This window comes from Pigmentiphaga sp. NML030171, from assembly GCF_002188635.1.
In the GTDB taxonomy this organism is placed as follows: domain Bacteria; phylum Pseudomonadota; class Gammaproteobacteria; order Burkholderiales; family Burkholderiaceae_B; genus Pigmentiphaga; species Pigmentiphaga daeguensis.
In genome coordinates, this window is the sequence record NZ_NINX01000015.1 from 280,099 (window position 1) to 330,155 (window position 50,057).

Here is a 50,057-nt window from a genome sequence, read left to right on the forward strand (position 1 = left end):
GTGGGAATTGCCCTTGATACCCACCTTGGGCAGATCGACCTCGTCCACCTGGCCGCCGGCCTCCCTGACGGCCTGGGCGAAGCGCGCGCCCTTGGCGCGGATCGCCGGCCAGCGCGAGTCCTGTTCGATGTAGTCGCCGTACACCATCAGGGCGGGCACCGACTTCAACGCCGCGATCTTTTCCTTGTCCTCGTCGCCAACCTCGGCCGGCTCGACCGCCACCACGGCGCGGATCTTGTCCGGGCGTGCCTGCGCGGCCTGGAAACCGAACTTGCCGGCCTGGCTGTGCACCAGCAGCACGCACGGGCATACCTTGTCCACCAGTTGCAGATAGGCCTTCAGCGTGGGCTCGTCCGTGGTGATCCACCGGGGCACGAACTGCCGTGAAAACTGCCAGATCTGGTCGGCGGGAAACTGGTTCCCGGGCAGCAGCTTGCGCTTCGCCGGATCATCGCTCCACGACCCCGCCCCGCCGATGCGGAAGCGCTCGTAGGCATTGGCCGCGGTGACCAGCACCGGATCGCCCTGCCACACCGGCTTGGCCGTGGCCGGCCATCCCGAACGGCCACGCTCGACCGCGTCCGAGTTGTAGACCGCCCATCCCTTGCGCAGGAAATCGTTCAGCCACCCGGGCCGGCCATCGGGCGTCGTCTCGTACGTCACCCCCGTCAAACCGCCGCCATGCCACATCAAGAGCGGCACCGCGCCCTTGCGGGGCTCGGGGATGAAGTACTGCACGTACATCTGCCCGACCATGTAGGTGCCGTTGGGATCGATCTTCAGCGGCACGCCGTTGGCGGTGAACTTCACCTCCTTCACCGGCTCGCCCGACACCACGAAAGGCTCGCCGCCGATATGGAACGACCCCATGTCGCGCAACACGATAGGCTGCGCCACCGCCGCCACCGCCCAAGCCGCCGACAACACCGCCGCGGCTACTGCAACGCTTCTCTTCATATCTCCTCCTGATAAAGAAAAAGGCGGTGCAAGCACCGCCCTCCACGCCATTCCCGGATGCCCCGCAAGACACACCCAGGGCCAGCCACAATCTCATTCCCCAGGATGCGGTGGATCCGGCTCCGCCGGTCCACCCGCATCGCCCCCTGGGGGGCGCGCGTAAGCGCGTAGGGGGGGACCCTTACTCAGTCGTGATCTTCGCCGCTTCCACCACCTTCTTCCAGCGAGCCACTTCGGACTTCACGAATTCACCCAGCTCCTGCGGCGTGCTGCTCTTCGTGTCGGCGCCCTGCTCCTTGAACTTGGCGATGACTTCGGGGTCATGCAGCGCGGCGTTGAGCTCCTTGTTCAGGCGCTCGACGATGGCGTCGTCGGTGCCGGCCGGCGCGAACAGCGCATACCACTGGGGCACGCTGACGCCCTTGACGCCCAGCTCTTCCAGCGTCGGCACGTCCTTCAGGACATCGGAACGCTTGTCGCCGGCCAGGGCCAGGGCCTTGATCCGGCCCGAGGCCAGGTGAGGATAGGCGCTGAACAGGCTAGGGAACATGACCTGCGTCGTGCCGGCCAGCGTGTCGGTCATCGCCGGCGCCGAGCCCTTGTACGGCACGTGCAGCATGTTGGCGCCCGTCACCATCTTGAACAGCTCGGCCGTGACGTGCGGCGCGGTGCCGGCGCCCGCCGAGGCGTAGCTCAGGCCCTTGGGATCCTTCTTGGATTTCTCGATCAGGTCCTTGACCGAGGTGATGCCGGAGGACGAGGACACGACCAGCAGCGTGGGCGAGCTGGCCAGCAGGCCGATGGGCTTGAAGTCCTTGACCGGGTCGTAGCGCAGCTTCTGCAGCGCGGGGTTGATGCCGTGCGTGGCGATGTAGCCGAACAGGATGGTGTAGCCATCCGCCGGGGCGCGCGCCACGTACTCGCTGCCGATGGCGCCCTGCGCGCCGGCCTTGTTGACGACCACGACGCTTTGCTTGAGGCTGTCGCCCATCTTCTGGGCGATGACGCGCGCGAACGCGTCGTTGCCGCCGCCGGGAGCGGTGGGAACGACGATGGTGATCGGGCGCTCGGGCCAGGCGGCCTGGACGCTGGCGGCGCCCAGGGACAGGGTGAAGGCAGTGGCAAAGGCGGCGATCGCCGGCACTCGGAACGAGGCTTGCATGAATGAGTCTCCGTGTGATTCTTCGGAACTACCGAAGCGTAAGCGGCTTCCGCCAGGCGCTCGACGATGGCGCCCGGAGGCGGATGACGCGGTCCTAAAAAAAGCGTGCGGGAATGTAAAGCTGCCCTTCCATGATTTTCCGGGCGGTGCGAATCAGGCCTGCACCGCACACTTCGATCGAAGGCGCGGTGCCGCGCAATTCGACATCGACCTCGATGCGCCCCGAGGGGTGCGCCACGGCGATGCGATGCATGCCGGCCGCGCGCGGCGCGCCCAGCTCGAACGCCACCGTGCCCGGCGTCACGAAGGCGGTTGCCACACCGATGGCGCCGGTCACCGCATGCGAGCGGTGGCACTTGTGCGGCGTGAAATACCGCGACACCACCGTATCCGCATCCGCCGACGCGCTGACCAGTACGGGCTTGGGAATGACGCTGTCGGTGACGTCGCCCAGGCCCATGCGCCGGCCGGCCTCCAGGCGCAGGGACTCCAGCCGTGCCAGCATGGCCGTGTTGGCATCCAGCTCGGCCGCCGTCTCGTCGCCCTTCACGCCCAGTTGCGATGCGCGCACGATCATCAGCGGCATGGCCGCATCGATGCAGGTGACGGGCACGCCGTCGATGACGTCCTGGGTGTTGCCCGTGGGAAACACCTTGCCCGTGACCGAGCCCCAGGCATCGAGGAAGTTCAGCCGGATCGGCGCGCCGGTGCCCGGCACGCCGTCGATGCGGGCATCGCCCTCGTATTCGGTCTTGCCGCCCGGCGTCTGCACCACGGCATCGATGGTCGAATTCGTGTTGACATTGTAGATCCGCACGCGGGTCTCGCCGTCGCTGGCGGCGACCATGCCCTGGTCGATCGCGAAGGGCGCGACGCCGGACAGCATGTTGCCGCAGTTGGGGCGGGTGTCCACCAGGGCGCGGTCGACCGACACCTGGGCGAACAGGTAGTCGACGTCGCAACCGGGACGCGTCGAGGGCGAAACGATGGCGACCTTGCTGGTCAGCGTATTGGCCCCGCCCAGCCCGTCGACCTGCAGTTCGTGCGGCGAGCCCATGGCCGCCAGCAGCACCTGGTCGCGCTTGGCGACGTCCTGCGGCAGCCATTCGGCGCGAAAATAGGGACCGCGGGACGTACCGCCCCGCATCAGTACACAAGGTATGGCTTTTTGCATGACGAAATGATGCACCTGGCTTGTGCATTAGTAAATTGCATTTTTTATATAATTTGATGCATGGCACGCATTAGTTTCGACCTCCAGGAATTGCAGGCTTTCGTCGCGGTGGCTGAACGCTCCAGCTTTCGCGCGGCCGCAGACGACCTGCACCTTTCCCAGCCCGCGCTCAGCCGGCGCATCGAAAAGCTCGAGGCCATTCTTGGTGCGCGCCTGCTGGACCGCACCACCCGGCACGTTTCGCTCACCAATGTGGGGCGCGTGTTCCTCGAACGGTCGCGCGCCGCACTGGACGAGCTGGAAAGCGCCATGCTGGGCGTGAGCGACCTCGCGGCACAACTGAGCGGCCTCGTCACGGTGGCCTGCGTACCATCGGTGGCCTATTACTTCCTGCCCTCGGTGCTGCGCGACTTCACCGCCAAGCACCCGCGCATCCGGGTGCGCGTCATCGACGAAGGCGCCAACACCGTCCTGAACGCGGTCATCTCCGGCCGGGCCGATTTCGGCGTGAACTTCATCGGGACCCAGGAGGCCGAGGTCGATTTCAAGGCCATCTTCAAGGAAAACTTCGTGCTGGCCGCGCGCAAGGACCATCCCCTGGCCCGGCGCAAGTCGGTCACCTGGGAGGACCTGACGCGGGAACGCGTCATGACCGTCGACAAGGGCAGCGGCAACCGCCTGCTGATCGAGGCCGCGCTGGCCAAGAGCGGCAAGCGGTCGCAGACCGCCATCGAGGTCAGCCACATCCTGACCCTGCTGGGCATGGTGGAGGCCGGCCTGGGCGTGGCCGCCGTCCCGCAACTGGCCCTGCCGCTGACCACGCACGCGACCCTGGTCGGGATTCCGCTGTCGCAGCCGCGCGTCAGCCGCACCCTGGGCCTGATCTCCAAACATGGGCGGCCGCTTTCCCCGGCCGCCAACTTGCTCTACGACATGCTGCGCAACGCCGGCCGCGCGGCGCGCGCCTGACGGCGCCCGCCTTCAGGCCGGCGGATCGATCAGGGCCAGCGCCTCGCGTATCTGCCCCGCCTGGCCGGGGCGCACCAGGCGCGCCACTTCGCGTCCCCGGTCCAGGAACACGAGCGTGGGCCACAGCTTCACGCCGAACGAGCGCCCCAGCGGCCGGCCCTTGCCGTCCTCGATCTTGAGATGCCGGACCTTGGCATGCCCCTCGAAGGCGGCCTCGATCAGCGGCTGGGCCGCCAGGCAATGCCCGCACCAGGGCGCGCCGAACTCCAGCACCGTGGGCTCGCCCAGGGCGTCGATCTCGTCCCGGGCGGGTTCCCGGGTCGCGTAAACGGTGTTCATGGACATGGATACCTCCTTGCGCCCAGTATGGCAAAAACGGCGGCCCGGCGGCGCACGCAAGCGCCGTGCCCGGCCATCCGTCGTCCCAGCGGCTAAAATCCCCCATTCGATACTTTCATCGCCCCCTCTTTTCCCGCCCCATGTCGCGCACACTCTTCGTCACCACCGCCCTGCCCTACGCCAACGGATCCTTCCACATCGGCCACATCATGGAATACATCCAGGCCGACATCTGGGTCCGCAACATGCGCATGCAAGGCCATACGGTCCACTTCGTGTGCGCCGACGACGCCCATGGCGCGCCCATCATGCTGAAGGCGGAAAGCGAAGGCATCACGCCGCGCGAACTCGTCGCCCGCATCGCCGCCGAACGCCCCAGGTACCTCCAGGGCTTCCACATCGCATTCGACCACTGGCACTCCACCGACACCGACGAGAACACCGAGCTGTCGCGCCAGATCTATCTGAAACTGCGCGATGCCGGCCTGATCGAGACCCGCACCATCGAGCAGTTCTACGACCCCGTCAAGGGCATGTTCCTGGCCGACCGGTACATCAAGGGCGAATGCCCCAAGTGCGGCGCCAAGGACCAGTACGGCGATTCCTGCGAGGTCTGCGGGGCCGTCTACGCCCCCACCGACCTGCGCAATCCGTATTCCACCCTGACCGGCGCCACGCCCGTCCTCAAGACGTCGGACCACTTCTTCTTCAAGCTGTCCGACCCGCGCTGCTACGCCTTCCTGCAGGAATGGACCGGCAGCGTCAACGGCAACGGCACGCCGCGCCTGCAGCCCGAGGTCTACGCCAAGACCCGCGAATGGCTGGGCGAGGAAGGCAAGCTGGCGGACTGGGACATCTCGCGCGACGCGCCCTACTTCGGCATCGAGATCCCCGATGCGCCGGGCAAGTATTTCTATGTCTGGCTCGACGCGCCGGTGGGCTACCTGGCCTCGCTGAAAGCCTATTGCAAGAAGACCGGCCTGGACTTCGACGCCCTGCTCGATCCGCAGTCCGATACCGAGCAGTACCACTTCATCGGCAAGGACATCGTCTATTTCCACGCCCTGTTCTGGCCCGCGATGCTGCATTTCGCCCAGCGCAAGACGCCCGACGGCCTGCACGTCCACGGCTTCATCACCGTCAGCGGCGAGAAGATGTCCAAGAGCCGCGGCACCGGCATCTCGCCGCTGCGCTACCTCGACCTGGGCATGAACCCCGAGTGGCTGCGCTACTACATCGCCGCCAAGCTCAACGCCCACGTCGAGGACATGGACTTCAACCCCGAGGACTTCGTCGCGCGCGTCAACAGCGACCTGGTCGGCAAGTACGTCAACATCGCCAGCCGCGCCTCGAACTTCCTGATCAAGCATTTCGACGGCCAGCTCTGCTATGAAGGCGGGACGCCCATCGAACTCGAGAACGAGCTCAACGCCGCGGCGACGCTCGTGCGCAACGCATTCGAGGCGCGCGAGTTCGGCAAGGCCATCCGCGAGATCATGGCCACCGCCGACCGCATCAACCAGGCCTTCGACGCGGCCCAGCCCTGGGTGCTGGCCAAGCAGCTGGATGACGCGGACAGGAAGCGCGAACTGCACGAGATCTGCTCGCGCACCATGATCGGCTTCAAGGCGCTGTCGGTCATGCTGGCGCCGGTCCTGCCCGAGCTGACGCGGCGGGTGGCGCACGAGCTGTTCGGCCTGGGGCGCGATTTCGAATGGCGCGACGTGGTCGTGCCGCCGCAGCGCATCGCGCCCTACAAGCACCTTGCGCAGCGGGTCGACCCGAAGCTGCTCGACGCGCTGCTGGAAGCGCCCGCCGCGCCGGCGCCCGCGGCGCCCACGCCCGGCGGCGAAGAGATTGCGCCGGCCATCACCATCGACGACTTCGCCAAGATCGACCTGCGCATCGCCAGGATCGTCAATTGCGAATACGTGGAAGGCTCGGACAAGCTGCTGCGGCTGACGCTGGATGCCGGCGAAGGCCGCACCCGCAACGTATTCTCCGGCATCAAGTCGTCCTACAAGCCGGAAGACCTGGTCGGCAAGCTCACCGTGCTGGTGGCCAACCTCGCGCCGCGCAAGATGAAGTTCGGGGTATCCGAGGGCATGGTGCTGGCCGCGAGCCACGCCGATGAAAAGACGCAGCCCGGCATCTATGTGCTGGAGCCCGTGGCGGGCGCCCAGCCCGGCATGCGCGTACGGTAGGCGGCGCGGCGGGCCGTGCCTTCGCCCGGGGGGCGGCGCCCGCCGGGCCTAGCGCGCCCGGGCTTGCGGCGTCTGCCCGGCCGGCGCGTGGCCGGCCTTGACGCGATTCACCACCATCTTGTCGTTCAGGTTCTTGATGATGGACGAACCGGTGCGCACGCACAGGAACGGGAACAGGCCGTGGATCAGGGCCGCCAGGCCGCCCATCAACATGCGGAACGCGAACCCCCACGACGCGGCGAGATGTTCGAAGTACGTCTCACCCACGGAAGCGGGATGCGAAGTGAACGACCATTTGCTCATGGGAATGTCGGAAAGTAGGGAAACCGGGGAATACTTTATCAATTGAGCCCCGCAAAATTACTGCAAATTTACGTCCAAGCCAGGCCGGAAGATAAAAATCATTCCCCAAATCCGGGAAAATGAAGAAAAATCACCCCGCCACCCCGGACAAACCGCCCCGGACGCCCGCCGGCCGGCGCCACGGCCCGGCGTGCAGTAAACTCCCGGGTGCACAGCAGACGTCCCGACCGACGGTCCACGCGCCGGCGGCACGGCATGCCAGAACAAAGGTTAGTCATGGCCAAGAGTTACGAATCCGACATCACCCGATTCCTGCAGGACCTGAAGCAGCAGCGCCCCAACCTCGAAAGCGAGCAGAAGCAGGGCCGCGCCCGCCTGTGGGACAAGACCATCGATCCGGAACTCGTCGAAGGTTTCAAGGCCGGCACGGTGCCGCAGAAGCCCTATGTCTATCAGACTGAAGACTGATCACCTCCCGCATGGGCTCTTCCCCGCCCCCCAACGACGGGCTGGCAGCATTGGCTGAACCCGCGGTCGACAGCACGCCCGACGTCGTCGACGGCGTTGCCATCGCCCGGCTCTACGGCGAGCCGCTGTTCGCGCTGCCGCAAGACCTGTACATCCCTCCCGATGCGCTCGAGGTCTTCCTCGAGACCTTCGAGGGCCCCCTCGACCTGCTGCTCTACCTGATCCGCAAGCAGAACTTCAACGTACTGGACATTCCCATGGCGGAAGTCACGCGCCAGTACCTGTCGTACGTCGACCAGATCCGCAAGCACAACCTGGAACTGGCCGCCGAGTATCTGCTCATGGCGGCGCTGCTGATCGAGATCAAGTCGCGCATGCTGTTGCCCGTGCGCAAGGCCGACACCGACGAGGAAGTCGAGGATCCGCGCGCCGAACTCGTCCGGCGCCTGCTCGAGTACGAACAGATGAAGCTGGCCGCGCAGAAGCTGGACCAGTTGCCGCAGCTGGGACGCGACTTCGTGCGGGCCCAGGTGCTGCTGGAACAGACCACCGTGCGCCGCCTGCCCGACGTCAACGTCGAGGAACTGCGCGACGCGTGGGCCGACATCGTCAAGCGCGCCAAGCTCAATGCGCACCACCACATCTCGCGCGAGGAACTGTCCGTGCGCGATCACATGAGCCAGATCCTGCGCAGATTGCAGAACGTGCGCTACATGGAGTTCACCGAACTCTTCATGGAACGCGTGCAGGACGGCGCCGGCGTGCCGGTGATCGTCGTGCACTTCATCGCCATGCTGGAACTGGCACGCGAGTCGCTGCTCGAGATCACCCAGGCCGAGCCGTACGCGCCGATCTACGTGCGCCTCGCCTTCACTTCCGTCCATACCCACTGAGGCCCCGGCGCGCGGCCCGGCCGCCCGCCTCCCCGGCCTCCAAGCCCACCTTACCGAATCCAACGCCATGAAGGTCGTCCACACCATCGAAGAATTGCGCGATCAACTGCGCGGCCAGCTCCGGGTCTCGTTCGTTCCCACGATGGGCAACCTGCACGAGGGCCATCTGGCCTTGATGAAGACGGCCCGCCAGCATGGCGACCCGGTCGTCGCCAGCATCTTCGTCAATCGCCTGCAATTCGGGCCCAACGAGGACTTCGACCGCTATCCGCGCACGCTGCCCGCCGACATCGAGAAGCTCGAGCGCGACCGCAACGTCTACGTGCTGTTCGCGCCCGACGAGCGCGAGATGTACCCCGAGCCGCAGAACTTCCGCGTCCAGCCGCCCGACGACCTGGGCGGCATCCTGGAAGGCGAGTTCCGCCCCGGCTTCTTCGCCGGCGTATCCACCGTCGTGCTCAAGCTGCTGTCCTGTGTGCAGCCGCGCGTGGCCGTGTTCGGCAAGAAGGACTACCAGCAGCTGATGGTGGTGCGGGCCATGTGCCGGCAGTTCCAGTTGCCGATCGAGATCGTGCCGCAGGAAACGATACGCGCGGACGACGGCCTGGCCCTGTCCTCGCGCAACGGCTACCTGAGCGCGGACCAGCGCGCCGAGGCGCCGCAGCTGTACGCGACGCTGCGCCGCGTGCAGGCCGACCTGCGCAGCGGCAACCACGACGTCGCCGCGCTCGAGCGCGGGGCGGTCGCCACGCTGGACGGACGGGGCTGGAAGGTGGACTACATTTCGGTGCGGCGCCAGCGCGACCTGCTGCCGCCCAGCCGCGAAGAGGTCGAAGGGGGCGAGCCGCTGGTGGCGCTGGCCGCGGCCAAGCTCGGCACGACCCGGCTGATCGACAACCTGGAGCTGTAGGCGGACGCGCCATCCGGCCTCGGTTGCGAGGCTTGCAAGCAATTGATACAGCGCTGCGCGGCCGGGTCCCCGGCTGCGCGCCGTTCGCTACAATTCCCGGCACTGGATGGTTTACGATACGCCCATGATCGAAGATCTCGACCTTCTCGCCAGCCGCATACGCCAGCTCACCGAGCTGACGCAAAGCCTGCGCGACGAAAACGCGGCGCTGGGCAAGAGCCTCGCCCAGCGCGATTCGCACATCCGCGTGCTGCGCGATACGCTGGCCGCCGCGCAGTCGCGGGTCGAGGGCGTATTGGCGCGCCTGCCCGGCGGCGAGGAACCCGCCGAGGAAGTCGAGGGCGAGGCCGATGCGCCGGACAACGCTTCCTCTCCTGGATCAGAAAGCGCCGACCCGGGCGCTCGGAGTCTATATGGAACGTCTTGACGTCACCATCCTCGGCAAGGACTACCCGCTGGCTTGCGAACCTTCCGAAAAGGAAGCGCTGCTGACCGCGGCCACCATGGTCGATCGCGCCATGCAGCGCATCAAGGCCGGAGGCAAGGTCGCGGGTACCGAGCGCATCGCGGTGATGGCGGCACTGCAACTGGCCGCCGAGCTGATGAATGCGAATTCTCCCGACTCACGACTTGCAGTCGGCGACTACAAGCGTAAAATTGAAGACATGCATCGCATGGTCGATGCAGCCCTGGGGGCCCAAGAGAAGTTGTTTTAAGTTTTGATGTTTGTGCGGTACTTTTCTGTGCGGCACAAACGCGTATGATCAGTCTTCCCTGCCGTGCTCGTGTTTGGCCTTATATTTCTTGGACCCATGCTTATGGCATGAGGTTGTGGAAATTGCCCGCGGGCGTGATCGTCTCTCCGTCAGACGAACCCGAAGCGCGGCTGACCGCGACCACCTTGAACCCCGGTTCAAGATGCCGGCCTAGCGACACAGGCGGGGATCCTATCCGACCCGGAGCATATACGTTATGCTCCGGGTTCTTTTTTGCCCCCCCTACGCGCTTGCGCGCGCCCCCCAGGGGGCGATGCGGGTGGACCGGCGGAGCCGGATCCACCGCATCCTGGGGTACCAACAGGCTGGCGGGGGGCGGCGTTCGTCAATGCCGACTTGATTGGTTTCGACCAAGCATTGCCGAGGTAGTTTTTTTCGGTGCTAGAACTAGAACGAAGGGTGCGTCTTGGGGAGAAGAGACGCGTCCACCGATTTACCAACTATCGTCAAGACTTCAACATGGATCCATTGTTTATCGTTGCCTTGCTCGTACTCGGGGCCTGCACCGGCTTTGCCGCGGGGCTGCTCGGCATAGGCGGGGGCATGATCATGGTGCCTTTCCTGACCATGCTGTTCACCTGGCAGCGCCTGCCGCCCGAACTGGTGGTGCATGCGGCGATCGCGACGTCGATGGCGTCCATCCTGTTCACGTCGGTTTCCAGCGTGCGCGCGCACCACAAGCGGGGCGCGGTGCGGTGGGACATCGTGGCGCGGTTCGCGCCTGGGCTGGTGATCGGCGGGCTGCTCGCGGGCGGGGCGGTGTTCTCGGCGCTCAAGACCGGATGGCTGGCGCTGGTGTTCGCGCTGTTCGTCGGATATTCGGCCATCCAGATGCTGCTGGACAAGAAGCCCAAGCCGACCCGCCAGATGCCGGGCACGCTGGGCACGTCCGCCGCGGGAACCGGCATCGGTTTCCTGTCCGGACTGGTCGGCGCCGGCGGCGGCTTTGTGTCCGTCCCTTTCATGACCTGGTGCAACGTCCCGTTGCACAACGCCGTCGCCACCTCGGCGGCGCTGGGTTTTCCCATCGCGCTGGCCAATACCGCGGGTTACATCTGGTCAGGCATGCAGCATCCCAGCGGGCAACCCGGCATGCTCGGGTATGTCTATTGGCCGGGGCTGATCGTGTTGATCGTTTCGAGCGTGCTGCTGGCACCGGTGGGTGCCCATACCGCGCACAAGCTGCCGGTGCGTTCGCTCAAGCGCATCTTCGCCTACCTCCTGATGCTGCTGGCGGCCTATATGCTATACAAGGCTGTCACCGCGCTGACGGGGGCCTGACAGGCGCCGCGGTCCGGGTCGCGGTGCGCGTGGTCAGCCCTTCCATCAATCAGAACAAGGACTCACACCATGGCTTACCGCCCCACCCTCGCTCCCACCATGCGCCGCGCCCTGTGCGGCGCGGCACTGGCCGCCTCGGCCGCGATGTCGTCCATCGCCGTCGCCCAGGCCGCGCCGGACACCGCCAAGCCCGATCGGCCGACGCTGTCGCTGTCGGCCGCCGCCACCTCGGAAGTGGCGCAGGACAAGGTGACCATCACGCTCGCCAACGAGATCGAGGGCAACGACCAGGCCAAGCTGTCGCAGCAACTCAACCAGTTGCTCGAGACCACGCTGGCCGAAGCCAAGCGCAACACCGCGGTCACCGCGCGCAGCGGCAACTACAACGTCTGGGCCAACACCGATCGCAACGGGCGCATCACCACCTGGCGCGGACGCGCGGAACTGATCCTGGAATCCAAGGACTTCGGCGCCGCCTCCAAGCTGGCCGGTGAACTGAGCCGCCAGATGGCGGTGTCGAACGTGTCGTTCTCGCTGTCGCGCGAGGCGCGCGAGGCCGAAGAGCAGCGCCTGCTGGCCGAAGCGGCCAAGGCCTTCACCACGCGAGCAACCCAGGCCGCCAAGGCATTCGGCTTCTCCGGCTATGCGGTCAAGCAACTCGACCTGAGCGGCAGCGGCACGGTCACGCCCATGCCGCGCGCCTATGCGATGGCGGCTCCCGCCATGGAAGCCAAGGCGGCCGACCTGCCCCTGGAAGGCGGCAAGTCGTCGGTGTCGGTCTCGGTGCGGGGCACGGTCTACCTGCAATAGGCCGTGCCTGCCGGCCGGCGGCTCAGGCCGTCGCCGGCCGGCGCGCCCAGACGAACAGGGCCAGTCCCACCAGCACCATGGGCAGCGACAGCCACTGCCCCATGCTCAACCCCCCCGCCAGGATGCCCAGGAAGCTGTCCGGCTCCCGGGTGTACTCCACCATGAAGCGGAAGAACCCGTAGCCCATCAGGAACACGCCGCTGACCTGGCCCACCGGCCGGGGCTTGCTGGCGAACAGCCAGACCAGCGCGAACAGGGCCAGGCCTTCCAGGCCGACCTCATACAGTTGCGAAGGATGGCGGGCCACGCCGTCGCCGGCCTGCGGAAACACCATGCCCCAGGGCACCGTCGTGGGCCGGCCCCACAACTCGCCGTTGATGAAATTGCCCAGGCGCCCGGCCGCCAGCCCCAGCGGCACCAGCGTCGCGACGAAATCGCCTACCTGCAGGAAACGGAAACCGCGCCGGCGCGCGAACAGCGCCATGACCAGCAGCACGCCCAGCAAGCCGCCGTGGAATGACATGCCGCCATGCCAGACCGCGAGAATCTCCAGCGGATGCGCCAGGTAGTAGCCCGGCTTGTAGAACAGGACATAGCCCAGGCGCCCGCCCAGCACGACACCCAGCACGCTGTAGAACAGGAGATCGTCCAGATCGCGCGTCGTAAGCGCCGTCTTGCCGTGGCGGATGCGCCAGCGGCCCAGCGTCCAGGCCAGGAGGAACGCGACCAGGTACATGAGGCCATACCAACGCACCGCCAGGGGTCCGATCTCGAACGCGATGGGAGAAAACTGCGGGTGAACCAACATGTTTGCGCGCGCCTTTCAAGGAAAGGCCGGACGTCTGCCCGGCCACGATGTCTGTCGAACAGTGGCGATCATAACGCCCCTTGTCCCGAGGCCCTGTGACAGATCGACGCAGGCGGCGTCCGAGCCGGTGTACACCCGCTTCGCTTGTATATACTCTGCCCCGTCGAGAAATACGCGCATCGCGCAGCATCCAACGGAGAATCTTCATGTCCATTCGTTCCCTCAGCCTGGGCGCACTGGTGGCCTTGGCCGCCCTGCACACGACCGCCGGAGCGCAGACCACCGGACTCGATCTCGCCAAGGCCAAGAACTGCATGGCCTGTCACAGCGTCGACGCCAAGCTCGTCGGCCCCTCCTATCAAAGCGTGGCGCAACGCTATGCCACGGACTCCGAAGCGGCCGACAAGCTGGTCGCCTCCATCCGCAAGGGCAGCTTCCGCAAGTGGGGCGCCATTCCCATGCCCGCGCAGAACGCCGTCAATGACGACGAGGCGCGCAAGCTGGCTCAGTGGATCCTGACGCTGAAGAACTGACGCCCCCCCGGACTGGCGCGCGTCAGTCCAGCTTCAATCCCAACTCGCGCACCAGCCCGGCATAGCGCCGTGTGTCCGAGGCCGAGACCGCGGTCATGGCCTCGAGCCCCTGGGTCCTGGCCGCCAGGCCGATGGCGGCCAGCTTGTCGTGCACCGTGTTCGCCGAGCTGTTCCGGCGACCCCGCGCCGCGTCCTGAACGCCGGGACCGGCATCCATGGCGCCCGGTCGGCCCGCCGGGAACGCATACACTATCGTCATGGGCGCCCCTGGCGCCGGCTCTCTCGAAGAGGACGATCATGCCCGCACAAGTCGACAAAGCCGTGTTCGGCGGTGGCTGCTTCTGGTGTATCGAAGCGGTGTTCCAGCAGATCGAGGGCGTGCTGCGCGCCGATTCCGGCTATGCCGGGGGGCACGTGGACAACCCCACGTACGAGCAGGTCTGCGACGGCGATACCGGCCACATCGAGGTGGTCACCGTCACCTACGATCCGGCTGCCATCACCTATCACGAACTGCTGGAAATCTTCTTCGCCTCGCACGACCCGACCACCGTGGACCGCCAGGGCAACGACGTCGGACCGCAGTATCGCTCGGCCATCTTCTGGCAGACCCCGGCGCAGGAAGCGGCGGCGCGCGAGGTGATCGCCGACCTCGAGGCGCGGCAGGTATTCGGCTCGCCCATCGTGACCCGGCTGCTGCCCCCGGCCACGGTCTGGCCGGCGGAGGACTATCACCGCGACTACTTCCTGCGCAATCCCGGCCAGGGCTATTGCGCCTTCGTGGTGGCGCCCAAGGTGGCCAAGATGCGCAAGAATTTCGCCCACAAGCTCAAGCAATCCTGAAGGAACCCCTCATGAACCGACGCCGGGCCTTGCTCGCCGGCGGCGCCATGGTCGCGGCGGCCTGCCTGTCCGCGCCGGCCGCCGCGCAGGACGCCGCCTATCCCACGCGCCCCATCCGCTTCGTGGTCCCGTATCCGCCCGGCGGCCCGCTGGACATCATGGCGCGCGCGCTGGCGGAAAAGATCCGCCCCACGCTGGGACAGCCCGTGGTCGTCGAGAACAGGCCGGGCGCCGGCGGCAACATCGGCGCCGATCTCGTCGCCAAGTCGGCGCCCGACGGCTACACGCTGGTGATGGGGGCGGTCGCCACGCATGCGATCAACCCGGCGCTCTTCCCCTCGATTCCCTACGATCCGGTCAAGGACTTCGCCCCCATCGTGCTCGTGGCCTCGGTGCCCAACGTGCTGGTGATGAACCCCGCCACGGCCGCCAGGCTGGGCATCCAGACCGTGCAGGACCTGATCGGCTACGCCCGGCGCAACCCGGGCAGGCTCAACATGGGCTCGGGCGGCAACGGCAGCGCGGGGCACCTGGCGGGGGAATTGCTGAAGACCCGTGCCGGCGTATTCGCCGCGCACATCCCCTATGCCGGCGCCACGCCGGCGCAGGTGGCGCTGATGAGCGGACAGACGGACTTCATGTTCGACAATCTCGCGGCCGCCTCGCCGCTCATCGCCGCCGGCAAGCTCAAGGCCCTGGCGGTCACCACGGCGGCCCGGTCGCGCCTGCTGCCCGAGGTGCCGACCATGATGCAGGCCGGCGTGCCGGACTTCGACCTGGGAACGTGGTTCGGGATCTTCGCGCCGGCGCACACGCCGGAGGCCGTGGTGCAAAAACTCCATAATGAATACGCGCGGGCGCTCGGCGGCGCCGACATGCGCCGGCGCCTGGCCGACATGGGCTCGGACGCCGAACCCGGCACGCCGGCGTCGCTGGCCGCGCTGGTGCAGTCCGACCTGCGCAAGTACGCCGAGATCGTCAGGATCTCGGGCGCCAAGCTGAACTGAGCAGGGGGCCGGATGCAGGTCCGGCCCCTCTGCTCAATCAGCGCGGTGGTCCCAGCGGTCGGTTCCGCCCTCGGCCACCCGCAGTCCCTGCATCTCGGCCACCACGGCCATCCTGTCCGTGTGCATGCGCCAGACCAGCTCGACGGCGTTGCGCACGCCCAGCTTGGCCAGCACCCGCGCGCGGTGGACCTCGACCGTCCGGATGGATATGCCCAGCCGGTCGGCGATCACCTTGTTGGCACGTCCCTCGACCAGCAGGTCCATGACTTCGCGTTCCCGCGGCGTCAGAGACTTGCCGCGTTCCTGGCCATCGTCCCACCCGTGCATCGCCTTCATCGTGCTTCCCCTTCATTGGATAACCTTGCCGTGGGAAGGGCTTCGCGCCCCCCAGGGGAAGTCTGCACGACACGTCGGATGCGAAAAAGCTGTCAAGGCTGACAGGAGTCTGAACATCCTATGGATCAATTTGGCACAAAGTTGTGCCGATCCATCATTTTTCGGGAAAACCCCGACTCATTGCGAGCAATTTCGTTATTCACGCCAGCTTCGCGTGAGCTAACATGCCGGCCTTGCAAGTGAAGTCAGATAGGAGCCCACTTCCAATGCGCATTCAGTCAAAACAAAATTTCTGGTCCGGGGTGATGTTCGTCTTCCTCGGGCTATTTTTTGCCGGGTTCGCCGTTGATTACCAGATGGGCACGGCAGCCAAGATGGGGCCGGGCTACTTCCCGTTCTGGCTGGGCGTGATCCTGGCGATCCTCGGTGCGATCATCGGCATCTCCGGCCTGTCGCCCAAGGCCGAGCCCACGGAAATCCCGAAACTCAATCTCAAGACCACGGGCATCATCCTGGGCAACGTGGTCCTGTTCGGCATCCTGCTCCGTCCGCTGGGCGTGTACGTGTCGGCGTTCCTGCTCGTGCTGCTGTCCAGCATGGCCAGCCACGAATTCAAGTGGAAGGTCGCGATCATCAACGGCATCGGCCTGGTGGTCGCCGTCCACCTCATCTTCATTGTGGGCCTGGGTCTGATCTTCCCGCTGTGGCCTTCGTTTCTCGGTTTGAACTAAGGAAAGCCATCCATGGAAGTGTTAGAGCACTTGGCCCTAGGTTTTGAAACGGCGCTCTCGTTTCAGAACATCATCTACGCATTTCTCGGTTGCCTGATCGGCACCTTGGTGGGCGTGCTGCCCGGCTTGGGTCCCGTTCCGACCATCGCGATGCTGCTGCCCATCACCTACGCGCTGCCCCCGGTGGCCGGCCTGATCATGCTGGCCGGCATCTACTACGGCGCCCAGTACGGCGGTTCGACCACCGCCATCCTGGTGAACCTGCCGGGTGAAACCTCCGCGGTGGTGACCTGCCTGGATGGCTACCAGATGGCGCGGAACGGCCGCGCCGGACAGGCGCTGGCCATTGCGGCCATCGGGTCGTTCTTCGCCGGCTGCGTGGGTACGCTGCTGATCGCCGCCTTCGCGCCCCCGCTGGCCGAAGTGGCCTTCCAGTTCGGTCCCGCGGAATACTTCTCGCTGATGTGCCTGGGCCTGGTCGGTGCGGTCGTGCTGGCGTCGGGTTCGCTGATCAAGGCCATCTGCATGATCTTGCTGGGCCTGCTGATCGGCATGGTCGGCACGGACGTGAACTCGGGCGTGGCCCGCTTCTCGTTCGGCATCCCGGAACTGACCGACGGCATCGACTTCGCCGCGGTCGCCATGGGTGTGTTCGGCTTCTCGGAAATCATCAACAACGTCGAGCAGAAGGAAGAGCGCGAAGTCTTCCTGGACAAGATCGGCCACCTGTACCCCACCTGGCCCGACCTCAAGGAAGCCGCGCCCGCCATCATCCGCGGCACGGCCATCGGCTCGGCCCTGGGCATCCTGCCCGGCGGCGGCGCGGTGATGTCCTCGTTCGCCTCGTACACGGTGGAAAAGAAGCTCGCCAAGGATCCCTCCAGCTTCGGCAAGGGCAACATCCGCGGCGTGGCGGGTCCGGAATCGGCCAACAACGCCGGCTCGCAGACCTCCTTCATCCCGCTGCTGACGCTGGGTATCCCGGGTAACGCGATCATGGCCCTGATGGTCGGCGCCATGACCATCCACAACATCCAGCCTGGTCCCCAGGTCATGACCAGCAACCCGGACCTGTTCTGGGGCCTGATCGTGTCGATGTGGATCGGCAACCTGATGCTGGTGATCCTGAACCTGCCGCTGATCGGTATCTGGGTCAAGCTGCTGAAGGTGCCCTATCCCATCCTGTTCCCGGCCATCCTGCTGATCTGCTCGATCGGTGTCTACACGCTGAACTACAACGTGTTCGACATCTGGATGACGGCAGCCTTCGGCCTGATCGGCTACATCTGGTCCAAGCTGAAGTGCGAAGGCGCCCCCCTGCTGCTGGGCCTGGTGCTGGGTCCCATGATGGAAGAGAACTTCCGCCGCGCCCTGCTCCTGTCGCGTGGTGACTTCACGACCTTCGTGACCCGCCCGCTGTCGGCGACCCTGCTGGTCATCGCCGTCATCCTGGTGCTGATCGTGGCCTCGCCCACGATCCGCAAGAAGCGCGAAGAAACCTTCGTCGAAGACTGACGACACACCAGCCGCTCCGGCGGCTGCAAGAAAAAAGGCGCCTCCGGGCGCCTTTTTTCATTGCCGGGCCGCCCCAAGATGAAAAACGCCCCCTTGGGGGGCAGCGCCGCCGCGAAGCGGCAAGCGTGGGGGCCATTTTTCATTGCCGGGCCGCCCCAAGATGAAAAACGCCCCCTTGGGGGGCAGCGCCGCCGCGAAGCGGCAAGCGTGGGGGCCATTTTTCATTGCCGGGCCGCCCCAGGATGAAAAAGCGCCCCCCTGGAGGGCAGCACCGCCCACCTTCGCCATCCGGCGGAAACAGGCACCCCGGACGCTATACACTTGCCTCTGGCAATGGAGAATCAGCATGGCATCGATTGGCACCAAGACCTACGACAGCACCTCCCCGCTCAACGTCAGCTTCATCGGCCTGGGCGTCATGGGCTTTCCCATGGCCGGCCACCTGGCCCAGGCCGGGCATGCGGTCCGGGTCTACAACCGCACCCCGTCCAAGGCCCGCGACTGGGTACAGGAGTTCGGCGGCAGCCACGCGCCGACGCCGCGCGAGGCCGCCCAGGACGCGGACATGGTCTTCCTGTGCGTCGGCAACGACGACGACCTGCGCAGCGTCGTGCTGGGCGCCGATGGCGCCCTGGCGGGCATGAAGCCCGGCTCGCTGCTGGTGGACCACACCACGGCCTCGGCCAAGGTCGCGCGCGAACTGTACGCCACGGCCCAGGACCAGGAAGTCGCTTTCATCGACGCTCCCGTCTCGGGCGGCCAGGCCGGCGCGGTCAACGGCGTGCTCACGGTGATGTGCGGCGGCGATGCCGACGCGTTCGAGCGCATGAAGCCCGTGGCGCAGGCCTACTCGCGGGCCGTCACGCTGGTCGGCGAGCCCGGTGCCGGCCAGCTGGCCAAGATGGTCAACCAGATCTGCATCGCCGGATTGGTGCAGGGCCTGTCCGAGGGCATTGCATTCGGACAGAAGGCCGGCCTGGACATGAAACTCGTGCTGGACGTCATATCCAAGGGGGCGGCGCAAAGCTGGCAGATGGAAAACCGCGGCGCGACCATGGTGGACGGCCAGTTCGACTTCGGCTTCGCGGTGGACTGGATGCGCAAGGATCTGGGCCTGGTGCTGGACGAGAGCCGCAGCAATGGCGCACGGCTGCCCGTGACGGCCCTGGTCGACCAGTTCTATGCCGACGTGCAGCAGATGGGCGGCAGCCGCTGGGACACGTCATCCCTGATTAAACGGCTGGGGTAGCCCCCCCTACGCGCTCACGCGCGCCGGCATGGTGAACGGTCGTCTGTTTACGCGCGCAGAGCGGCCAAGGTTCGTTCCATGGGCCAGGCCAGGTCCACGACCAGGTTGGCGATGCCGGGCAGGTCGTCCAGGTCGACGAAGGGCAGCGATGCCTGGCCCGCGGGAGGCACGTCGCTGACGACGGCGCCTATGCTGGCGTCGTCGGGATACAGCCACGGCTTGCCGTTGGCGGCGCGGTGGATCTCGATCTTGACGTGCGGATCGCGCTTGAAGCCCTCGACCAGGATGAAATCGACGGGCGAAAACTTGTTCAGCAGCTCGCCCAGGCGGGGCTCGGCCTGGCCGCGCAGTTCGTGCATCAGCGCCCAGCGGCTGCCCGATGCGACCAGCACTTCCCCGGCACCGGCCTCGCGGTGCCGATGGGAGTCCTTGCCCGGCTTGTCGATGTCGAACGAATGGTGCGCGTGCTTGAGCGTCGACACGCTGTAGCCCTTCTCCCGCAGCGCGGGAATCAGCCTCGTCAGCAATGTGGTTTTGCCGGCTCCGCTCCACCCGGCCAGTCCCAGGACGCGCGTCATCAGATCAGTCCGTCGAAAGGCAGGACGTCGACCAGCTCGCCGGCCGCCACGTTGCCTTGCTCGTGCCCCAGCACGACCAGGCCGTTGGCCTGGCTCATGCTGCGCAGGATGCCCGACCCCTGCGAACCGGTGATGCGCACTTCCCAGCCGCCGTTCGCGGCGGGCGTGACGATGCCTCGCTGGTATTCGGTACGCCCCGGCTTCTTGCGGATAGCCCCCGCGCTGGCCGCGCGCAGCATGGGCAGCGGCTGGGCCGGCGCGCCTGCCATGGCCAGGAGGGCATCGCGCACCAGCGCGTAGAAAGTCACCATCACCGCCACGGGGTTGCCCGGCAGGCCGAACAGGATGGCGCTACGCCCGCCGGTGTCGATGCGGCCGATGGCCATGGGGCGCCCCGGCCGCATGGCGATGCGCCAGAACAGCACGTCGCCCAGCCTGGCCATGATGGCCTTGGTGTAGTCGGCCTCGCCCACGCTCACGCCGCCCGACGTGATGACCACGTCGGCCTGCGCGGCCGCGTCGCGGAACGCGGACTCGAGCGCCTGCGGATCGTCGCGCACCACGCCCATGTCGAGCACGTCGACGCCCAGCCGCTGGAGCATGCCCCACAGCGTGTAGCGATTGCTGTCGTACACGCAGCCCGGATCGAGCGGCTCGCCGATCGAGCGCAGTTCGTTGCCGGTGGAGAAGAACGCCACGCGCAGGCGGCGCCAGACCGGCACCTCGGCCCGGCCGAGCGAGGCCAGCATGCCGAGGTCCGCCGGACGCAGCACGCGGCCGGCGGACAGGGCCACGTCGCCGCGGGCCAGGTCCTCTCCCGCCAGCCGGCGGTTCTCGCCGGCCTTGACCGCGCCCGCGGGCACGACGATACGGTCGCCATCCTGGCGGACGAATTCCTGCGGGATCACGGTATCGAGCCCGTCGGGCATGGTGGCGCCGGTCATGATCCGCACGCACTGCCCGGACGCCACGCTGCCCGTGTAGGCATTGCCGGCCAGGCCGCTGCCCACGACCTGCAAGGCCGTATCGCCGCCGGCGGCCAGGTCGGAACCGTAGAACGCGTAGCCATCCATGGCCGAGTTGTCGTGGGCCGGCACGTCGATGTCGGACACGATGTCGCGCGCCAGCACGCGCCCCATCGCCGAGCGCAACGCCAGCATCTCCACGCCCTCCACGCGCGGCACCAGCCGGGCGATGAATTCGCGGGCCTGCTCGACCGGCAGCGCATTCGGGTCGTAGCCGCTGACACAGGACGAGATTTCTTCTAGCGAGGGGGCGGGCTTGTCGTTCATGGCATCAGAGCTGCTGCAATTCGGCGACCGTGTTGGCGCCCGCGAAAGCCGCGGGGTCGTCGAAGAGGACCTCGACACAGCGATGGGTGGCGGTCCACTTGTCGATCTTGCGTCCCCCCGCGGCGGTGAAGGCCACGAGACTGTCCAGCAGCTCCGCCCGCAGCAGGCAGAACACCGGCTGGGTCCGCACGGCGCCGTCCTGGCGGGTGGCCACCATGGCGATCTCGGCGCCGGCCGCCTCCAGTTCGCCGGCCAGGCGGGCGACGAGATCCTCGGGAAACTTCGGCGTATCGCAAGGCACCGTGACCAGGTAGGCGGTCTCGCAGTGCTCGAGCCCGGTCAGGAATCCGGCCAGCGGCCCCGCGTAGTCGGGCAGCGCGTCGGGCCACACCGGCACGCCCATGGATTCGTAGGCAGCCAGGTTGCGATTGGCGTTGACCAGGACCTGCCCCACCTGGGGCCCCAGCCTGAGCAGCGCATGCATGGCCATCGGAATGCCCTGGTAGTTCTGCAGGCCCTTGTCGACACCGCCCATGCGGCTGCCGCGCCCGCCCGCCAGGATCAGGCCGGTAATGGAGTCCTTGTCGATCATGCGGCTGAGTATAGACGAGGCGCCCGCGGATTTCGCCGTCCGCGGGCTGGTGGTCTAATATCCCTCATCGGCCTGCGATACGCAGCCTCCCACTCACGAGTCCGCCCCCTTCCCATGGCCACATCCGATTCCCTGCTCCAGGCCCTGCAAACCGTCGTCGATCCCAATACCGGCAAGGATTTCGTCTCGACGCGAGCCATCAAGAACATCGAGATCAACGGCGGCGACGTCTCCTTCGACGTCCTGCTCGGCTATCCCGCCAAGAGCCAGATCCCCGCCCTGCGCAGCGCGCTGATCGCGGCGGCCCGCACCGTGCCCGGCATCTCCAACGTCAGCGCCAACGTGCGCAGCGAGATCATCGCCCACGCGGTCCAGCGCGGCGTGCCGCTGCTGCAGGGCGTCAAGAACATCGTCGCCGTCGCCTCGGGCAAGGGCGGCGTGGGCAAGAGCACCACGGCCGTCAACCTGGCCCTGGCCCTGGCGGCCGAAGGCGCGCGCGTCGGCCTGCTCGACGCCGACATCTACGGCCCCAGCCAGCCGCTCATGATGGGCATCGACGCACGCCCCGTCAGCGACGACGGCAAGACCATGGAGCCGCTCGAGAATTATGGCGTGCAGGTCATGTCCATCGGCTTCCTCGTCGCCCACGACGAAGCCATGATCTGGCGCGGCCCCATGGCGGTGCAGGCGCTCGAGCAACTGCTGCGGCAAACCAACTGGAAAGACCTCGACTACCTGATCGTCGACATGCCTCCCGGCACCGGCGACATCCAGCTCACGCTCAGCCAGCGCGTGCCCATGACCGGCGCCGTCATCGTCACCACGCCGCAGGACATCGCCCTGCTGGACGCGCGCAAGGGCATCAAGATGTTCGAGAAAGTGGGCGTGCCCATCCTGGGCGTGGTCGAGAACATGGCCGTGCACGTGTGCAGCCAGTGCGGACACGTCGAACACATCTTCGGCGCCGAGGGCGGCAAGAAGATGGCGGCCGAATACGACACGCCCTACCTGGGCGCGCTGCCGCTGGACATCAACATCCGGCTGCAGGCCGACAGCGGCAGGCCCTCGGTGGTGGCCGACCCCGATGGCGAGATCGCCGGCCTGTACAAGACCGTCGCGCGCCAGGTGGCCGTGGCCATCGCCGCCCGGAACAAGGACTTCTCGTCCAAGTTCCCCACCATCTCCATCAGCGCCGATTCCTGACCCGAGGCCGCCATGACCAGCCAGGCTCCCCGCATCGACGTCGCCGTGATCATGCGCAAGGAGCGCGTCCACGGCCCGATGAGCCGGTGGCAGTCCTGGCGGTGGACCCTGGCGGACGTGGTGGCCGACGAGCCGGCGTTCGGCGGCGCGCCCCACCGGCTGCGCCAGGACGCGCACGGCGAACTGTGGCTGCATCCCGGCTTCGCGGTCGAGCTGTTCAAGGACGACGCCGAGGGCTACTACCTGAACGCCACGACCGAGGCGCCCTGCTGGTTCGTGATGTGGCGCATGCAGGAAGCGGCGGGCCCGGACGATGAACCGCTGGCGCGGCCGGAGCTGGTCACGCTCAGCTACTACCACGCCGGCCGGCTGCTGGACGCCCAGGAAACGGTCGAACAGGTGCCCGCCCCCGCCGACGTCGTGGGCTGGCTGCGGGCCTTCGTGGCGGAACACTACGTGGCCGAGCCCAAGCGCAAGCGGCGCCCGGTCAGCTTCGTGCCGTTGCAGGACCGCTTCGGCAACCCGGCGTCGGTCAGCACCGGCCGGCGCAAGCACGGCGAAGAACCATGAGCGGCGACGGCGAAGGCTTCCTCGGCCGCTGGTCGCGGCGCAAGGCCCGGTCGCGGGCAGGCGTGGGGGACGAACGGCCGGTCGACGCCGCTTCCGTTCCCGAGGCCGAGCCGGGGCCGCTCGAGGCCTCGCCGGGCGTCCCCGCCGCGCCGTCCACGCATCCGCAGGACCACCCCCAGGGCGAGGCCCACGACGCCGGCGCGGCGCAGGCGCCGGACACCGCCGCCAAGGCAGCGCCCGCCCCGACGCGGGAAGACCTGGCCGCGCTGACGCATGACTCCGATTTCTCGCCCTTCATGCGGCCGGCGGTCGAGCCCGACGTCAAGCTGGCCGCGCTCAAGAAACTTTTCTCCGACCCGCACTACAACGTCATGGACGGGCTGGACGTCTACATCGACGACTATTCCTCGCCCGAGAAGCTGCCCGCATCCACGCTCAGGCAGATGGTGAGCGCGCGCGTGCTGGCCCTGGTCCAGGACGATCCCGCCCCGCCTGCGGGCGATGCGGCGCCCGGCCACGCCCCCGCAAGCAAGGAGCCGGCCGATGATGGCGCGCGGGGTTCCGTGCTAGAGTCTGGCGCATCCACAGGCCAAGCGCCCAGCGACGGCCAGACGCATTTCGACTTTCCCGAGCCCGATCCTCCCAGGTAGCCGGGCTCCCTCGAGCGCCCATGCCCACACTGATCTGCGACTGCAACAACACCATGCCCCTGGACGCCGATGCACTCGGCGCGGCATTGGACGAAAAGCTGGTTCTGCACTCCACGCTCTGCCGCCACGAGGCCGGCGCGTTCCAGCAGGCCGTCACGGGCACCGCTTCCGTCATCGTCGCCTGTACGCAGGAGAAGCGCCTGTTCGCGCAGATAGGCGAGCACACCGAGGCCGCCGTCGCCCCCGTGCGCTTCGTCAACATCCGCGAGACCGGAGGCTGGAGCCGCGAGGCCCCGAAAGCCACGCCCAAGCTGGCGGCGCTGCTGGCGGCCGCCCGGCTGCCGGACCCCGAACCGGTCCCCACCGTCAGCTATCGCAGCGCGGGGCGCCTGCTCATCGTCGGCCCGCTGGACGAGGCCGAACGCGCCGCGGCGATGCTGGCGGACACGCTTGACGTCACCATCTTCGCGCGCGGCCCGGGCACGGCGGACGCGAGCCAGGAACGGCGCCATCCCGTGCTGGCGGGCCGCCTGGAATCGCTGCAAGGCTGGCTGGGCGCGTTCGACCTGGCATGGGTGCAGGACAACCCCATCGATCTCGACCTGTGCACGCGCTGCAATGCCTGCCTTGCCGCGTGTCCCGAAGGCGCCATAGGGCTCGACTACCAGATCGACCGCGCCCGGTGCCGCGACCATCGCGCCTGCGTGGCGGCCTGTACGACCGCGGGCGCCATCGACTTCGCCCGCGCCCCCGAACGGCAGGAAGCGCGCTTCGACCTGGTCCTGGAGCTGGGTGGCGGCACGCTGTTCGCGCAGCATGCGCCGCCGCAGGGCTACTTCGCCTGGAACGGCGCGGACCCGGCCCCGCTCCTGCGCCTGCGCGAGCTCGTGGGCGAATTCGAGAAGCCCAAGTTCTTCGACTACAAGCAATCGCTGTGCGCGCACAGCCGCAACGACACGATAGGCTGCCGCGCCTGCGTCGACATCTGCTCGGCCCTCGCCATCGAAAGCGACAGGGCGCGCCAGCAGATCAAGGTCAATCCCAACCTGTGCGTGGGATGCGGCGCCTGTACCACCGCCTGCCCGACCGGCGCGATCACCTACGCCTATCCGCGCATGACGGACCAGGGCGCGGTGCTGCGCACGCTGCTGTCCACCTATGCGCGGGCCGGCGGCCAGGCCCCGGTCCTGCTGGTGCACAGCCAGGAGGCCGGCCGCGCGATGGTCGAACGCCTGGGCCGCGACGCCAGCCTGGGCAGGCTCCACGGCCTGCCCGCCAACGTCATCCCGCTGGGAGTCTGGCACACCGCCAGCCTCGGCCTGGAAGCGTGGCTGGGCGCCGTCGCGCTGGGCGCCTCGCAGGTCGCCATCCTGGCCACGGCCGAGGAAGCGCCGCAGTACCTGGACAACCTGGCCGCGCAGCTCGCGGTGGGCCAGGCCATCCTCGACGGCATGGGCTATGCGGGACCGCACCTGCACCTGCTGCGCCCCGATACGCCGCAGGCGCTGGACGCGGCGCTGCGGGAGCTGGCGGCGCGGCGTCCCGGGGTGCCGGCCGCGCCGGCGCGCTTCGCCATGGTGCGCGAGAAACGCAGCACGCTGGACCTCGCGCTGGACCACCTGATCGCCCACGCCCCGGCCGCACGCGACGAGATTGCCCTGCCCGGCGGCCCGCCGGGCACCGGCTCGCCCCTCGGCGGCCTGGCCATCGACAAGGACGCCTGTACGCTGTGCATGAGCTGCGTGGGCGCGTGTCCGTCCAGCGCCCTGCTCGACAACCCGGACGCGCCCCAGCTGCGTTTCCTGGAAAAGAATTGCGTGCAGTGCGGACTGTGCGTCGAGACCTGTCCCGAGGACGCGCTCGCCCTCGTGCCGCGCCTGCTTTCCACGCCCGAACGCACCCGGCCGCGCGTGCTGAACGAGACGGCCCCCTACCACTGCGTGCGTTGCAGCAAGCCCTTCGGCACGCAAAAGGCGATCGAAGCCATGCTGGCCCGGCTGAGCGGCCACCCGATGTTCCAGGGCGCCGGCCTGGAACGGCTGAAGATGTGCGGCGATTGCCGCGTGATCGACCTGTATTCCGGCGCCAACGAAACGCGCATCACCGATCTATGAACGCTTCCATTTCCCCCGCCGACATCGGCTCGGCCTCGCTCGACGAGGAAATCGCCCGCGCCGAGCTGTACGGCGTGCTGGCGCGCCTGTTCTACGCCCCGCCCGATCCGGACTTCGCGGCCGGCCTGCGCGCGGCGGCCACCGAGGCGCCGATGGCGGGCGCCTTCCTGGAAGCTCCGTGGCGCGACCTCGTGGCCGCGGCCCGGGCCGCCGACGATCCGTCGCTGCGCGACGAGTACGAAACGCTGTTCGGCGGCCTGGGCAAGCCCGAGGTCTACCTGTACGGGTCGCACTACCTGAACGGCTTCCTGAACGAAAAATCGCTGATCGCGCTGAGGAACGACCTGGCCACCCTGGGCCTGGCCCGGGATCCGGCCATGCCCGAGACCGAGGATCACATCGCCTACCTGTGCGAGGTCATGCGCTACCTGATCGCCGGAGACGACGCCGGACAGTGCCATCTCGCCAATCAGCGGAAATTCTTCGGCGACCACCTGCTGCCGTGGGTGCCCGCCATGTGCGACGCCCTGTCGGCCCACCCGCGCGCCCGCTTCTACGCGGCGCTGGGCGAATTCACGCGGGCCTTCGCCAGCGTGGAGGCGCAGGGCTTCGACATGCTGCCCTGACCGGGCTACGGTCGAGGGTATACCCGAGGCGTGGCGCGGCTGGCGGCATTGCCTGTAACTGGTTACCGGGGGTACAGTATGCACAGCACTTCATATCTGCCAGCTCCAACGGAGACAGAGATGCCCAAGACCGCCGCCAACCTATCCCGCCGGGGTTTCTTCGTGGGTGCCGCCACCGCCGGCGCCGCCGCCGTCGGGGCGGCCGTCGCGCCCTCGCTGCGCCCCGATCCGGCCCCGCAGGCAGACGCCAAGCCCGCCCCCGAACGAGGCGGCGGCTACAGCGTGACCGACCACGTCAAGCGCTACTACAAGTCCACGCTGGTCTAACCACCGGAGCACGGCATGTTGCTGACCAAGAAAACGGGCGCCGGCGACTCCGGCGCATCCTCTTCCTCGTTCGTCCACAGCCTGCGCCGCGGCATGGCCCACGCGCTGCCCACCATGGACCGCCGCACCTTCCTGCGCCGCTCGGGCCTGGGCGTGGGCGCGGGGCTCGCGGCCACGCAGCTCGGCCTGGTCAGGAAGGCCGGCGCCGCCGACGGCGACCAGAAGGCCGGCACCGGCAAGGGCAAGGTCGAGGTCCGGCGCACCGTCTGTACCCACTGTTCGGTGGGCTGCGCGATCGACGCCGTGGTCGAGAACGGCGTCTGGGTCCGCCAGGAACCCGTGTTCGATTCGCCCATCAACCTGGGCGCGCATTGCGCCAAGGGCGCCTCGGTGCGCGAGCACGGGCACGGCGAGCACCGCCTGCGCTATCCGATGAAGCTGGTCGACGGCAAGTACCAGCGCATCAGCTGGGACACCGCGCTCGAGGAAATCTCGGCCCGCATGCTGCAGCTGCGCAAGGAAAGCGGCCCGGATTCGGTCTACGTCATCGGCTCGTCCAAGCACAACAACGAGCAGTCCTACCTGCTGCGCAAGTTCATGAGCTTCTGGGGCAGCAACAACTGCGACCACCAGGCTCGGATCTGCCACTCGACCACGGTCGCCGGCGTCGCCAACACCTGGGGCTACGGCGCGATGACCAACTCGTACAACGACATGCAGAACGCCAAGGCGGCGCTCTACATCGGCTCGAACGCCGCCGAGGCCCATCCGGTGTCCATGCTGCACCTGCTGCACGCCAAGGAAACCGGCTGCAAGGTCATGGTGGTCGATCCACGCTTCACCCGCACCGCCGCCAAGGCCGACAAGTACATCCGCATCCGTTCGGGCACCGACGTCGCCTTCCTGTTCGGCGTGCTCTATCACATCTTCAAGAACGGCTGGGAAGACAAGAAGTACATCGACGCCCGCGTCTACGGCATGGACCAGGTCAAGGCCGACGTCATGGCCAAGTGGACGCCGGACAAGGTGCAGGACGTCTGCGGCGTGGACGAGGCCACGGTGTACGAAGTGGCCAGGACCATGGCCGAGAACCGTCCCAGCACGCTGGTGTGGTGCATGGGCCAGACCCAGCACTCCATCGGCAACGCCATGGTGCGCGCCTCGTGCATCGTGCAACTGGCGCTGGGCAACATCGGCGTCTCCGGCGGCGGCGCCAACATCTTCCGCGGCCATGACAACGTGCAGGGCGCCACCGACGTCGGCCCCAACCCCGATTCGCTGCCGGGCTACTACGGCCTGGCCGAGGGCTCGTGGCGCCACTACGCCAAGGTCTGGGACGTCGACTACGACTGGATCAAGAGCCGCTACGCCTCGCCGGCGATGATGACCAAGTCGGGCATCACCGTCTCGCGCTGGATAGACGGCGTGCTGGAAAAGAACGACGTCATCGACCAGGACTCCAACCTGCGGGCCGTCTTCTACTGGGGCCACGCGCCCAACTCGCAGACGCGCGGCCTGGAAATGAAGCGGGCCATGGACAAGCTCGACCTGCTGGTCGTGATCGATCCCTACCCTTCGGCCACCGCCGCCATGGCGGCCATGCCCGGCAAGAGCGAGGACCTGAACCCCAACCGCGCCGTCTACCTGCTGCCCGCGGCCACACAGTTCGAGACCAGCGGCTCCTGTACCGCCTCGAACCGCTCGCTGCAATGGCGCGAGAAGGTCATCGAGCCGCTGTGGGAGAGCCGCACCGACCACATGATCATGTACCAGCTTGCGCAGAAACTCGGCTTCGGCGCCGAGCTGTGCAAGAACTACAAGATGCAGAAGGTCAAGGGCATGGACGAGCCCGTGATCGAGGACATCCTGCGCGAGATCAACCGCAGCAACTGGACCATCGGCTACACCGGCCAGAGCCCGGAACGGCTCAAGGCCCACATGCGGCTGATGCACGCCTTCGACGTCAAGACCCTGCGCGCCAAGGGCAGCGTGGTCGACAAGGAAACCGGCTACGACATCCAGGGCGACTACTTCGGCCTGCCCTGGCCCTGCTTCGGCACGCCCGAGCTCAAGCACCCCGGCTCGCCCAACCTGTACGACACCTCCCGCCACGTCATGGACGGCGGCGGCAACTTCCGCGCCAACTTCGGCGTGGAACGCAACGGCGTCAACCTGCTGGCCGAGGACGGCTCTCATTCCAAGGGTGCCGACATCCCCACCGGCTATCCGGAATTCGACCACGTGCTGATGAAGAAGCTCGGCTGGTGGGACGAACTGACCGACGCCGAGAAGGCGGCGGCCGAAGGCAAGAACTGGAAGACCGACCTGTCGGGCGGCATCATCCGCGTGGTGATGAAGATCCACGGCTGCCACCCCTTCGGCAACGCCAAGGCACGCGCGGTGGTATGGAACTTCCCCGACCCCATCCCGCAGCATCGCGAGCCCATCTACGGCACGCGTCCGGACCTCGTCGCCAAGTACCCCACCCACGACGACATGAAGACCTTCTGGCGCCTGCCGACGCTGTACAAATCGCTGCAGCAGAAGAACGTGGACGACAAGCTGTACGAGAAATTCCCCATCATCCTCACGTCCGGCCGCCTGACCGAATACGAGGGCGGCGGCGACGAAACCCGGTCCAACCCCTGGCTGGCCGAGCTGCAACAAGAAAGCTTCGTCGAGATCAACCCCAAGGCGGCCGCCGAGCGCGGCATCACCAACGGCTCGCGCTGCTGGGTGGTCACGCCCACCGGCGCACGGCTCAACGTGCAGGCCCTGGTCACCGAACGGGTCGGACCGGACACCGCGTTCATGCCCTTCCACTTCGCCGGCCGCTGGCAGGGCAAGGACCTCCTGGCCTACTACCCCGAGGGCGCGGCCCCCATCGTGCGCGGCGAGGCGGTCAACACCGCAACCACCTATGGCTACGACAGCGTCACCATGATGCAGGAAACCAAGACCACCATCTGCAACATCGAGAAGGCATAAGGAGCGCGCCATGGCCAGAATGAAGTTCATCTGCGATGCGGAGCGCTGCATCGAATGCAACGCCTGCGTCACCGCGTGCAAGAACGAGCACGAGGTGCCGTGGGGCGTGAACCGCCGCCGCGTGGTCACGCTGAACGACGGCGTGCCGGGCGAGAAATCCATTTCGGTGGCGTGCATGCACTGCAGCGACGCGCCCTGCATGGCGGTCTGCCCCGTCAACTGCTTCTATCACACCGACGAAGGCGTGGTGCTGCACAACAAGGACACCTGCATAGGCTGCGGCTACTGCTCGTACGCCTGTCCGTTCGGTGCCCCGCAATTTCCCTCGCAGGGCACCTTCGGCGTGCGCGGCAAGATGGACAAATGCACGTTCTGCGCCGGCGGCCCCGAGGCCCACGGCAGCGAGGAAGAATTCAAGAAATACGGCCGCAACCGGCTGGCCGAGGGCAAGCTGCCCGCCTGCGCCGAGATGTGCTCGACCAAGGCGCTGCTGGGCGGCGACGGCGACGTGATCGCCGACATCTTCCGCACCCGCGTGGTCACGCGCGGCAAGGGCGCCGAAGTCTGGGGCTGGGGCACCGCCTACGGCTCCAAGCAGGCCGGCCAGCCGCCGCAGAACCCGCAGCCGGGCGGCACGAACACCGGAGGCAAGTGATGAAAGCCAGCATCTTTCTCGCCGTCCTGCTCGTTTTCGGCACGGCCGCCTGTACCGAACGTGACCAATCGCTCTACCAGGGCAAGGTCCAGAACGGCGAGCCCGCGTACAAGGGCACGGGCGTCTCGGCCTTCACCGCGCCGGGCTGGACGCCGGGCGACCGGAACAGCTGGGAGCAGGAACTCAAGACCCGGGCCCAGCGAGGCCAGAACGAATACACCCGGGTGAACTGACCGGAGGTCGCCATGTTACGGTCGCTACTTGCCGCGCTGGCGCTGTTCGGCGCCATGCTGGGATCCCCCGCCGCCCAGGCGGCGGATGCCGCGCAGCCCCCCGCCGGCACCTCGATGGGTGCCATCCAGAGCGCCAACATCTTCGAGGTCAAGCCCGACGCCAGCCAGGACCCGGGCTATGCCGACCAGACCAACGCCGAACGCGCCAAGGTCCAGCCGGGCAACAACGCGCCGAACTGGCGCCTGGTCAACTCCGGGCAGCCCGGCTATAGCAGCCTGCCGCGCAGCGAAGCTCCGGAGGCCGGCGTGCTGATCCAGCGTTTCGTGCAGTACCCGGGCTCGAAATACACCTCGGCCGGCGAAGCCTGGCGCCAGGTGCGCAACAACTGGCTGATCCCCTACGGCGGCTCGCTGCTGTTGATCGTGCTGGTGGCCATCGCGCTGTTCTATTTCACCAAGGGCCCGCTTACCGTCCACGGCGCCGAGACCGGCCGCAAGATCGAGCGCTTCACGTACTTCGAGCGGGCGGCCCACTGGGTCAACGCCATCGCCTTCGTGATCCTGGCGATCTCGGGCCTGATCATGGCCTTCGGCAAGTTCTTCCTGCTGCCCATCATGGGCAGTGCCCTGTTCGGCTGGATGACCTGGCTGCTCAAGACCGCCCACAACTTCGTGGGCCCGCTGTTCGCGGTCTCGCTGGTGGTGGTCTTCCTCACCTTCATCCGCGACAACCTGCCCACGCGCGACGACATGGTCTGGCTGCGCAAGGGCGGCGGACTGTTCAACGGCCAGCACATCCCCACCGGCCGCTTCAACGCCGGGGAAAAGCTCGTGTTCTGGGGCGGCGTGCTGTTCCTGGGCTTCATCGTCATCGGATCCGGGCTGGTGCTGGACCGGGTCATCCCCGGCCTGGTCTACACCCGCGGCACCATGCAGGTCGCGCACATGGTCCACGCCGTGGCGACCATCCTGATGATGTGCATGTTCATGGGCCACATCTACCTGGGCACCATAGGCATGAAGGGCGCCTACAAGGCCATGAAGACCGGCTACGTGGACGAGGCCTGGGCCCGCGAGCACCACGAACTCTGGTACAACGACATCCAGGCGGGCAAGATCCCCGCCCAGCGCACCCAGCCCGCCCAGAAGAAGCCGGACACCCGGCCGGCGAACGCCTGAACCGCCGGCCCCGACCAGGAGATCCTGCATGAAAACCGCCCTCGCGCTGCTGCTGGCCGTCTTCTCCACCGCCTCCCTGGCCAAGCTGCCCCCACCCAGCCCCGAGGCCCAGGCCAAGGCGGCCGAGGCGGCCGCCCGCACGGCCTGGGCCGCCAAGGTCGACGGCTACAAGCTCTGCCAGGCGCAGGACAAGGCCGCGGCCGCCTATTTCGCCAGCGCGCGCGCCGCCGGCAAGCCCGTCCACGCATCCGCGTCCACGCCGCCCTGCGCCGATCCGGGCCCGTTCGTCTACACGCCGCCCGAGGCCAAGCCGCTGGAAGCCGCGGGCGCGCACTCGCCGTCGGAAACGGCCAAGGCGCCGCACAATTCCGCGGCGCCCGACGCCGCCACGCCCAAACAGTGACCGCATCGCCCCGCCACCGTCCTTTCCTGACCGATGCCCGTGCCCCGCTGACGCGCGAGATCGCCGTCGTCAACGAACACGGCATACGCGATACGGTTTCCATCCCGGCCGAGCGCTCGCTGACCGTCTACGTCGACAAGCGTGAACTGGTCACGCTGATGACCCTGGGCGCCATGCCCGAACTGCTGGTGCTGGGCTATCTGCGCAACCAGCGCCTGGTGCGTTCGATAGACGAGGTCGAGGCGGTCACGGTCGATTGGGAAGTCCAGGCGGCGGCCGTGCAGACACGCGACGGCATCCAGGACCTGGAAGCCCGCACCTCCCAGCGCGTGGTCACCACCGGCTGCGGCCAGGGCAGCGTCTTCGGCGGGCTGATGGACGAGATCGACGACATCCGCCTGCCCGGCGACGCGCGTCTCACCCAGGGCCAGCTCTACGGCCTGCTGGATGCCATAAGGCTGCAGGAAACCACCTACAAGTCCGCCGGCTCCGTGCACGGGTGCGCGTTGTTCCAGGGCGAGCGCATGCTGATGTTCGTCGAGGACGTGGGGCGCCACAACGCCATCGACACCATCGCCGGATGGATGTGGCTGCAGGACCCGGCCCGGATGGCGGGCGACGACAAGGTGTTCTACACCACGGGGCGGCTCACCAGCGAAATGATCATCAAGGCGGCGCAGATGGGCATCCCCATCGTCGTCTCGCGCAGCGGCATCACGCAGATGGGTTTCGAACTGGCCGAGCGGCTGGGCCTGTGCGCGATCGGCCGCGCCACCAACAAGCATTTCCTCTGCTATACGGCGCCCTGGCGGCTGGTCCTGCAGCCGGAACTGGCCACCGCGCCCCGCCCGGTTCGAGCCGCGCCGCAGGACGCCTGACCGGACCGCCTCAGCCGCGCTTGCCGGCCTTGGGCGTGCGGAAATTCCACCAGGGCAGCACGCGCCGCATCGACAGCACCTCGCCGCTTTGCTGCGGCCGGTACCCCGGCATGGCCGCCAGCCTGCGCTGCCAGGCCTCGCTGCGCAGGATGCCCAGCAAGGCTTGCGTGGACGGCAGTTCCAGCGTGGACTTCAGGCACACCAGGAAATAGTTTTCGGACACCAGCGGAATGAAATCCAGCCGGCTGGCCCGGGCGGCGACCTCGATGCCCAGGCCCGCGTCCGCGGCGCCCGAGGCGACCGCGTGCGCCACCGCCGTGTGCGACGGCTCGGTATGGGCGTAGCCCTGGATGGCCGACGGCGGCAAGGCCTGCCTGGCCAGCAGTTCATCCAGCAGCACGCGCGTGCCCGTGCCCAGCGGGCGATTCACGAAACGCACGTCGGGCCGCGCGAGATCGGCCAGCGAGGCGATGCCCAGCGGGTTGCCCCGCGCCACCATCAGCCCCTGGCTGCGTCGCGCGAAGCCGATGATCTTGTGCTGGCCGGGTTCGAGCAGCGGCTTGTAGGTGCGCTCGGCCAGCGAGCCCGGCGGAGAATCGGCGGGGGCATGAAAGCCCGCCATCACGCACCGGCCTTCGTTCAAGGCCTTGATCGCGTCGACGCTGCCGGTGAAGCGTATGTCCAGGTGCAGCTTGTCGCTGGCCACGGCGTGCTCGCGCAGCGACGCCAGCGCGTCGTCGTGGCTGGCATGCAGGGCGACCACGTGGGCCGCGTCGTCGAAAGCGACCGCGAAGGCCCGCTCCAGGTCGGCATACAGGGCGCCGATCTGCGGCGCCAGCCGCGCCTGCGCCTGCCGCTCGGCCCACAGCAGCTTGTTGCCGAATTCGGTCAGCCGCGCGGGCTGGCCCTTGTCCCAGACCACCAGCGCGTGTCCGAGCTGTTTCTCCCAGCGTTTGAGTTCGCCCCATACGTGGCGATAGGACAGGTCCAGGGCCTTGGCGGCGGCCGAGATCGAGCCCTGTTCGCGGATGGCATGCAGCAGGTCCATCAGCGGATTGCGGATGGAGGCGGCATGGGCGCGCGGTACGCCAAAGGTATAGGAAAGCTCGATCTGATGCACTGCTGGAGTATAGCCCCCCCCTTACGCGCTTCGCGCGTAAGGGAAGCCCACCCCCTACCCGCTTGCGCGGGCCCCCTCAAGGGGGCGAAACCGGCGGACTGGCAAAGCCAGATCCGCGGTTTCCTTGGTGTGTCCGGCGCCTATGCAAACTACTTCATATCGCTTCGTCTGTTCCACTCCGTTACGCTGGGGCGGCACATTTGAAGACGGCATGAACACTCTTGCGGAAAGCGCGGTCACAGCGCTGCGCCTCATCACCTCTCTCGATCCCGTCCTGCTCGACATCGTCAGGTTGTCGCTGGCGGTCAGTGCCTGTGCCTGTCTGCTGGCCTGTGCCGCCGGGCTGCTGCTGGGGGCATGGCTGGGGGTGGCGCGATTCCCGGGACGGGGGGCCGTGCTGACGCTGCTCAACACCATGCTCGCCTTGCCCTCCGTCGTGGTGGGGCTGCTGGTCTACCTGCTGCTGTCGCGGTCGGGGCCGCTGGGCTTTCTGGGCTGGATGTTCTCGTTCCAGGCCATGGTGGTGGCGCAGTCCATCCTGGTGCTGCCGGTGGTCATGGCGTTGACGCGGCAGGTGGTCGAGGATGCCGACCGCAGCCATGGCGAGCAGTTGCGTTCGCTGGGCGCGGGCACCTTCATGCGCGGGCTGCTGCTGACCTGGGACGAGCGTTTCGCGCTGCTGACCATCCTCATCGCGGCATTCGGCCGGGCGGTCTCGGAAGTGGGCGCCGTGATGGTCGTCGGCGGCAACATCGAGGGCTACACGCGGGTCATGACGACGGCCATCGCGCTCGAGACCAGCAAGGGCGACCTGCCCCTGGCCGTGGCGCTGGGCATGGTGCTGCTGGCCGTGGTGCTGCTGCTGAACACGCTGATCTCGCTGGTGCGCCGCTGGCGCGAACGGCGCGACGCGGGCCTGTCCGCGTGGCTGCGCATGCCGGGTCCGGCCGCATGAAACGCGTGGCCTCGATCATGCCCCTGGACGCCGACCCGGCCCTCGCGATTCCGGCCGCGGCGGACGTGCGGGAGCCAGCCCCTGCGCCGGCCCTGTTCTCGCTGCGCGACGTCGATCTGCACTACGGGCGGGTGCGCGCGCTGCACGGGGTCGACCTGTCCATCCACGCGGGCGAGCGCGTCGCCCTGGTCGGTACGAACGGCAGCGGCAAGAGCACGCTGCTGCGCGTGCTGCACGGCCTGCTCGCCCCCACTTCGGGCACCGTCTCCTGCCTGCCGCGCAACCGGCAGGCCCTGGTGTTCCAGCGGCCGCACATGCTGCGCACCTCGGTACGGAACAACGTCGCGCTGGGACTGTGGCTGCGAGGCATGGGATGGCGCCAGGCGCGGCAGTCCGCGGTGGACGCGCTGGCGCGCGTCGACATGGCCGAACTGGCCGGCCGCAACGCCAAGGCGCTGTCCGGCGGGCAGCAGCAGCGCGTGGCGCTGGCCCAGGCCTGGGCCATGGATGCGGACGCTCTCCTGCTGGACGAACCCACCGCCAATCTCGATCCGCACGCCAAGCGCGAGGTGGAAGCCTTGATGCAGGAATTCGCGCAGCCGCGCTCGGGACGCACCATGACCATGGTGTTCAGCAGCCACAACCTGGGCCAGGTCAAGCGCCTGGCCAGCCGCGTGGTCTATCTGGAACGGGGCCGCGTGCTGGCGGACCTTCCCGTCCACGCCTTCTTCAACGGGCCGCTGCCCGAGGAAGCCGGTCTTTTCGTCAAAGGAGAAAAAATATGAAGCTCTTCCATCGCCTGCGTCCGCTGGTCCTGGGCTGCCTGCTGCCCGCGGCCGCCGCCCTGGCCAGCCTGCCCGCGGCCGCCGACACCATCGTCATGGCCTCGACCACGTCCACCGAGCAGTCCGGCCTGTTCGCCCACCTGCTGCCGGCCTTCAAGAAGGCCAGCGGCATCGACATCAAGGTGGTCGCGCAGGGTACGGGCCAGGCGCTGGACACCGGCCGGCGCGGGGACGCCGACGTGCTGTTCGTGCACGACCAGGCCGCCGAGGAGAAATTCATCGCCGAGGGCTACGGCGTCAAGCGCTACCCGGTCATGTACAACGACTTCGTGCTGATCGGCCCCGCCGCCGATCCCGCCGGCGTCAAGGGCAAGGACATCGTCCAGGCGCTGAAGAAGCTGTCGGCGGCAAACGCCGAGTTCATCTCCCGCGGCGACAAGAGCGGCACGCACTCGGCCGAGCTGCGCTACTGGAAGGAAGCCGGCCTGGACGACAAGAAAGGCAGCGGCTACAAGGCCTGCGGCTGCGGCATGGGACCCGCGCTGAACATGGCGTCCTCCACCGGCGCCTACGTGCTGTCGGACCGAGGCACCTGGCTCAGCTTCAAGAACCGGGGCAAGCTGACCGTGCTCGTGGAAGGGGACGAACGCCTGTTCAACCAATATGGCGTGATGGTGGTCAATCCGGCCAAGCATCCGCACGTCAAGGCCGCGGCCGCCCAGAAGTTCGTCGACTGGGTCATTTCCCCCGCCGGCCAGCAGACCATCGCCAGCTACAAGATCGACGGCCAGCAGTTGTTCTTCCCCAACGCCAAGCCATGACGGCCGGCCCGGCCCAGCCGCCGGGCCTTGCCACGCCCTCCTGCGGAGCGGCCTTTCCAGGCCGCTTTTTTTGTCCTTCGCAAGCTGTCCCGAACGATCCGACTCTTACAACTTCCCCATTGAAATAGAATTGATAATAATTATCATTAAAAGATTTATTTCCACCCACGTCGGACGTCGTTCCCATGCCATCCTTCTCCACCCCACTGCGCCGCGCGGGCCTGGCCGCCGCGCTGGGCGCGCTTCCCGCCGCCCTGCTCGCGCAGACCACCGAACCGGCCACCTTGCAGGAAATCCGCGTCGAAGCCACCCCCGAGCGCGAGACCGCCACCGGCCCCGTCTACGGCTACGCCGCCAGGCGCTCGGCCACGGCCACCAAGACGGACACGCCATTGCACGAGACGCCGCAGTCGGTCACCGTGGTCACGCGCGACCAGTTGACGGACCAGGGTACCACCAATCTGCAGGACGCGCTGGGCTACGCGGCCGGCGTGCGGTCCGACGCCTATGGCATCGACTCGCGCGCCGATTCGGTCCGCATACGCGGCACCGAGCCCACCCTGTACCTGGACGGCCTGCGCCAGCACTACGACTACTACACCAGCACCACCCGTATCGAACCCTACACGCTGGAGCGCCTGGAAGTGCTGCGCGGGCCGGCCGCCATGCTGTACGGCCAGGGCAGCACCGGCGGCATCATCAACATGGTCAGCAAGCGCCCGCAGGCCGAATTCCAGGGCGAAGCGGGCATACAACTGGGCAACCGCGGCCGCAAGCAGGCGCAGGTGGACCTGACCGGGCCGCTGACGGCCGACGGACAGTGGCTGTACCGGCTCGTCGCGCTCAAGCGCGATGCCGACACCCAGGTCGATCATGTGAAGGACAACCGCAGCCTGGTCATGCCCTCGCTGACGTGGCGTCCCAGCGCATCGACCTCGCTCACGCTGCAAGGCCTGTGGCAGAAGGATGAAAGCGGCTCGACCGCGCAGTTCATGCCGTGGTCGGGCATGCGCACCGACAACCCCAACGGCAGGATTCCCACCAGCCGCTTCATCGGCGAACCCGGCCACGACCGCTACGATTCGCGCCGCACCTCGTTCGGCTGGCTGTTCGAGCACCGCTTCAACGACCAGTGGTCCTTCAGCCAGGGCTTTCGCCATGCCAACAACAAGGTGGATTACCTGACGCATTATGCGGACTCGTTCACCGATCCGGGCGGCTGGGCCGCCGACCCGATCAACCAGCGCCGCATCGCCCGCTATGCGGACGACGCCATCACCAAGGTACGCATCGACACGCTGGACCAGCACCTGACCGGCAAGCTGCAGACCGGCATCGTGCAGCACCAGGTACTGCTGGGCTTCGACTGGACCCGCTACCGCCGCGATCGCCGCAGCGGCGCCGCAGACGGCGGCACCATCGACGCCTACGATCCGGTCTACGGCAACTACACGCCGCCCGTGCTGACCGACGAGCCGCGCTATACGCTGCGCCAGGCGGGCCTGTACCTGCAGGACCAGATGAAGATAGGCAAGCACTGGATCGTCGCCGCGGGCGTGCGCCACGATCGAACAACCGCCGGACTGGCGGGCAGCGCCGACGAAAAAGACAACGCCACGACCAAGCGCCTGGGGGTGATGTACGTGGCCGACAACGGCCTGGCGCCCTACATCAACTACAGCGAATCCTTCACGCCCGTGCCGGGCACCGACAAGGACGGCGCGCGCTTCAAGCCCCTGCGCGGCGAACAGTGGGAGCTGGGCGTCAAGCATCAGTCGGCCGACGGCCGGCGGATGGCCACCGCCTCGGTCTACCAGCTCAAGGAAAAGAACCAGTTGGCGGGCGATCCGGCCAATCCGCTCTATTCCATCCAGGTGGGCGCGACCAAGACCAAAGGCCTGGAGCTCGAGTATCGCGGCGCGATCACCCGCGGCTTCGATCTGATCGCACACTACAACTACATCGACCTGGACAAGTCGCTCGAAGGCATGCCGCGCCACCAGGCCGCGGCCTGGGGCAAGTGGCGCTTCGCGCTGGGTGGCGTCAACGGCTTCGCGCTGGGAGCCGGAGTGCGCTGGATGAGCTCGTTCCGCGATGGCGTGGCCCCCACCACGCCATTGGTCACGCTGTTCGACGCCATGGTCTCGTACGAGACCGACCACTGGCGCTACGCGCTCAACCTGAACAACCTGACCGACAAGACCTACGTGGCGACGTGCCTGTCGCGCGGGGATTGCTGGTACGGCGCGCGCCGCAGCATCATCGCCAGCGCGACCTACAAGTTCTAGCCGCCGGCGCCAGCCATACCCCGCACGTATGGCTTCCAGCCGAAACCCGTCTTGGACAGGGCCGCCTCCCGCGCGGTCCAATTCTCCTCCAGAGCCACCGAGTGGCCGTTCACATTCCATGGAGGAGAAATGGACCAGGACTTGCAGATCGACGACCCCTTGTTCAAGGAAAAGGGCTTCGGGCGCCGCATCGGTTTCGGGCGCCACTGCGCGCTGATCGTCGTCGACATGATCCGCGGCTTCACGGACCCGGCGCAGCCCCTGGGCGCCGACCTGAAGCAGGCGGTGCTCGCCACCAACCGCCTCGTCGCCGCATGCCGCCGGATCGGCGCGCCCATTCATTTCTTCACGGTGGGCTACCGGGCCGACCTGTCCGACGCCGGCGTCTGGCAGCGCAAGATGGGCGGCATGGCCAGCCTGCTGGAAGGCAGCGACAACGTCCGACTCGATCCGCGCCTGGACACGGTGGATGGCGACTCCATCATGTCCAAGAAATACGCGAGCTGCTTCGCCGGCACGGACCTGGCCGCGCGCCTGGTCTCGCAAGGCGTGGATACCGTCATCGTGACGGGCTGCACCACCAGCGGCTGCGTGCGGGCGACGGTGGTGGACGCGGTGCAGAGCGGCTTCCGCCCCATCGTCGCGCCCGAAGCCGTGGGCGACCGCTCCGGCGCGGCCCATCGCCAGAGTCTGCTCGACATGGATGCGAAGTACGGCGACGTCGTCCCGCTAGACGAGGTCATCGCCCATCTTTCCCGCATCGCGCAACCGGTGGAGGCCTGACATGAAAAAGCCAGCTCTATTCGCCGCCCTGCTGCTGGCGATGGCTCCCGCCGCTGGCCATGCCGACGCCGGGTTTCCCAGCCGTCCGATCAAGATGGTGGTGGCCGCGCCCACCGGCGGCGTGCCCGACGTCATCGCGCGCCTGGTGGGCCAGCACATGTCCGCCTCGCTGGGGCAGCCCATCGCCGTCGAGAACAAGACCGGCGCGGGCAGCATCATCGCCCTGGAATCGGTGGCCAAGGCCAATCCCGATGGCTACACCCTGCTGGTGGCCGACTCCAGCCCGCTTACCATCAACCCCACGCTGTACAAGAAGCTGCCCTACCAGGGCATGGACAGTTTCGAGCCCATCGCCTTCCTGGGCGCCGCCCAGCTGTTCCTGACGGCCGGCCCCTCGCTGAAGGCCAACTCGTTCCGGGAGATGGTGGCACAGGCCAAGGCCGCTCCGGGCAAGCTCACCTACGGCACCATAGGCATCGGTTCGCTGCACCACGTCATGTTCGAGGAGATCCGCCGCTCGGCCGGCATCGACATCATGCATGTCCCGTTCCGCGAACAGCCTTCCGCCCCCGTCGCGGCGGGGACGGCCGACATGCTGCTGGCCGGCCTGCCCTCGATAGAAGGGCTGGTGCGGGCGGGCCGCCTGCGGCTGCTGGGCGTGACCAGCAAGGCGCGCGTCGCGCAGTTGCCCGACGTGCCGACGCTGGAGGAAAGCGGCCTGCCCGGCTACGTATTCACCGCCGACATCGGCCTGCTGGCACCGCGCGGGACGCCGCCCGAACACCTGCGCAAACTGGCCGAAGCCGCCCGCCACGCCGTGGCCCAGCCCGACGTGCGGCGCAAACTGGCCGACCTGGGCATCGTCCCCGACGGCCGCGTCCTGGCCGAGTACGGGGACTACATGCGGCGAGAGATCGACCGGTTCGGCGGCATGGTCCAGCGGGCGGGGCTGGCCGGCACCCAATAGCTCGCCACCTTCCGCCGCGGTGCCGGCCGCGGCGGAATCGGCCTACTATAGGGCGGAATCCCCCATGCCTGCCGCCTATGATCACGCTGAAGCGACTCGAATACTTCGCCAAGGTCGTGGAGACGAGAAACATCACCCGCGCCGCGGAACAGCTGCACATCGCCCAGCCGGCCCTGGGCACCCATATGCGCGAGCTCGAGGCGGCCCTGGGCGTTCCGCTGTTGTCGCGGCATTCGCGCGGCGTGGATCCGACGCCGGCCGGCAGCCTGCTGCTGGAACGGTCGCGCCAGATCTTCGAGCTGGTCGCACGGACTCAGGATGACGTACGGCGCGCCGACCAGGCCGCGCCGGTCCGCTTCAACCTGGGGCTGACCTCCAGCACCATGCTGCTGATCGGCTCGGACCTGCTGCTGACCCTGAAGCGCCGGTACCCCCACATCGACCTGCAGCTGTACGAGAACCCGAGCTTCCTGCTGGTGGACGCGCTCGAGCGCAAGGACATCGATGCCGCGCTGGCCTATTCCGTATCGCCCCACCCCGGCTTGTCCACGACCCCGGTGCTGAAGGAACGGCTGCTGCTGACGGTCCGGGCCGACCTGGCGCCTTCCTGCGGCCCCGTCACCATGGACGAAGTATTGGCGCACGAGCTGGTGCTGGGCAACGAACGCGACGTCGCGCGCCGGCTGGTCGAAGCCAGCGCCTTCGAGAAAGGCACGCAGCCCCGCATCCAGTGCGAGACGCACTCCATCACCAGCCAGCGCGACCTGGTGCTGCGCGGCGCGGCGGCGGCCGTCATGCCCCTGGGCGCCATCGTCCGCGAGTTGGAGCGGGGCGAGGTCGTCGCGCGCCCCATCACCGACCCGGGCATGCACATCACGCTGTTCATCGTTCGCCGGCAGGCGCCGGACGAGGCCAGCCTCCAATATGTCGACCAGACCGATCCCATCGTCCGGGCCTGCGTGGACATGATCGCGGGGCGGCTGGGGGAACTGGGCAGCCCGGTGTAGAACCGCACGAGTTGCGCATGCCTCTCGTTTGCGGCTATGGTGACCGTTACCCTTCGACACATCCCGGGAATTCCGCCAGGCATCTGCGGCCGCGGCGGTCCGCCCCGGACACAGAATAGATATACCGATGGATACGAAAGGGACTGCACTCCACTTGCTGGAGCGGCTCTATGACGGCGTCCTTTCGGAGGACCAATGGCGGCAGTCGCTGCGTGACATCAGCCTGTCGCTCGGCGCGGCCAGCGCCGGTCAGGTGGCCCTGCACGTGCCGACGGACTCGCTGGAACTGGACGAGCTCATCGGCCTGCCGCCCAAGGTCATCGCGCATTTCAACGAAATGCAGGACCTGGACCCTGGCCGCGCGGCATCGTCGCTGCTCGCATCGGGCCGCATCTACCTGGACTACGAATTCCATGGCCAGGCGCGCCTGCAGCGCGAACCCTTCTACCAGGAGTTCCTGAAGCCGAACGGCCTGGGCACCTATGCCCTGCTCCCGCTGGGACAGGACGAAGAGCGCATGTACACCTTTTCCGTGCAAAGGGAAAACGGCCGTCCGCCGCTGGACGACGATGAGACCCGGCTGATGCATGCCGTGTTGCCCCATCTGCGCACCGCCTTGCACCTGCAACTTCGATTCCGCCAGCAACAAGCCGAATCGCTGCTTCTGCGGCACATGCTGGACCGGCTCGGCTTCCCGCTGCTGGTCTGTTCCGCGCGCGGCCGCATCGTGCAGTCCAACCACCTGGGCGACATCTGGCGGCAACAGCCCGACTGCCCCCTGGGCGCCCGCGCCTCCAGCCTGCCCCAGCCCATCCGCCGGCTGCTGGACAGGGCCTGCGGCCACGGCGCCGAGGCCCCCTCGGCCGGCTCGCTCGCGCTACCAGACGGCGGCCGGCTCATCGTCCTGCCATGTCCGCTCACCCAAGACCTGCGCGGCGGCGACGCCCTGGCGCTGCTTGCCGCGCAGGGGCCGCAATGGCGTCCCACCCCGAGGGGCACGCTGCTGCGTACCCTGTTCCGGCTGACGCCGGCGGAAATCCGCCTGGCCCACCACCTGGCCCGGCACGACGATCCGCTGCCCACCGTTGCCGAAACCCTGGGCGTTTCGCTCAACACACTGCGTACGCAGCTGCGATCGATCTTCGACAAGACCCAGACCCGGCGGCAGGCAGACCTGGTGCGGCTGATGGGACACCTGGGCCTGCTGACGCCGGGGGACTGATCGTGATTACAGGTCGTCGAATTCCCCGTAGGTCATCGTCTTGCTGCCGCCCAGGCTGGACGAGAAGGTGACGGTGCCCGGCGCGTTGCCATTCGCCTGGAAGCGGGTGGTGATCGTTTCGGCCGCGGTCTTCGTGGCGAACGCACCCGCCAGGAAACCGCCCGCCTCATGCGAAAAGCGGACCGTCTCGGTCATGCTGGCGTCGTAGGCGTAGTCGGGGCCGAGCACCGGATCCGAGCCGCTGACCGAGAACGAAATGCGCGAATAGGTATCGGCATCCGTCGTGGGATCGTAGGCCACGGCCACGGCGTAGTCCTTGAACTTCATCGTCACGGCACCGCCATCCTCGGTCAGGACGATCGCGGGAATATCGAACTCGGCGCGCTGCCCCTTGGGTTCGGCCGAACTCACGTCGTTGGACGCCTTCACCGATGCCGTTCCCGACGCGGACGTCCCGTCGAAGGACGCGCCCTCGCCCAGCGTGACCCTGGCGGCCAATGTCCAGTCCGACTCCTCTTCCAGCAGGTCGCCCTCCACCTCGTCGAAATCGACCGTCGCCTTGCCCGTGAACGGAATGCCGTTGTCGGACACGCGACAGTCGTTCATGGTCAATGCCACCGAGTCCCCGGCCGACAGGGTGCCGCTGTCATCCGCATCGGTCCAGACGCCCGAGACCGTCCCGCCGTCCAGGCACTCGGGCGTGCCGTCCCGGCCAATGACGATTCCGTTCTCGAGCATGGGTTCGAACGCCTGGTGCAGGGACACGGCCGAGAACGCCGTCTCGTGGCCGTACCAGATCTGTTTCTCGCTGAGCGTCTTGCCGTCGCCGCCGCCCCCACCGCCGCCTCCGCCACCGCCCGAATCATCACCGCCGCCGCCCCCGCAGGCGGCCAGCGATGCCGCCATCAAGGCGGCGCAAAGTGCGGTCAACGATTTCGACATGCTCGACTCCTTACTGAATGAATAGGCAATGTCGGCATTCTCGAAAATCGCGCCGCCCGGCGCATCACAGGATCCAGTGAAGAAAACCGGGCTCCCCTTGCAGACGGGGCCGTTCAGAACACCCCGCGATACGATCCTCCGTCCAATTGCAGGTTCTGCCCCGACAGATACCCGGCCTGCGCGCTGCACAGGAAGGCGCAGGCATCGCCGAACTCCCGCGGCTGCCCCAGCCTGCCGGCCGCGATGGTGTCGACGATGCGCTGCCGCGCTTCCTCATAGCCCAGGCCCTGCTCGCGCACCATGCGCTCGGCCATGAAGCGCTGGCGGTCGGTGTCGAAACGCTCGGGCAGCAGGTTGTTGATGGTGACGTTGTCGGCCACCACCTCGCGCGAGATGGCCTTGCACAACGCCGTCAGGCCGGTGCGCGCGGACGTCGACAAACCCATGGCCGGGCTGGGCGATTTCACCATGGCCGACGTGATGTTGACGATGCGGCCGAATCTCCGGGCTCGCATGCCGGGCAACAGCGCGCGGATCAGCAGGGCGGGCGCCAGCATGTTGGCCTCGATCGCCCGCAGATAGTCTTCGCGCTCCCAGTCGACGAAGCGCCCGGGCGCCGGCCCCTCGTTGTTCGTCACCAGGATGTCGGCGTCCGGGCAGGCCGACACCAGCGCCGCGCGGCCCGCGTCGGTATTGATGTCCGCCGCGATCGCGCGCACGGCGCCGCCGGTTTCGGCGGCCAGCTCCCGGGCGGCGGCGGCCGCCGAATCCGGCGAGCGGCCGTTGATCACGACATGCACGCCCTCGCGCGCCAGCGAGGCGGCGCAAGCCCGCCCCAACCCGCGCGTGGACGCGCACACGATGGCCTTGCGGCCGCGAATCTGCAGATCCATGAGTCTTCCGCCTATGGCTGTTGGTGGGCCGGCACGGGGCGGCCGATGGCCTGCATCAGGTGCCGGGCAAGCTCGGCGCGCGTGCCTATCCAGACGTCGTCCGCCGCCGTGGCGATCTCCAGCAGCCGCTGGAACGCCGCCATCCCGGCCGGGCGCCCGCATACGTGGGCATGCACCGTGGGATCGATCTTCTGCGGCGTGCGCTCCCACTTGCGGACGTAGTCGAGCCAGTCCTCGAAGATGTCCACCATGGCGCTGGGCGGCTGGCCATGGCGCATCACCAGCGGCAGGTCGTTCACTTCCATGGTACCGGGCACGGCCACGATCGCGTGGTCGCCGAAATCCACCAGGTAGGGCATGTCGTCGTTCAGCGTGTCGCCATGCCAGAGATAGCCGGCCTGGGCCAGCAGGCGCGCCGTGCGGTGGCTGGGCGTGCCGCGCGGACTGATCCACCCCAGCGGCGCCGTGCCCGTCGCCGCCGCGATCAGGTCGGTCGTGCGGCGGATGTTGTCGCGCTCCTGCGCCTCGTCCAGATAGGCGGGGATCACGTCCATCGCGTACGAATGCGCGACGACGTCGTGGCCGGCCTGGGCGATGTCCTTCACCTCTTCCGGATAGCGCTCGGCCATGATCCCGCTCACCAGGATCGAGGCCCGGACGCCGTTGCGCGCCAGCGCCTCGAGCACGCGGTGCACGCCGCGGCGATGTCCGTACTCGGCCCAGCCGACCGCGTTCAGGTCGGGAATGCCGCCCTTGAGCGGATTGCCCATGGGGCCGATGCCCGGCCACGCGCCGTCCGACCACCATTCGTAGGCCATGCGGAACACCACGCCTATGCGCTTGCCGCCGGGCAGCAGGAAGCCGGCGGGCGGATGGATCTCGGTCGCGCCGGCGTGCAGGTTCAATACATCCATGTCGTTTCCTCGTTCGGTCCTGGTCATCGGATCATTGGGCTTCGATACCGGCGCGCTTGACGGCTTCCGCGTAGCGGGCGGAATCGGTGCGCACCAGTTCCGCGAACGCCTGGCCGGCGCGCGGGTCGGGTTCATAGCCACCATCGCGCAGCATCTTGGCGAACGCCGGCTGGGCGACGATGTCGCGCACGGTGGCCGCGATCGTGTCGATCGCCGCCTGCGGCGTTCCGGCCGGCGCGAACAGGCCCTGCCAGGCCGCCGGCAGCACGAAGTCGGCAACGCCCGCCTGCGCCATGGTCGGCGCATCCGGATACTCGGGCGTGCGCTGCTCGCCGGTGAAGCCCAGCGTGCGCACCTTGCCCGACTGGACATAGGGCAGCGCGATCGTGGGCGGAATGAACATGATGTCCACGTCGCCCGCCGCCACCGCGTTCAGCGCCTGCGAGGCGCTCTTGTACGGCACGTGCAGCATGCTCATGCCGGCGCGCGCGGCGAACAGCTCGCCCGCCAGGTGCAGGGTGTTGCCTATGCCGGGCGACGAATACGTGATCGGCTTGGCGGCCTTGCGGCCATAGTCCACCAGCTCGGCCACCGTGCGCACGGGCAGCGCGGGATTGACCATCAGCAGGTAGCCCGTGCCGGTCGCCACGTTCACCACCGGCACGAAGTCCTTGCCGATGTCGTAGGGCAGCTTCTTGTAGACATGGGGATTGATGACGAACGAGGTCGTCACGTGCAGCAGGGTGTAGCCGTCGGGCGCGGCCTTGGCCACGCCGGCCGCATCGTGCCCGCCACCCTCGCCTCGCAGACCTACGAGCGTCTGCGGCGCGACATCGTGGACGCCCATTACGCACCCGGCCAGAAGCTGGGCACCCGCCAGTTGAGCGAACGCTACGAGGTCGGCCTCGCCCCGCTGCGAGAGGCGCTGACGCGGCTGTCGCGCGAGGGCCTGGTCGTACAGCACGACCGGCGCGGCTTCGCCGTGCCCAACTTCGGCGGCGCGCACCTGGAAGAGCTCTCGCGCACGCGGTCCTGGCTCAACGACATCGCCCTGCGAGCGTCCATCGACTACGCGGACCAGACCTGGGTCCAGGGACTGGTCCAGGCCTACCACCGCCTGGCGCGGCTGGACCGCTATCTGAAGGGCAAGGACGGCCCCCGCGAGAATCCCGAGTGGGAAGCCGCGCACCGGGACTTCCATACCGCCCTGATCGCCGGCTGCCGCTCGCGCTGGATGATCGACTACTGCAACCAGATGTTCGAAGCCTCCACCTACTACCGCCGCTACTCCCGCATCACGGCCGAGTACCGCAAGGGCCGCGAGAACGAACACGAAAAACTGTTCCAGGCGGCGGTGTCCCTGCAGGCCGACGAAGCGGCGCGCCTCATGCGCAAGCACGTGATGGAAACCGCCCAGCGCGTGCAGGAGCGCTTGCTGACCGAGTCGGCCAGGCCAGGCCTGCGGTCCTGACACGCTTCATGGTGCAACGCGCAAGAAACGCGCGCTGGACATTGACCGCCGCCGGCCTATACTTACGCCCGTGACGCAGGGGTACTCATCGCCGGTTCGGCGTGGGTTGAGATGACACCCTCAGCACCTGTACGGATAATGCCGATGCAGGGAGCGTTTTCCGGCGGAACCTCGCGTTCCCGGCATGCGGCCCCAGGCCGCCCCCCCAGTCCGTGCACGGACGTCCCCGGGGGCCCCCCGGAAAATCCCTTCCTTCGTTCGGCTCCGGAAACCTTTTTCTTGGAGCTTCCATGAACGCCAATCCCAAGTTCATCGCCGCCACGGCCCAGGTCGACCAGGCCGCCATCCAGCCGCTGCCGAAGTCGCGCAAGGTCTACGAACAGGGCTCGCGCCCCGACATCCGCGTGCCCTTCCGCGAGATCGAGCAGGCCGACACGCCCACCATGTTCGGCGGCGAAAAGAACCCGCCCATCACCGTCTACGACACCAGCGGCCCCTATACCGACCCCGACGTCAAGATCGACATCCGCTCGGGCCTGGCGCCGCTGCGCGAGAACTGGATCGCCGAACGCGGCGACACGGAACAGCTCGACGGCCCCAGCAGCGCCTACGGCCGCGAACGCCTGGCCGATCCCAAGCTGGCCGAGCTGCGCTTCAACCTGCACCGCGCCCCGCGCCGCGCCAAGGCCGGCGCCAACGTGACGCAGATGCACTACGCGCGCCGCGGCATCGTCACGCCGGAAATGGAATTCGTCGCGATCCGCGAAAACCTGCGGCGCGAGCAATACATCGAATCCCTGCGCGCCAGCGGCCCGCAGGGCCAGCGCCTGGCCGAGCTGCTGGGCCGCCAGCACCCGGGCCAGTCCTTCGGCGCCTCGATCCCCGCGCGCATCACGCCCGAGTTCGTGCGCGACGAAGTGGCCCGCGGCCGTGCGATCATTCCCGCCAACATCAATCACCCGGAAAGCGAGCCGATGGCCATCGGCCGCAACTTCCTGGTCAAGATCAACGCCAACATCGGCAACTCGGCCGTCAGCTCTTCCATCGCCGAGGAAGTCGAGAAGATGACATGGTCCATCCGCTGGGGCGGCGACACCGTCATGGACCTGTCCACCGGCAAGCACATCCACGAAACGCGCGAGTGGATCATCCGCAACTCGCCCGTGCCCATCGGCACCGTGCCCATCTACCAGGCGCTGGAGAAGGTCGACGGCAAGGCCGAGGAACTGACCTGGGAAATCTTCCGCGACACGCTGATCGAACAAGCTGAACAGGGCGTGGACTACTTCACCATCCACGCCGGCGTGCGCCTGCCCTTCGTGCCGCTGACCGCCAAGCGCATGACGGGCATCGTCTCGCGCGGCGGCTCCATCATGGCCAAGTGGTGTCTGGCGCACCACAAGGAAAGCTTCCTGTACGAGCGCTTCGAGGAAATCTGCGAGATCATGAAGGCCTACGACGTCAGCTTCTCGCTGGGCGACGGCCTGCGTCCGGGCTCGATCTACGACGCCAACGACGAAGCGCAGCTGTCCGAGCTGCGCACCCTGGGCGAACTGACCCAGGTCGCCTGGAAGCACGACGTGCAGGTCATGATCGAAGGCCCCGGCCATGTGCCCATGCACATGATCAAGGAAAACATGGACCTGCAGCTCGAGCATTGCCACGAAGCGCCCTTCTACACGCTCGGCCCCCTGACCACCGACATCGCGCCCGGCTACGACCACATCACCTCCGGCATCGGCGCGGCGCAGATCGGCTGGTACGGCACGGCCATGCTCTGTTACGTCACGCCCAAGGAACACCTGGGCCTGCCCAACAAGAAGGACGTCAAGGACGGCATCATCACCTACAAGATCGCCGCCCACGCCGCCGACCTCGCCAAGGGCCACCCCGGCGCGCAGATCCGCGACAACGCGCTGTCCAAGGCGCGCTTCGAATTCCGCTGGGAAGACCAGTTCAATCTCGGCCTGGACCCGGACACCGCCAAGGACTTCCACGACGAAACCCTGCCCAAGGACTCGATGAAGGTCGCCCACTTCTGCTCGATGTGCGGGCCGCACTTCTGCAGCATGAAGATCACGCAGGACGTGCGCGAATACGCGGAGCAGATCGGCGTCAGCGAGGCCGAAGCCCTGAACAAGGGGATGCAGGAGAAGGCGGTGGAGTTCGTGAAGAAGGGGGCGGAGATCTATCACCGCTCCTGAGCGGTCCAGGGCCGCTTGATACACTGGCCGGATGGCATGTGCGCCGGCCCGCTACACAGGTAGACGCTCCGGCGGGCATAGGCCGCGGCGGCGCCGGGGCGGGCCGGCTGGCGCGGCGTTGGGCCCGCC

52 protein-coding genes, 1 other RNA gene, 1 pseudogene and 1 riboswitch (1 of these 55 running past the window's edge) are annotated in these 50,057 nt (G+C 67.6%); of the genes and pseudogenes, 38 read left to right on the top strand and 16 right to left on the bottom strand.

The genetic code is table 11. The features are described from left to right. The 3 genes from CDO46_RS03830 to CDO46_RS03840 form a co-directional block, all read right to left on the bottom strand. Window positions 1-957 carry the 5' portion of an esterase gene (locus CDO46_RS03830; protein WP_087837229.1) on the bottom strand. It extends 81 nt beyond the left edge of the window, so 957 of the gene's 1,038 nt are visible here — the first part of the coding sequence; it begins with the start codon at window positions 955-957; its stop codon lies off the left edge, out of view. 181 nt (window positions 958-1,138) lie between these two features. Further along, on the bottom strand, window positions 1,139-2,119 hold the full coding sequence (locus CDO46_RS03835; RefSeq protein WP_087837230.1) for a tripartite tricarboxylate transporter substrate binding protein: 981 nt from the start codon (window positions 2,117-2,119) through the stop codon (window positions 1,139-1,141). A gap of 94 nt (window positions 2,120-2,213) precedes the next feature. After that, on the bottom strand, window positions 2,214-3,293 hold the full coding sequence (locus CDO46_RS03840) for a 4-oxalomesaconate tautomerase (protein ID WP_087837293.1): 1,080 nt from the start codon (window positions 3,291-3,293) through the stop codon (window positions 2,214-2,216). A 60-nt stretch (window positions 3,294-3,353) separates the two neighbouring features. Here CDO46_RS03840 and CDO46_RS03845 point away from each other — a divergent pair, with 60 nt between their 5' ends. Continuing rightward, on the top strand, window positions 3,354-4,262 hold the full coding sequence (locus tag CDO46_RS03845) for a LysR family transcriptional regulator (protein ID WP_087837231.1): 909 nt from the start codon (window positions 3,354-3,356) through the stop codon (window positions 4,260-4,262). Window positions 4,263-4,274: 12 nt separating this feature from the next. On the opposite strand, the gene CDO46_RS03850 is transcribed toward CDO46_RS03845, so the two are convergent. Continuing rightward, window positions 4,275-4,607: a thioredoxin family protein gene (locus tag CDO46_RS03850; protein WP_087837232.1), complete on the bottom strand. Its 333-nt coding sequence runs from the start codon at window positions 4,605-4,607 to the stop codon at window positions 4,275-4,277. Between the two features lie 98 nt (window positions 4,608-4,705). On the opposite strand from CDO46_RS03850, the gene metG reads away from it, so the two are divergent. Then, entirely contained in the window at window positions 4,706-6,805 is a 2,100-nt protein-coding gene (gene metG, locus CDO46_RS03855) for a methionine--tRNA ligase (RefSeq protein ID WP_254914553.1), read from the top strand. Between the two features lie 48 nt (window positions 6,806-6,853). Here the strand turns inward: metG and CDO46_RS03860 are convergent, their stop codons facing one another. Next, a complete protein-coding gene (locus CDO46_RS03860; protein WP_087837234.1) occupies window positions 6,854-7,108 on the bottom strand; it encodes a DUF6356 family protein in 255 nt (84 codons plus the stop codon). A 276-nt stretch (window positions 7,109-7,384) separates the two neighbouring features. Here CDO46_RS03860 and CDO46_RS03865 point away from each other — a divergent pair, with 276 nt between their 5' ends. From CDO46_RS03865 to CDO46_RS03900, 8 genes are all read left to right on the top strand, one after another. After that, the gene (locus CDO46_RS03865; RefSeq protein ID WP_087837235.1) at window positions 7,385-7,576 is read left to right on the top strand and encodes a DUF3460 family protein; all 192 of its coding nucleotides are present in this window, start codon (window positions 7,385-7,387) and stop codon (window positions 7,574-7,576) included. An 11-nt stretch (window positions 7,577-7,587) separates the two neighbouring features. Next, window positions 7,588-8,469, top strand: a complete 882-nt coding sequence (locus CDO46_RS03870) for a ScpA family protein (protein ID WP_087837236.1) — start codon at window positions 7,588-7,590, stop codon at window positions 8,467-8,469. Between the two features lie 67 nt (window positions 8,470-8,536). Next, window positions 8,537-9,379: a pantoate--beta-alanine ligase gene (gene panC, locus CDO46_RS03875; RefSeq protein WP_087837237.1), complete on the top strand. Its 843-nt coding sequence runs from the start codon at window positions 8,537-8,539 to the stop codon at window positions 9,377-9,379. A 124-nt stretch (window positions 9,380-9,503) separates the two neighbouring features. After that, complete coding sequence (locus CDO46_RS03880; protein WP_087837238.1) at window positions 9,504-9,806, top strand: hypothetical protein; 303 nt, start codon at window positions 9,504-9,506, stop codon at window positions 9,804-9,806. Then, entirely contained in the window at window positions 9,793-10,095 is a 303-nt protein-coding gene (locus CDO46_RS03885) for a cell division protein ZapA (RefSeq protein ID WP_087837239.1), read from the top strand. Before CDO46_RS03880 ends, CDO46_RS03885 begins: the two co-directional genes overlap by 14 nt. Before the next feature lie 52 nt (window positions 10,096-10,147). Further along, a non-coding RNA gene (gene ssrS, locus CDO46_RS03890) (6S RNA) lies at window positions 10,148-10,328 on the top strand. 286 nt (window positions 10,329-10,614) lie between these two features. Further along, entirely contained in the window at window positions 10,615-11,436 is an 822-nt protein-coding gene (locus CDO46_RS03895; RefSeq protein ID WP_087837240.1) for a sulfite exporter TauE/SafE family protein, read from the top strand. A 69-nt stretch (window positions 11,437-11,505) separates the two neighbouring features. Continuing rightward, window positions 11,506-12,246: an SIMPL domain-containing protein gene (locus CDO46_RS03900; RefSeq protein ID WP_243724367.1), complete on the top strand. Its 741-nt coding sequence runs from the start codon at window positions 11,506-11,508 to the stop codon at window positions 12,244-12,246. 22 nt (window positions 12,247-12,268) lie between these two features. Here the strand turns inward: CDO46_RS03900 and lgt are convergent, their stop codons facing one another. Continuing rightward, window positions 12,269-13,054, bottom strand: a complete 786-nt coding sequence (lgt, locus tag CDO46_RS03905) for a prolipoprotein diacylglyceryl transferase (RefSeq protein ID WP_087837241.1) — start codon at window positions 13,052-13,054, stop codon at window positions 12,269-12,271. A 206-nt stretch (window positions 13,055-13,260) separates the two neighbouring features. Here lgt and CDO46_RS03910 point away from each other — a divergent pair, with 206 nt between their 5' ends. Continuing rightward, window positions 13,261-13,587 (top strand): c-type cytochrome, encoded by a 327-nt coding sequence (locus CDO46_RS03910; protein WP_087837242.1) that lies wholly within the window; start codon window positions 13,261-13,263, stop codon window positions 13,585-13,587. Between the two features lie 22 nt (window positions 13,588-13,609). Here the strand turns inward: CDO46_RS03910 and CDO46_RS03915 are convergent, their stop codons facing one another. Further along, window positions 13,610-13,846, bottom strand: a complete 237-nt coding sequence (locus tag CDO46_RS03915; protein WP_140416829.1) for a hypothetical protein — start codon at window positions 13,844-13,846, stop codon at window positions 13,610-13,612. 38 nt (window positions 13,847-13,884) lie between these two features. Between CDO46_RS03915 and msrA the strand changes: the two genes are divergently transcribed. Next, the gene (gene msrA / locus CDO46_RS03920; protein WP_087837244.1) at window positions 13,885-14,430 is read left to right on the top strand and encodes a peptide-methionine (S)-S-oxide reductase MsrA; all 546 of its coding nucleotides are present in this window, start codon (window positions 13,885-13,887) and stop codon (window positions 14,428-14,430) included. Between the two features lie 11 nt (window positions 14,431-14,441). Continuing rightward, entirely contained in the window at window positions 14,442-15,437 is a 996-nt protein-coding gene (locus CDO46_RS03925) for a tripartite tricarboxylate transporter substrate binding protein (protein ID WP_087837245.1), read from the top strand. A 135-nt stretch (window positions 15,438-15,572) separates the two neighbouring features. Here CDO46_RS03925 and CDO46_RS28755 read toward each other — a convergent pair. Beyond that, window positions 15,573-15,725, bottom strand: a pseudogene (locus tag CDO46_RS28755) (response regulator transcription factor); the annotation flags it as partial. 314 nt (window positions 15,726-16,039) lie between these two features. Here CDO46_RS28755 and CDO46_RS03935 point away from each other — a divergent pair. The 3 genes from CDO46_RS03935 (at window position 16,040) to CDO46_RS03945 (ending at window position 19,268) form a co-directional block, all read left to right on the top strand. Next, complete coding sequence (locus CDO46_RS03935) at window positions 16,040-16,504, top strand: tripartite tricarboxylate transporter TctB family protein (protein WP_087837247.1); 465 nt, start codon at window positions 16,040-16,042, stop codon at window positions 16,502-16,504. Between the two features lie 12 nt (window positions 16,505-16,516). Beyond that, window positions 16,517-18,019 carry a tripartite tricarboxylate transporter permease gene (locus CDO46_RS03940; RefSeq protein ID WP_087837248.1) on the top strand — a complete coding sequence of 501 codons (1,503 nt, stop codon included), beginning with the start codon at window positions 16,517-16,519 and terminating at the stop codon, window positions 18,017-18,019. A 346-nt stretch (window positions 18,020-18,365) separates the two neighbouring features. Then, window positions 18,366-19,268, top strand: a complete 903-nt coding sequence (locus tag CDO46_RS03945; protein WP_087837249.1) for an NAD(P)-dependent oxidoreductase — start codon at window positions 18,366-18,368, stop codon at window positions 19,266-19,268. A gap of 47 nt (window positions 19,269-19,315) precedes the next feature. Here CDO46_RS03945 and mobB read toward each other — a convergent pair whose 3' ends face one another. The 3 genes from mobB to mobA are packed head-to-tail and all read right to left on the bottom strand — an operon-like array spanning window position 19,316 to window position 21,730. Continuing rightward, window positions 19,316-19,846 (bottom strand): molybdopterin-guanine dinucleotide biosynthesis protein B, encoded by a 531-nt coding sequence (gene mobB, locus CDO46_RS03950; RefSeq protein WP_087837250.1) that lies wholly within the window; start codon window positions 19,844-19,846, stop codon window positions 19,316-19,318. Beyond that, window positions 19,846-21,138, bottom strand: coding sequence for a gephyrin-like molybdotransferase Glp (gene glp, locus CDO46_RS03955; protein WP_087837251.1), 1,293 nt, complete (start codon window positions 21,136-21,138; stop codon window positions 19,846-19,848). The genes mobB and glp overlap by 1 nt, the downstream gene beginning before the upstream one ends. Window positions 21,139-21,142: 4 nt before the next feature. Beyond that, window positions 21,143-21,730 (bottom strand): molybdenum cofactor guanylyltransferase MobA, encoded by a 588-nt coding sequence (gene mobA / locus CDO46_RS03960; protein WP_087837252.1) that lies wholly within the window; start codon window positions 21,728-21,730, stop codon window positions 21,143-21,145. Between the two features lie 114 nt (window positions 21,731-21,844). Between mobA and apbC the strand changes: the two genes are divergently transcribed. From apbC to CDO46_RS04020, 12 genes are all read left to right on the top strand, one after another. After that, entirely contained in the window at window positions 21,845-22,933 is a 1,089-nt protein-coding gene (apbC, locus tag CDO46_RS03965; protein ID WP_087837253.1) for an iron-sulfur cluster carrier protein ApbC, read from the top strand. 12 nt (window positions 22,934-22,945) lie between these two features. Next, a complete protein-coding gene (locus tag CDO46_RS03970) occupies window positions 22,946-23,503 on the top strand; it encodes a DUF3305 domain-containing protein (RefSeq protein WP_087837254.1) in 558 nt (185 codons plus the stop codon). Next, on the top strand, window positions 23,500-24,153 hold the full coding sequence (locus tag CDO46_RS03975) for a DUF3306 domain-containing protein (RefSeq protein WP_087837255.1): 654 nt from the start codon (window positions 23,500-23,502) through the stop codon (window positions 24,151-24,153). Before CDO46_RS03970 ends, CDO46_RS03975 begins: the two co-directional genes overlap by 4 nt. A 20-nt stretch (window positions 24,154-24,173) precedes the next feature. Beyond that, window positions 24,174-26,267, top strand: a complete 2,094-nt coding sequence (locus tag CDO46_RS03980) for a 4Fe-4S binding protein (RefSeq protein WP_087837256.1) — start codon at window positions 24,174-24,176, stop codon at window positions 26,265-26,267. Then, complete coding sequence (locus CDO46_RS03985; protein ID WP_087837257.1) at window positions 26,264-26,893, top strand: molecular chaperone; 630 nt, start codon at window positions 26,264-26,266, stop codon at window positions 26,891-26,893. Before CDO46_RS03980 ends, CDO46_RS03985 begins: the two co-directional genes overlap by 4 nt. A 120-nt stretch (window positions 26,894-27,013) precedes the next feature. Further along, the gene (locus CDO46_RS03990; protein WP_087837258.1) at window positions 27,014-27,220 is read left to right on the top strand and encodes a twin-arginine translocation signal domain-containing protein; all 207 of its coding nucleotides are present in this window, start codon (window positions 27,014-27,016) and stop codon (window positions 27,218-27,220) included. Between the two features lie 15 nt (window positions 27,221-27,235). Further along, entirely contained in the window at window positions 27,236-30,208 is a 2,973-nt protein-coding gene (locus tag CDO46_RS03995) for a formate dehydrogenase subunit alpha (RefSeq protein ID WP_087837259.1), read from the top strand. 10 nt (window positions 30,209-30,218) lie between these two features. Beyond that, a complete protein-coding gene (fdh3B, locus tag CDO46_RS04000; protein ID WP_087837260.1) occupies window positions 30,219-30,863 on the top strand; it encodes a formate dehydrogenase FDH3 subunit beta in 645 nt (214 codons plus the stop codon). Next, window positions 30,863-31,096 carry a hypothetical protein gene (locus tag CDO46_RS04005; RefSeq protein WP_087837261.1) on the top strand — a complete coding sequence of 78 codons (234 nt, stop codon included), beginning with the start codon at window positions 30,863-30,865 and terminating at the stop codon, window positions 31,094-31,096. Before fdh3B ends, CDO46_RS04005 begins: the two co-directional genes overlap by 1 nt. A gap of 12 nt (window positions 31,097-31,108) precedes the next feature. Continuing rightward, entirely contained in the window at window positions 31,109-32,275 is a 1,167-nt protein-coding gene (locus CDO46_RS04010; RefSeq protein ID WP_087837262.1) for a formate dehydrogenase subunit gamma, read from the top strand. A 28-nt stretch (window positions 32,276-32,303) separates the two neighbouring features. After that, window positions 32,304-32,678: a hypothetical protein gene (locus CDO46_RS04015; RefSeq protein WP_087837263.1), complete on the top strand. Its 375-nt coding sequence runs from the start codon at window positions 32,304-32,306 to the stop codon at window positions 32,676-32,678. Continuing rightward, window positions 32,675-33,556 (top strand): formate dehydrogenase accessory sulfurtransferase FdhD, encoded by an 882-nt coding sequence (locus CDO46_RS04020; protein WP_087837264.1) that lies wholly within the window; start codon window positions 32,675-32,677, stop codon window positions 33,554-33,556. The genes CDO46_RS04015 and CDO46_RS04020 overlap by 4 nt, the downstream gene beginning before the upstream one ends. A 10-nt stretch (window positions 33,557-33,566) precedes the next feature. On the opposite strand, the gene CDO46_RS04025 is transcribed toward CDO46_RS04020, so the two are convergent. Next, complete coding sequence (locus CDO46_RS04025) at window positions 33,567-34,676, bottom strand: substrate-binding domain-containing protein (RefSeq protein WP_087837265.1); 1,110 nt, start codon at window positions 34,674-34,676, stop codon at window positions 33,567-33,569. Window positions 34,677-34,887: 211 nt separating this feature from the next. On the opposite strand from CDO46_RS04025, the gene CDO46_RS04030 reads away from it, so the two are divergent. The 8 genes from CDO46_RS04030 to CDO46_RS04065 all read left to right on the top strand — a co-directional run bounded on the left by CDO46_RS04030 (window position 34,888) and on the right by CDO46_RS04065 (window position 43,504). After that, the gene (locus tag CDO46_RS04030) at window positions 34,888-35,631 is read left to right on the top strand and encodes an ABC transporter permease (RefSeq protein WP_087837266.1); all 744 of its coding nucleotides are present in this window, start codon (window positions 34,888-34,890) and stop codon (window positions 35,629-35,631) included. Continuing rightward, a complete protein-coding gene (locus tag CDO46_RS04035) occupies window positions 35,628-36,416 on the top strand; it encodes a phosphate ABC transporter ATP-binding protein (protein ID WP_242621380.1) in 789 nt (262 codons plus the stop codon). Before CDO46_RS04030 ends, CDO46_RS04035 begins: the two co-directional genes overlap by 4 nt. After that, window positions 36,413-37,237: an extracellular solute-binding protein gene (locus CDO46_RS04040; protein WP_087837267.1), complete on the top strand. Its 825-nt coding sequence runs from the start codon at window positions 36,413-36,415 to the stop codon at window positions 37,235-37,237. Before CDO46_RS04035 ends, CDO46_RS04040 begins: the two co-directional genes overlap by 4 nt. A gap of 185 nt (window positions 37,238-37,422) precedes the next feature. Then, complete coding sequence (locus tag CDO46_RS04045) at window positions 37,423-39,525, top strand: TonB-dependent siderophore receptor (RefSeq protein WP_087837268.1); 2,103 nt, start codon at window positions 37,423-37,425, stop codon at window positions 39,523-39,525. Window positions 39,526-39,654: 129 nt separating this feature from the next. Beyond that, a complete protein-coding gene (locus tag CDO46_RS04050; RefSeq protein WP_087779405.1) occupies window positions 39,655-40,308 on the top strand; it encodes an isochorismatase family protein in 654 nt (217 codons plus the stop codon). A 1-nt stretch (window position 40,309) separates the two neighbouring features. Continuing rightward, entirely contained in the window at window positions 40,310-41,275 is a 966-nt protein-coding gene (locus tag CDO46_RS04055; protein ID WP_087779404.1) for a tripartite tricarboxylate transporter substrate binding protein, read from the top strand. A gap of 77 nt (window positions 41,276-41,352) precedes the next feature. Continuing rightward, window positions 41,353-42,282 carry a LysR family transcriptional regulator gene (locus CDO46_RS04060; protein WP_087779403.1) on the top strand — a complete coding sequence of 310 codons (930 nt, stop codon included), beginning with the start codon at window positions 41,353-41,355 and terminating at the stop codon, window positions 42,280-42,282. Window positions 42,283-42,409: 127 nt separating this feature from the next. Then, window positions 42,410-43,504 (top strand): helix-turn-helix transcriptional regulator, encoded by a 1,095-nt coding sequence (locus CDO46_RS04065; RefSeq protein WP_132978966.1) that lies wholly within the window; start codon window positions 42,410-42,412, stop codon window positions 43,502-43,504. 6 nt (window positions 43,505-43,510) lie between these two features. Here CDO46_RS04065 and CDO46_RS28270 read toward each other — a convergent pair whose 3' ends face one another. The 4 genes from CDO46_RS28270 to CDO46_RS04085 form a co-directional block, all read right to left on the bottom strand. Continuing rightward, on the bottom strand, window positions 43,511-44,446 hold the full coding sequence (locus CDO46_RS28270) for a hypothetical protein (protein WP_087779401.1): 936 nt from the start codon (window positions 44,444-44,446) through the stop codon (window positions 43,511-43,513). A gap of 113 nt (window positions 44,447-44,559) precedes the next feature. Continuing rightward, window positions 44,560-45,339, bottom strand: coding sequence for an SDR family oxidoreductase (locus CDO46_RS04075; RefSeq protein WP_087837269.1), 780 nt, complete (start codon window positions 45,337-45,339; stop codon window positions 44,560-44,562). 11 nt (window positions 45,340-45,350) lie between these two features. Continuing rightward, window positions 45,351-46,253 (bottom strand): polysaccharide deacetylase family protein, encoded by a 903-nt coding sequence (locus CDO46_RS04080; RefSeq protein ID WP_176400652.1) that lies wholly within the window; start codon window positions 46,251-46,253, stop codon window positions 45,351-45,353. Window positions 46,254-46,284: 31 nt separating this feature from the next. Then, window positions 46,285-47,025 carry a tripartite tricarboxylate transporter substrate binding protein gene (locus CDO46_RS04085; RefSeq protein ID WP_176400653.1) on the bottom strand — a complete coding sequence of 247 codons (741 nt, stop codon included), beginning with the start codon at window positions 47,023-47,025 and terminating at the stop codon, window positions 46,285-46,287. A 12-nt stretch (window positions 47,026-47,037) separates the two neighbouring features. Between CDO46_RS04085 and CDO46_RS04090 the strand changes: the two genes are divergently transcribed. Both CDO46_RS04090 and thiC read left to right on the top strand, forming a co-directional pair. Beyond that, entirely contained in the window at window positions 47,038-47,724 is a 687-nt protein-coding gene (locus CDO46_RS04090; RefSeq protein ID WP_165963009.1) for a GntR family transcriptional regulator, read from the top strand. A gap of 67 nt (window positions 47,725-47,791) precedes the next feature. Further along, window positions 47,792-47,894, top strand: a riboswitch (TPP riboswitch). 120 nt (window positions 47,895-48,014) lie between these two features. Next, window positions 48,015-49,928: a phosphomethylpyrimidine synthase ThiC gene (thiC, locus tag CDO46_RS04095; RefSeq protein ID WP_087837273.1), complete on the top strand. Its 1,914-nt coding sequence runs from the start codon at window positions 48,015-48,017 to the stop codon at window positions 49,926-49,928. Window positions 49,929-50,057 lie beyond the last annotated feature (129 nt).

What these genes read in the sequence shown, in the direction of transcription:
- CDO46_RS03835 (WP_087837230.1), bottom strand. Translation starts at nt 2,119, where the DNA reads ATGCAAGCCTCGTTCCGAGTGCCGGCGATCGCCGCCTTTGCCACTGCC.
- CDO46_RS03840 (WP_087837293.1), bottom strand. Translation starts at nt 3,293, where the DNA reads ATGCAAAAAGCCATACCTTGTGTACTGATGCGGGGCGGTACGTCCCGC.
- CDO46_RS03845 (WP_087837231.1), top strand. Translation starts at nt 3,354, where the DNA reads ATGGCACGCATTAGTTTCGACCTCCAGGAATTGCAGGCTTTCGTCGCG.
- CDO46_RS03850 (WP_087837232.1), bottom strand. Translation starts at nt 4,607, where the DNA reads ATGTCCATGAACACCGTTTACGCGACCCGGGAACCCGCCCGGGACGAG.
- CDO46_RS03860 (WP_087837234.1), bottom strand. Translation starts at nt 7,108, where the DNA reads ATGAGCAAATGGTCGTTCACTTCGCATCCCGCTTCCGTGGGTGAGACG.
- CDO46_RS03865 (WP_087837235.1), top strand. Translation starts at nt 7,385, where the DNA reads ATGGCCAAGAGTTACGAATCCGACATCACCCGATTCCTGCAGGACCTG.
- CDO46_RS03870 (WP_087837236.1), top strand. Translation starts at nt 7,588, where the DNA reads ATGGGCTCTTCCCCGCCCCCCAACGACGGGCTGGCAGCATTGGCTGAA.
- panC (WP_087837237.1), top strand. Translation starts at nt 8,537, where the DNA reads ATGAAGGTCGTCCACACCATCGAAGAATTGCGCGATCAACTGCGCGGC.
- CDO46_RS03880 (WP_087837238.1), top strand. Translation starts at nt 9,504, where the DNA reads ATGATCGAAGATCTCGACCTTCTCGCCAGCCGCATACGCCAGCTCACC.
- CDO46_RS03885 (WP_087837239.1), top strand. Translation starts at nt 9,793, where the DNA reads ATGGAACGTCTTGACGTCACCATCCTCGGCAAGGACTACCCGCTGGCT.
- CDO46_RS03895 (WP_087837240.1), top strand. Translation starts at nt 10,615, where the DNA reads ATGGATCCATTGTTTATCGTTGCCTTGCTCGTACTCGGGGCCTGCACC.
- CDO46_RS03900 (WP_243724367.1), top strand. Translation starts at nt 11,506, where the DNA reads ATGGCTTACCGCCCCACCCTCGCTCCCACCATGCGCCGCGCCCTGTGC.
- lgt (WP_087837241.1), bottom strand. Translation starts at nt 13,054, where the DNA reads ATGTTGGTTCACCCGCAGTTTTCTCCCATCGCGTTCGAGATCGGACCC.
- CDO46_RS03910 (WP_087837242.1), top strand. Translation starts at nt 13,261, where the DNA reads ATGTCCATTCGTTCCCTCAGCCTGGGCGCACTGGTGGCCTTGGCCGCC.
- CDO46_RS03915 (WP_140416829.1), bottom strand. Translation starts at nt 13,846, where the DNA reads ATGACGATAGTGTATGCGTTCCCGGCGGGCCGACCGGGCGCCATGGAT.
- msrA (WP_087837244.1), top strand. Translation starts at nt 13,885, where the DNA reads ATGCCCGCACAAGTCGACAAAGCCGTGTTCGGCGGTGGCTGCTTCTGG.
- CDO46_RS03925 (WP_087837245.1), top strand. Translation starts at nt 14,442, where the DNA reads ATGAACCGACGCCGGGCCTTGCTCGCCGGCGGCGCCATGGTCGCGGCG.
- CDO46_RS03935 (WP_087837247.1), top strand. Translation starts at nt 16,040, where the DNA reads ATGCGCATTCAGTCAAAACAAAATTTCTGGTCCGGGGTGATGTTCGTC.
- CDO46_RS03940 (WP_087837248.1), top strand. Translation starts at nt 16,517, where the DNA reads ATGGAAGTGTTAGAGCACTTGGCCCTAGGTTTTGAAACGGCGCTCTCG.
- CDO46_RS03945 (WP_087837249.1), top strand. Translation starts at nt 18,366, where the DNA reads ATGGCATCGATTGGCACCAAGACCTACGACAGCACCTCCCCGCTCAAC.
- mobB (WP_087837250.1), bottom strand. Translation starts at nt 19,846, where the DNA reads ATGACGCGCGTCCTGGGACTGGCCGGGTGGAGCGGAGCCGGCAAAACC.
- glp (WP_087837251.1), bottom strand. Translation starts at nt 21,138, where the DNA reads ATGAACGACAAGCCCGCCCCCTCGCTAGAAGAAATCTCGTCCTGTGTC.
- mobA (WP_087837252.1), bottom strand. Translation starts at nt 21,730, where the DNA reads ATGATCGACAAGGACTCCATTACCGGCCTGATCCTGGCGGGCGGGCGC.
- apbC (WP_087837253.1), top strand. Translation starts at nt 21,845, where the DNA reads ATGGCCACATCCGATTCCCTGCTCCAGGCCCTGCAAACCGTCGTCGAT.
- CDO46_RS03970 (WP_087837254.1), top strand. Translation starts at nt 22,946, where the DNA reads ATGACCAGCCAGGCTCCCCGCATCGACGTCGCCGTGATCATGCGCAAG.
- CDO46_RS03975 (WP_087837255.1), top strand. Translation starts at nt 23,500, where the DNA reads ATGAGCGGCGACGGCGAAGGCTTCCTCGGCCGCTGGTCGCGGCGCAAG.
- CDO46_RS03980 (WP_087837256.1), top strand. Translation starts at nt 24,174, where the DNA reads ATGCCCACACTGATCTGCGACTGCAACAACACCATGCCCCTGGACGCC.
- CDO46_RS03985 (WP_087837257.1), top strand. Translation starts at nt 26,264, where the DNA reads ATGAACGCTTCCATTTCCCCCGCCGACATCGGCTCGGCCTCGCTCGAC.
- CDO46_RS03990 (WP_087837258.1), top strand. Translation starts at nt 27,014, where the DNA reads ATGCCCAAGACCGCCGCCAACCTATCCCGCCGGGGTTTCTTCGTGGGT.
- CDO46_RS03995 (WP_087837259.1), top strand. Translation starts at nt 27,236, where the DNA reads ATGTTGCTGACCAAGAAAACGGGCGCCGGCGACTCCGGCGCATCCTCT.
- fdh3B (WP_087837260.1), top strand. Translation starts at nt 30,219, where the DNA reads ATGGCCAGAATGAAGTTCATCTGCGATGCGGAGCGCTGCATCGAATGC.
- CDO46_RS04005 (WP_087837261.1), top strand. Translation starts at nt 30,863, where the DNA reads ATGAAAGCCAGCATCTTTCTCGCCGTCCTGCTCGTTTTCGGCACGGCC.
- CDO46_RS04010 (WP_087837262.1), top strand. Translation starts at nt 31,109, where the DNA reads ATGTTACGGTCGCTACTTGCCGCGCTGGCGCTGTTCGGCGCCATGCTG.
- CDO46_RS04015 (WP_087837263.1), top strand. Translation starts at nt 32,304, where the DNA reads ATGAAAACCGCCCTCGCGCTGCTGCTGGCCGTCTTCTCCACCGCCTCC.
- CDO46_RS04030 (WP_087837266.1), top strand. Translation starts at nt 34,888, where the DNA reads ATGAACACTCTTGCGGAAAGCGCGGTCACAGCGCTGCGCCTCATCACC.
- CDO46_RS04035 (WP_242621380.1), top strand. Translation starts at nt 35,628, where the DNA reads ATGAAACGCGTGGCCTCGATCATGCCCCTGGACGCCGACCCGGCCCTC.
- CDO46_RS04040 (WP_087837267.1), top strand. Translation starts at nt 36,413, where the DNA reads ATGAAGCTCTTCCATCGCCTGCGTCCGCTGGTCCTGGGCTGCCTGCTG.
- CDO46_RS04045 (WP_087837268.1), top strand. Translation starts at nt 37,423, where the DNA reads ATGCCATCCTTCTCCACCCCACTGCGCCGCGCGGGCCTGGCCGCCGCG.
- CDO46_RS04050 (WP_087779405.1), top strand. Translation starts at nt 39,655, where the DNA reads ATGGACCAGGACTTGCAGATCGACGACCCCTTGTTCAAGGAAAAGGGC.
- CDO46_RS04055 (WP_087779404.1), top strand. Translation starts at nt 40,310, where the DNA reads ATGAAAAAGCCAGCTCTATTCGCCGCCCTGCTGCTGGCGATGGCTCCC.
- CDO46_RS04060 (WP_087779403.1), top strand. Translation starts at nt 41,353, where the DNA reads ATGATCACGCTGAAGCGACTCGAATACTTCGCCAAGGTCGTGGAGACG.
- CDO46_RS04065 (WP_132978966.1), top strand. Translation starts at nt 42,410, where the DNA reads ATGGATACGAAAGGGACTGCACTCCACTTGCTGGAGCGGCTCTATGAC.
- CDO46_RS28270 (WP_087779401.1), bottom strand. Translation starts at nt 44,446, where the DNA reads ATGTCGAAATCGTTGACCGCACTTTGCGCCGCCTTGATGGCGGCATCG.
- CDO46_RS04075 (WP_087837269.1), bottom strand. Translation starts at nt 45,339, where the DNA reads ATGGATCTGCAGATTCGCGGCCGCAAGGCCATCGTGTGCGCGTCCACG.
- CDO46_RS04080 (WP_176400652.1), bottom strand. Translation starts at nt 46,253, where the DNA reads ATGGATGTATTGAACCTGCACGCCGGCGCGACCGAGATCCATCCGCCC.
- thiC (WP_087837273.1), top strand. Translation starts at nt 48,015, where the DNA reads ATGAACGCCAATCCCAAGTTCATCGCCGCCACGGCCCAGGTCGACCAG.